This is a genomic window from Lachnoanaerobaculum sp. OBRC5-5 (assembly GCF_000296385.1).
Taxonomy (GTDB): Bacteria; Bacillota; Clostridia; order Lachnospirales; family Lachnospiraceae; genus Lachnoanaerobaculum.
In genome coordinates this window covers 470013-527683 of record NZ_JH815185.1, presented here as the reverse complement: position 1 = coordinate 527683, position 57671 = coordinate 470013, and the positions used below count along the sequence as shown (strand labels likewise).

Sequence of the window (57671 nt, the reverse complement as noted above, 5' to 3'; positions counted from 1 at the left end):
ATGCGGTATTTGATCTTAAAAGTGTCACCTTCGGTTCTATGTCGCTTCCGACAGCTTTTAATATATTTCCAACCTTTTTCTCATAGTCATCTTTTGATGAGAAATTTATAGTGAATACAGCAACAATATTTGAATCATCCTGTGTAACGGAAGTGATTTCAATATCTTCAGGACAGAGCGCCTTCAATGTTGCCGCTACGGTTGCAAAATCTTTTTGAACATATGATGTATAGTCCGAATTTGATATTGTATATGTCATAACTCTGCTTCCGGCAAAGGAATCATCAAAACTCATATCTGTTTTAACAACACCGCCACATGCTGTAAGAAGCAAAAATGCCAATATACATATAAGATATTTTAATTTATTTTTCATAATACTCCCTAAATTTTCACTTGATTTTATCTTCCGAAATAACTGTCAATACCGTCAGCAAGTCCCTTTGACAGTTTTTTCAGTTCATCTTTTCCGTGATCCGATGTTTTATCTCCCAATTCAATATCAATCGACGGAACAGTTGAATAAGATGTCTGTGTAAGATCCATCTCCATTCTTCCCTTACTGAAAATCTTTGTTCCGTTTGAAGACAATCCGTTTATCAAAGACTTACCGAGGCTTTCATGCTTTTTCCAGTTTGAAGCTACAGGTTCCATACTTCTGTATGAGTCCACTTCAGGAACACCCATATAAAACGCCCCCTTATCTGCATTTGTGGAATCCCAATGCAATGCTATATGCGCAGAGGCAACATTATTGGCTATTACCGTTCTTGCAATATTGTCAAGCTGAACATCACTGCCGTCACGAATCATCAATACATTATATCCTCTGGATAAAAGCTCGTCTTTCAGTATCTTTGCCATCTCAAATGTTACGGTACTTTCAGGTGTACCGTCTGCGAATGTCATACCCTCGGAAACAGCAATAGCTGTGGTGGCTCCGGCTTTTGTGGTACCGCTTGTTACCTTTGGGGTTCCGTCAGGATGACATTGTGTTTTTTGTGAAGAGCCTCCCTTTGTACCATGTCCGGCATTTACGGCTATAGTTATACCGTTACCGTTTTCACTCGGCTTATAGAGCACGCTTTTACCTGAATTTATCTTTGAAAATGATGCATACTGCCAACTTGGATCAAGTCCTATTTCTCCCGCTTCTTTTACCTCAGATTTTTTTGCCTCGGTTTCAGCCTGAGTTTCCTTGACTGTGGTAGTTTCTTCTACAGCGGCGGTCTCCGACACGGTAGTCTTTGAGGCAGCTTCTGAAGTAACTTCAGTACTGCTCTCAGGCTCTTTAGAGCTCTGTGCAGTTGTTGAATCCTTGTTGCTCCTTGTCACCTTTCTTACGACATCCGTCTGCACTACCTTTCCGTCCGCACTGCTTTCCACACTTACAGCGGATGAAGTTTCAACCGTATTCTTAGTACTTGAATTATTACCGCCACACGCCGTCAAAACTCCTGCTAAAAGCATAGCCTGACAAATAAACTTTAATCTCATAATAGACCTTTTATCTTTGCAAATGTTTTAATAAGTTCTACACTTCCTTCAAGCCCAAGTGTTGAACTGTTTACAGTCAAATCATAACTTCTTGAGTCTGCCCATCTCTTACTTGAATAATAGTTATAATAGCTTGACCTCTTCTTGTCTGTCTTTACCATAATATCCTTTGCTTTATTAGCTTCAATATTGTTGGTTTCCATAATTCTCTTAATCTTGTCCTCATCATTTCCTGTAATAAATACAGAAAACGCATTCGGATCGTCAGCCAAAGCATAATCTGCGCATCTTCCGACTATAATGCATGACTCCTCGGATGCAAGCTTTTTAATAGTGTCAAACTGTGCCAAAAAAATCTTATGATTTATAGGCATATCCATATAGGATGAAGATGTATATCCTAAAGAATAAGTATCCATCACAAGAGAGTATAAAAATGAACTTGTCGGCTTCTCATCATGAGTCTCAAACAACTCTGCAGCCAGTCCGCTCTCTTTAGCAGCCCTGTTGAGTATTTCTTTATCATAGCATTTTATACCCAATTGCTCAGCCAGCATCTGACCGATCCTTCTTCCACCGCTTCCGCACTGTCTACCTATGGTAATAACCAATCTATTGTCCATACCTACCTCCTAAATAATCAATTTCCGTCTACATATTTTTCACAATACTAAAAAATGTAAACACAGATAATTTATATGTATTATTATATAACAAAAAAAGCAGAATGTATATATATCTGTCTTTCAGTTGTCACTTTTTAGCTAATGTTTATGCCGTTTTATATTTAATTCTTTCTAAATTTTCTTAATATTTCATTAAAGTAATCCGGAACAGGTGCTTCAAATTCCATATATTCATTTGTTCGTGGATGTATGAATCCAAGCACCTTTGCATGGAGACATTGTCCCTCCGATCTAATATTTTCTTTCTTTCCCGAATACACTTCATCACCAAGCAGAGGATGATGTATATATGACATATGTACTCTTATCTGATGAGTTCTTCCGGTTTCAAGTACACATTCAATATATGTATAATTATTCAACCTTTCAAGGACTTTATAATGAGTGACCGCTCTCTTTCCGTCTTTATCCACAGCCATTTTCTTCCTGTCATTTTTCGATCTGGCTATCGGAGCATCCACCGTCCCCTCATCATCTTTAATATTGCCGGTAGCTATAGCAACATACTTTCTGGTAATACTGTGTTCGGCCAATTGTTTTGCAATATGCTGATGGGCATTGTCATTTTTACATGCAATTATTATACCTGTGGTATCCATATCTATCCTATGTACTATTCCCGGTCTTAGCACTCCGTTTATTCCGGAGAGATTATCCTTGCAATGATATAAAAGTGCATTCACCAAAGTTCCACTGTAATGCCCTGCGGCCGGATGAACCACCATACCCTTCGGCTTGTTTATAAGTATTACATCATCATCTTCATATACTATATCAAGCGGTATGTTTTCAGGAAGAATTTCAAGCGGCTCAGGCTTAGGTATGGCAAGATTTACAATATCACCGTCTCTGAGTCTGTAATTTGACTTTACATCTTTCCCGTTTACACAAGCCTTACCCTTCTTAATCAAATCCTGAATATACGATCTTGAAAAGCTCTCAAGATTCATCGCAAGAAATACATCTATTCTTTTGTCAATATCCGATTCTTCCACTTTTATTTCAAAGTTATCCATTTATCTCCAAACTAAAATTATTTTTTATAAAATTCCAATTCGTTTTCTTTGTATACAAATACCAGACAAAGAAAAAGTACAAATGTACCCACTGTTACGCAGATGTCCGCAAAATTAAATATAGGAAAATTAATAGGTTTAAAATAAATAAAGTCAACCACATAACTTCTTATTATTCTATCGATGAAATTACCGATTGCACCTGCAAAAATTAAGCCTCCGCAAAAAAGCAAAGGATAATAATGCTTATCTGAAGGCAACTTAAAAAGTAAATAGATTATACCCAGCAAAACCGCTATGGTAATTATATAAAAGAAAACATGCATTCCCTGTAATATTCCAAAAGCTGCACCGGAATTTTCCGAGTACCAGAAATACAATACATTATCTATAAGAGGATAAGCAGGAGCATCTTTTAATTTCATCATAACTTCGTATTTACTCCACTGGTCAACTCCAACCAGTATTGCAACCATAATAAAAAATGATGCAAACTTATAAACTATATTTCTTTGCATATACTCTTCAACGCCTCCACCATATCTTCTTTTTTAACATTTCTGTCTATATACGCATCTCCTATTTTATTTAATAAAACAAACTTTATTTGTCCCGCTTCCATCTTTTTATCATTAAATGTAGCTTCAAAAACTTTTTCTACATCAATATCCGTTCCGGTTTCAAGAGAATAAATCTCCATCAAATCACTAAGAAACTTCCTGTCATCTTCACCGAGTTTATTCTTTTTTATACAGACATCAAATGCCGCAAGCATTCCAAGCCCCACACATGCTCCATGTGAAAGGCTGAAGTTCTTTTCTTTTTCAATAGCATGACCCAAAGTATGTCCGAAATTTAATATAGCTCTTTGTCCTTTTTCATAAGGATCGTTTTCCACAACCTCTTTTTTTATCTTCTGACTTGTAAGTACCATATCGGCCAATGCTTTTATATCACCTGACAATATTTTTTTATGATTTTCAAAAAGGCCGTAATAATAATCTTTGTCAGATATCAAACCGTGTTTTATAACTTCTCCCATTCCCGATGAGAATTCCGCTTCAGGCAGAGTATTTAAAGTATTTATATTTACATATACAAGTTTCGGCATATAAAACGCTCCAACCATGTTTTTAAAACACTTGAAATCAACTCCTGTTTTACCGCCTATACTTGAATCCACCTGTGACACCAAAGTTGTCGGGATTTGCACAAAATCAATTCCTCTAAGATATGTAGCCGCCGCAAATCCGCAGATATCACCTACCACACCTCCGCCAAGAGCAAGTAAGATATCTTTCCTGTCAAATTTATTAAAGATTAAAGTATCATATATTCCTGAAACAGTTTCAAGATGTTTATTTTGTTCTCCCGCTTCAAATATATGCGTAAATACTTTCAGTCCTTCAAGTTCTTCTTTTACCTTATCAAGATATATTTCAGCCAAATTTGAGTCTGTGACAATACAAATTTTTCTGTTTTCTATATCAAATTTACTTAATTCATTTTTTAAGTCAGAAAAGTCATCATAAATAACAATGTCATAACATGGCCTATTTTCAAAGTTAACTTCTAATCTATTTAAATACATTTGCTAATCCCTATTTAAAAATTTCCGTTTCTGCAAACAGTCTGCCTTTTTTGGATGAAGCACTTATACCCAAAAATTTTGCTCTTCCAAGCCCTCGTACAGTTATAATATCCCCTGATTTTATTTTTGATGAATGTGAAAAACACTGTCTTGAATTTATAAACACCTTACCGGCGTCAATATACAAATTGACTTTGCTTCGTGAAATATTGTATATTGAACCTATTATTGAATCCAGTCTCTCGGAAGGAATATTTATCTTTTTATATTCCACTCTGTTTACAGCCTTCAATTCATCCGCACTTTCTCTCTCCAATACGACTTTTGTGTGTTTTACTGTAGTAAGCTCGCTTATTATAGTTTCCGACATACTCTTAAACGTAATGATATGAGCTGTATTATCCGCTATGCATATATCACCCACCATACGCCTTTCAATACCCAAATTCATCAATGCACCCAAAAAGTCACGATGAGTAAGTTCGTCTGCAAACTTTTTATTAACCGGCGAAACCTTAATATATTCCAGCATATCGAATTCAGGAATATTGTCACAATAAAAGCAGACAATTTTTCTTTCCGCTTCAGAATAACCGCCAAACATAACATATCTTATATTCGGGAGATCTTTCTGAATTGTTTCAAAAATTGCCTGCTCATTTAAATTTAAGAACATGGAATACGTAACAATGTTCTTAAAATATGCGTTTCTTGCTAAATCTAAAAATTTATTTCTTAGAAATAGTTCTTCTTTTTCCAAAACTATAACCTCATACCATATCCTGAAGCGTCTGCACTGCTGCGATCTATACTTCCTGAGCTACCAAGTAAATCAACAAACTCACCTGATAAACTTATATTTGAAGGTGTAACGATAAAAATACTGTCGGAAATGCTCTGAAGATTTCCTTCCATATCGTAAGCGGCACCGCAAATAAAATCTACTATTCTCTGTGCAATAGCGATTCTTACCTCTTCAAGGTTAAGAACAACTGTCTTTCCTTCTTTAAGACTGTCAACTACAAGTCTTGACTCTTCTACAGATGTAGGTCTGAACATAGTAACTTCCATATCTTTTCTGATAGGAATAACTTTGTTAACCTTAGTATTTCTGCTTGCAACTCTAGGCCTCATAGGCTCTTCTTCTACCTGCTCGCTTGCGTTTTTGATGTCTACATCATCCTCATCATCTTCATACTCATCGACTTCGATAATATCATCATCATAAGATTCATCATCGCTGTCATTCACTCGTAAATAACTTTTGATCTTATCAAAAAATTCCATCTTCGCGTGTTCTCTCCAATCTTTTTTATCTTTTCCCAAATATTCCTGTACCAACTCTTACCAAATTTGCACCTTCTTCAAGCGCTACAGTATAATCGCCAGACATTCCCATTGATAAAAATTCCACTTCTACATTATCATAGTTTTTCTCAATTATGTCAACAGATATTTTCTTTATTTTCTCGAAATTTTTTCTATTTTCCTCCGATTTTTCTACATTCGGAGCAATCGTCATCAATCCTTTGATATGTAGGTTCTTATATCTTGCAAATATAGGTAAAACCTCATAAAGTTCTTCTTCCAGGAAACCGTATTTTGAGGCTTCTTTTGCAATATTGATTTCAAGTAATCCGTCAACATGAATACCTTTTTTTCTTGCCTCCGTATCTATCGTGTCCGCAAGTCTTATGCTGTCTATAGAATGTATCAGCACAGTATTACCTAAAAGTTGTCTGACTTTATTTGTCTGAAGATGTCCGATCATATGCCATCTGATATCTTTCGGCAGTTCCTCTTTTTTCCTTAAAAGCTCCTGCACCTTATTTTCTCCGAAATCTCTTACTCCGCTTTCATAAGCTTCCATAATAAGTTCATTAGTTTTTGTTTTGCTTACAGCAATAAGAGTTACATCATTTATATTTCTACCGCTTTTTTCACAGGCGATTTTCATATCATCTATAACATTTTGTAAGTTTTCCTTAACCATAGTTTCTCCTATTGATAAATAAATTCTCCTTCTTTAAAACCGTCAGGATTCAATAAAATATGATCATATACCTTTAAACCGTATTTTGTACCCTTATCTACAATATAGAATTCCTTATTCGATCCAAGTATATCTATATTCTTAAATACTGTATATCCTTTATTTATATTGTATACTCCCAACAATTTTTCCTTGTTCGAAACCTCAAAGATTTCATTTGAATCAGGTTTTATCAATTTATCACCGGATGCTATATCCTTATTTTCTGTACTGATATAGCAATTTGTATCCGTAATCTTGATTATATCTTCCGGCACAAAAACCGTTGAAGTCGTACCGTCTTTATCCACCTGCTTATAAAATCCGTCGCTTACACCATCTCCACCCTTTGCCATATATTCAACAGGTATAGTATAGAAGTCTTTTTCAAGCACACATTTGGACGGAATCTTTAAGCCGTTTACAACTAATGACTGTATATCAAACTCCGCATATCTGTTTGAAATAAATTGTACCATATATTTATCAAATGTCAATTTTCCCAGACTATATCCGTCTTTTGTTTCTAAAACAGAGTAATCTCCTGTAAGTGTCAGACCATTTGATTTGAATTTTACAGTCAAAGTTTTCTTTTCGGCATATAGCTCTTCCTCACCTTTTTCAAATTCAAAATATATACTCCATGATTCACTTTTTACAATCCTATAAACCTTTGTTTCCGCCTCTATAAGCTGTTCATTCTTTATATAGCTTATAGGATGTTTTGATGTATCAAAATCACTCTTAGTAAGATCTTCCTCTTTTTTCTCGGCAATATCATCTATAGCATATGATATTTCTCCGGAATAAGGTGAGGTAATCACATTAAGACTCAAACCGTTTTCGTTTGAAATATTATCAATATTTTCTATGTTTATTAAATTCGAATATTCACTTGCGGCATTGTCCAATAAATATTTTGTATCATAGACATACTCAAAATCAGAATCCGAATAATTCGAAGTAAAATTTGAAAGTTTCTTTTTCATTTCAATAACACTCGAATCCGATATGGTATCTTCTTTTCCTGACGAAGCCTCCATAAGTTTCTTTAAATCTCCGGTAGCATCAAGAGAGTATACTCTGCTTCCTACAGCTGCTCTTTTACCGTCTCTCATATATATATTTATATATCCTCCATCCGGTGAAACTTGAACGCTCTCATCTCTTAGTATAAGTCCGGTGTGCGTCTTATTCTCGGACATACTTCCCTCAACCACTTCATTATATCTTATCTGTTTTCTTGTAGCTCCTCTGACAGCACTTGGTATCAAATAAATCAGCAAGGACAGGAATATTATAACACCCACATTAAAAGTTCTTTTTTTTCTATAGGGAATAATTTTTTTAGAATCAGCCAATTTTATTCTCCTTAAAAAAACAAGCAATTATTGCCTGCATAAATACAATTCTCTATATTATACTGCACAAGAGTGTTTTTTTCAATTAAATTTAAAAAAGGCAGACCTCAAAATCGAGTCTGCCTTTATCTATTAAATCAGATAATTCACGTACAAAATTATATGATATTTTCTTTATTATAATGCTGCAGAAACATTCTTCTTTGCATTTTCAGGTAGATTTGATGCATCCGTTGAAACACTCAAAACGAATGTGATTCCATATTTCTCTCCCAATGTCTCTATACGATCGATTGTTGAAGTAATGTCTGCTCCTTCAAGTACTGCCAGTTTCAAAAAGCTGTCCAGGAATATAGCTTCAATATCATGATCGGATGAAATGAGTCCTGCCAGGAATCCTACAAAACCGTCTGCTGACATGATAGGAAATTCACTAACATTAATAAGTCTTATCTTGTTATTAAGTTCATACATATGCTTTGAACTCTTGTCAAGATAAATGACTGAGCCGTTTGCCTTTGAAACAGTTTCATTGGCTCTTTCAAGTAAAATCTTTGTTTTTCCCTTACCCTTCTCTCCTGCAATAATAGAAACCATGGTAACGTCCTCCTTAAACTTACTGTTATCAAATATAAAATAATATAATGATATTATAAAATATTAATAGGAATAGTGCAATGCTATTTATTGATTTTTGAAAGAAGTTTAGACATATTGTCGTACAAGTCCGCTCTGTTCTTTGACTTCAATACAACAGAAATATATCTTTTTCCCTCAGCATTCTCACTGCAAATCACAAGACAACTGCCTGCCGCCAAAGTGGTTCCGGTTTTTCCGGCATCTACCACTATACCTCCGGGGGCTGCCGCTTGACCTGTTATATATCTGTTCCCGTTTTTCCAACTTTTTGTAACCTGACTTCCGTCAGCTGCCGTATATGATACATTATAAGACGGAGCTCCCGCATAATTCATAAACCTGCCGTCTTTCATAGCTTCATTAAATATTAAATAAAGATCATATGCCGTTGTATAATGATTGCTGTCGGAAAGACCGCTGGGATTAACAAAATTGGTATCCACAGCTCCGATTCTCTTTGCCTCATCATTCATCATCTTTACAAAATTATCTACACTACCTCCGACATGTACGGCAATAGCATTTGCCGCATCATTTCCCGAAGGCAACATAAGTCCGTACAGAAGTTGATCAAGTGTCAACTTATCTCCGGGCTTAATTCCTGCCAGACTTGCTCCGGCCTCGGTTATAACACTGTCGTCAGTCACAGTCACCTCATCTGAGAGATTTCCGTATTTAAGAGCCAACAATGCGGTCATAACTTTGGTTGTACTTGCAGGATACATCTGCTTTGTAGCGTCTTTCGATGCTAAAAGACTTCCGTCACCTCCTGCCAATATGACGCTTTCCGAAGAAATATCATCTACGTCAACATTACTCTCACCGGGCAATGCAAGATTTGCCGCAAGAGGTGAAATTTTTGTGTCGATATCAAGACTTGAAAGTCTCCCGGAGAAGTCGTACTCGGTCATCATAAACTGATAATAGTATGCCCCTCCAAGAAAAAGCGCTATCACTATAATAACAGGAATAATTAGGTATATTTTATTTACCGGCTTTTTCCCTCTTTTAGTATAATCCGCCATCAGACTATCTGTATGCCTCTCTAAACTCAAAGTCACCTCTGTCAAGTGCCATTATAAGAAGCTCTGCTGTAGCAAGATTTGTTGCCAAAGGTATATTATGTGTATCACAAAGTCTCATAACCTTATCGGCATCCGGCTCATGGCTCTTCTTTGTGAGGGGATCTCTTAAGAAGATTACCAAATCTATATCATTATTTTCTATCTGGGCACCAAGCTGCTGTTCACCGCCCAGATGTCCGGCCAAATATCTATGTATATTAAGATTGGTAACTTCTTCCACCAATCTTCCTGTGGTTCCTGTCGCTGATAAATTATGTTTTGATAAAATACCTCTATATGCAATACAAAAATTCTGCATGAGCTTTTTCTTAGCATCATGTGCGATCAAACCTATATTCATCTTTACCTCCAAATATTAGTTCTTACCCTGTCTTACAGCCACACTTGCAACCAGTCCTACACCTAAAAATAAGCTTAAAAGCGAGCTCACCCCATAACTTATAAATGGAAGCGGCAATCCGGTATTAGGAAAAAGTCCTGTTGCAACCGATATATTTGTGAAGCTCTGAAATCCGACCAATGCGGCAAAACCTACACAAACCAACTTACCTTCTAAATCTTTTGCTTTAGAAGCAAGGTGAAAACATTCAACAACTATAAGCGCAAAAAGCGCTATTACCACCATACTGCCTACAAATCCCAGTTCCTCTCCAATAACCGCAAATATAAAATCCGTCTGCTCCTGGGATAAAAAGTTTCCGTTCTTAACCGAAGCAAAAGTGTTATTATTCAGTCCCTTACCCATCAACTGACCTGATGAAATAGCCATAATCGAGTTATCCTGCTGTACATTTATGTCTGCATACTTATCCGGATATATCCATCCAAGTATTCTATTTGCTTGATATCCCCTTAAAAAGGGAACTGTGTTACTTTGTAATAAAAATATAAATATTACTGCTGATGGTATTAAAAATGCAAGACTGCCAAGTACCCATTTATAGCTGATTCCTGAGATAAACAGCATACTTATTATCATAACAAACACTACAATTGTAGTTGATAAATCAGGCTCTTTCAGTATTAAAATACATGGTATAGCAGCAACTACGGCAAATACAAGTAAAAATGAAATTCTGTCGATATCCTCCTGATGTTTACCCAAAAAAGCTGCAATAAATAAAATCATACCTATTTTGACTATTTCAGAAGGCTGTAACTGTCCAATAACCGGTACCTTAATCCATCTCACCGCTCCGGCACCCTCCGGCTCATAACCGAAAAGTAACACTGCAAGCAGCAAGATAATACATATTCCATACACTATCCACATCAGTTCCATCAATTTTCTGTAGTGTATCAGTGATATCAATACCACAAGTACAAGTCCGAGGACCACGCCAAATATCTGCTTGGCCACCATTCCTTTGTCTCCGCCTGTAGCACTGGAAATAACCAATACACCTATAGTATTTAAAACTATAATATAAACCAACAGTCTGAACGGATAATATCTAAGCTTAAAACCGTCTAACATTCTCTACTCTCCAAATTCTACACGAATTTAGCAAAAAAATCCAGTGTTTTTTGAAAATTAATATATTTTCCTCTAAAATCAGTCACCAATTCTTACATCACTTACATCAAGTGCACTATTATTCAATATATAATCCAAACTAATTTGATTATAATAATACTTATAAATATTCTTAGCGATAACTGCCGCATTTGTAGAGGAATATCCGTAAGGGATATTTACCGTAACAGCTATCTCAGGACTCTCATAAGGTGCAAAAGAGATAAAGAAAGCATGATTTCCTCTCGTCTTTGACTCCTGTGCAGTACCTGTTTTTCCTGCAATATTAATATTAAGATCGGTAAATACTTTCCTTGCCGAACCTTCTTTTATAACCCTGTACATACCCTCTCTAACATTATTCCATGTATCCTGACTGATATCCACATGGTAATTTGAAACAGGGGTGTAATCTCGTACAACATTTCCGTATTGATCACAAACCTTATCCAAAAGACTCAGTTCAAAAACAGTTCCCTGATTTGCGATAGTCGCTACATATCTTGCAAGCTGAATATTTGCAAATGAGTGATTACCCTGACCGATAGATGACTGTTCAGGGTTGATATCTGAAATCTGTGGTTCATTTTCCACTATTTCAACTCCGGATTTATGATCGAGTCCGAACATTGTGGCATATTTTTTAAGTCTCTCTATACCAAGTTCGGATGAATACTCACCGTTACCGTCTGTAGAAAGTCTGTGTCCCGTCTCGGCAAAATACACATTACAAGAATCCTGTATAGCTTTTACTACAGACTCCGGTCCGTGACTTCCCGGATAAATCCAACATTTTATAGCCGGATTTATAGTATCGTAAACACCTGTACACACTACCGTGTCCGTTGCATTTATAACATGCTCCTCAAGACCGGCAATTGCTGTAATAGGCTTGAAAGTTGAACCCGGCGCCTTCTTGGTTTGAGTCGCATTATTATATAGCGGCAAACTTTCGTCCTCCAGTAATTTGTTGAAGTATGCAACATCCATAGAGTTTGCCAATCTGTTATTGTCATAACCCGGATAAGATACCAATGCTCTTACTTCACCGGTATTTACATCTGTAACCACCGCTCCGGCAGAACAAGGATCAAGCGCAAGCTGTGCCGGTGTTATCTCTATCCTTGAAATCTTATCAATAAAGAAAGGGAAAGCAAAGCCTTCATTTCCTGCAGCCAATTGAGCATATGCGGCTTCATCCATATTAAGTATTCCCTGATCAAAAAGTACCAGACAAAGTTCTCTTCCTGTGACCACATTGTTTCTGATCAAATATTTATACACAAGCTTATCAAAATCGGCATCATCCTTAAGCATATTTTGAATATACTCTACAAGCTTGCTGTATATATCTTCGGCACTTGAGTAATTACTGTCGTTAAAGAATATAGTAGTATCAATATATCCGCTTGATATTCCTATAAACAAATAATCTCTAAGCGAAGTGGTCTCATTTTTCCATGCCTGATAAACCTCGGATTTTGTATCTATATTATCCTTTTTTATTATACTCTTCTTTGTAAGTGCGGAATGTATATAGTTTAAATACGCCTTTGTATCTTCAGGCAATCCGCCCATTACCGTAGGGGCACTTGAAGTCAACTCGTTATTTATTGATACTAAAATACTTTCCTTTTGTGCTGTAAGCTTTGCATTAAGGCTTTGCTCCGTTGCGGACGCATCCGCTTTTGCAAAGTGAGTCGTATCAAGTACATTGTTACCTATAAGCTGATAGTAAGCATCTTTTACAGGTATAAGTCTATGTGTTGAATCTGTTGTATCCGTATTGGGATTGTCCTCATTTACAATCTTGCTTGCCAAAATACCTGCCAGCTGCTGCTCAACCAAGCGATAGGTAGCTATTTGTAAATTCTTATCAATAGTAAGATATACATCATTTCCCGCACTTGATTCAACTTCGCTTATAGTCTCTATAATCCTTCCCACATTATCAACTATCATAGTCTTTGAGCCCTTTGTACCCTGCAATGTGGTCTCCATGCTCTCTTCTATACCGATTCTTCCTACAATATCATTTAATGTATAATCAGGTCTTTCCTTTAAAAGTTCATCAAGCTTGTCATCCGGAACTTTTCCCGTATATCCGATTATATCCGAAAAATAAACCGCATCATTGTAGACTCTTAGGGTGTCATTTTCCACATCAACACCTATCAAAGACGCCGTATTTTCCATAATATCAATCTTTGCTTCTTCAGATATATTTGTAGATATAATAGTGGGCTCATACCTTCTGTAAAGTTTTTTACCCATTTCATATCTTATATTTATCAAATCTATTTTGTCCTGACCGGACAAATTGTAGATATTACCGTCACTGTCAGTCATTTTATCAAGTCCGTAGGTTTTAAGTTTTTTATCAACCATCTCCTGCGCACTGATATTTGAAGGATACTTTCCGGCCTTATCATCAAGTTCATCCAATGATTTCAAGCCGTACATATCTGCAATAAATCTCAGTCTGGCTGTGTCGGATTTTGTGGTATAGTAAAAATCACCGTTTTCATCTACCGCTACCAAAAAATCTCCCTCGATATTCTCGTCATGTTTTCTTAAAATCTGTACCAGCCTGTAGTACATATTATTTTTGTCATTAACCTTTTTATAGTATCCGCCATCTGTGATAGTTACCGTATAAGACAGTTTATTATAGGCTAAAAGATTGCCGTTTCTGTCATATATATTTCCTCTTGCACCTGTGGTGGCTACCGTTTTCTTTATTTTTTGAACATACTTATCCTGTGCCTCTTTTCCGTTTACCATTTGCATGGTGAAAAGTTTAGATCCAAGGATAAATACCATGAAGGCATATATTACACTAAGTATAAATAGTCTGGAGGATTTTATCTTTTCAAAAAAGTCCCCTAAAAAATCTTTAAAATCCCTTATCACTAATTAATTCCTCTACTGTCCAATATCCTGAGTTTTTTATTGTACCAAAGTAAAAACCTGTATAATAACAATGTAAATATAAGCGTTATTATTACCTCGGGTATTACAATATTTTTCAAATAGTATAAAAATTCAAATTTATCTCTTATCAAGAATCTGAAAACATAAATAAATACATTGTACATAACTTCACTTATTGTACACACTATGAACGGTAAAACTATATATTCCTCATAAAAGAAGGCTGAAAGCTTACCGTTGATATACCCTATCCATATAAATAATAAAGTAAAAAATCCGAAAGGACCTGCAAAGTACAAGTCCATCAAAACTCCACATAACACACCGTAGAGCATTCCTTCTTCCACACCGAGACTGAATCCATAAGTGAATGTCAGTATTATAAGTAAGTTCGGCGAGGCATATAAAAACGGTATGAACGGGAAAATGCATATCTGAAGTGCAAATGCAAATATAATAAAAGCTATATTTACTATTATTCTTCTCATTTAATCACTCACTTCCTTCTTTTTGGTTATTACAAGAACTTCAGATATAGTATCAAAATTCACTATAGGTATTATATATCCGCTCTTTGTAAGCCTTGAAGAATCTTCCTTTAAATCTCTGGCATAGCCGATTAAAATATTCGGCAAATACTTGGTTGATACATTTGATGTAACTATCATATCACCCTCGGAGATATCCGCATCCGACTTTACATCTTTTAAAATCAATCTTCCGTCATTATAAAGCTCAAGATTACCATCAACTCTGCAAAGAGAACCTGTTCTAAGAGACATTGCACTTACTCTTGATATATCATCTATAATTGAACGGACATTTGCATAATTTTTCCCTACATCGGTCACTATTCCGATCAGTCCGCCATAGCCTATAACATTCATGTCTACCGCTATGCCGTCATCACTTCCCTTGTCGATAGTAAAAGTAGAAAACCACTTTGTACTGTCCTTTGCCACCACTCTGGCGCCAACCTTCTCATAGTCCGAATAACTTTCATCAAGCTTATACAATTCTCTGAGCCTTGCAAGTTCCCCGTTATCCGCCATCAACTTCGTGTTTTCCTCCGTAAGCTCATCAATTTTTTTATTGAGCAAGGTATTTTCATTGATTGCGTCATGCAACTTTCTTTGCTCTTCTATATTGTCATATATCGCCCTACCGGCAGTATTTACTCCGGATTGAACCGGCAATAACACAATTCCTACCGCCTGTCTTAAAGGCGAAATAATAGAATCATTGAATGAAGTTATTCCTATAAGAATGATACTAATTATACTTAAAATTATCAGTACAAGTCGGTTTCTAGAATCCATTAAATAATCCCCTGTTCCTTAAAGCTGTAATAGCAGTTGTCACCTATGACTATATGGTCTATAAGTTCTATCCCTATACTATCAAGCGCTTTATTAATATCCTTTGTTATATCTATGTCCGCCTTACTCGGCGACGGGTCACCACTTGGATGATTGTGCAGTAAAATAACATTTACCGCCAAATGCTTTAAGCTTTCTATCAAGATTTCTCTGACAGAAACCAAAGAAGCATTCACAGTTCCAACTGAAATCACCATATCGGAAATAGGTCTCTGTCTTGTATCAAGGAAAATAATTCTAAGTTCCTCAACTTCCAAGTGTCTGATACTCTCCTTATAATAGTTTGCAACCACGTCAGGTGAAGAAAAAGAAATGCTATTTCTTGTGTTTTTTCTCTCCCAAGCTCTTTTGCAAAACTCTCCAAGCGCGAGTATCTGTACAGCCTTAACCTTTCCCACACCCTTGATGGCCATCAATTTATCAATATTATGGTGAAAAATACTATGTATTCCAAATCCTTCACCATTACCCTCAAGAATATTGTATGCAAGATTTACGACATTGACATCCTTTGTACCGCTTCTAAGAAGCACAGCCAAAAGTTCCACATCTGTAAGCGATTCCACTCCATACTCCAGCGCTCTGTCATATGGTCTTTGTTCAAGTGGTAATTCCTTTATTTTTCCCATAAATCCCTTTCCGCTCTCCAAGCATGAAAGGTAATTTTATTTTATCACAAAATATAAAAGTAATTAATTAATATTTTGTAAAGTTCTAAAGCAGTCCGGCATCATATATCTTCTGCAGTGACAGCATAATTCCAAGTTTTGCATGGTACCAGGTAAGTCCTCCCTGGAAAAATACCGAATACGGCTCTTTCATCGGTCCGTCCGCACTAAGCTCTATTGAAGAACCGCCAACAAAAGCTCCTGCCGCCATTATCACATCACTGTCATATCCCGGCATCGCCCAAGGTTCGGGCTTTACATATGAATCTACAGGAGCCGCCGCCTGTATACCCTCACAGAAAGCACATAAGGCTTTCGGATCTCTTAAAGTAATTTCCTGAATAATATCAAATCTTGGCTCGGTAGCATTCGGATGGCAATCAAATCCAAGACTCTCATAAAGATTTGCCGCAAATATAGCACCCTTTAACGCTCCCGCAACTACTGTAGGAGAAAGGAAAAATCCTTGAAACATACTTGTATTCATCCCAAGACTTGCTCCTATTTCTTTTCCAAGTCCCGGTGCCGAAAGTCTGAATGAAGCATTGTCCACACATTCCTTAGTTCCGACAATGTAGCCACCTATAGGAGCCAGTCCGCCTCCCGGGTTTTTTATAAGAGAACCCACTATCATATCAGCACCTACTTCAATAGGCTCTATTCTCTCTACAAACTCACCATAGCAGTTATCCACCATACATATAATCTTAGGATCTATTGATTTTACAAACTTTATAAGTTCACCTATCTGCTCCACAGATAATGTTTTTCTTGTAGCATAGCCCTTTGATCTTTGTATTGTAACAAGCTTTGTTTTTTCATTTATAGCTTTTCTTATTCCTTCAAAGTCAAAAGAACCGTCTGAAAGTAAGTCAACCTGTGAATATTTAACACCATACTCTTTTAAAGATCCTCTTGAATCTCTTATACCGATAACCTCTTCCAAAGTATCATAAGGCTTTCCTACAGGTGATAAAAGTTCATCACCCGGTCTTAAATTCCCTGAAAGTGCTATATGAAGTGCATGTGTACCGCTTACCAATTGCGGTCTTACAAGTGCAGCCTCCGCTTTAAATGCTGTAGCATATACATCCTCCAACACATCTCTTCCCAAATCATTGTATCCATATCCGGTAGTGGCCGCAAAATGTATATCGCTTACCTTATGTTTTTGCATTGCCGCAAGCACTTTCATCTGATTAAACTCGGCATTCTTATCTATCTCAAGAAATCTTTCCTCCAAAGATGCCAAAACTTTTTCAGACAAGTCTATAACTTTTTTTGAAATACCGAATTCCGCATAAATATTATTTAAATCACTCATTATCTATTCTTTCCGTATTAATTTTCTCAATCATATAATCAACTATTTTTTCATTGCTCTCAAATGAGAAAGGATCCACATAAATTACATCTTTTTCTCTCTTAAACCAGGTTACCTGCCTTTTTGCCATATGCCTTGTATTTTGCTTAATATTCTCTATAGCGGTTTCCAAAGAAACCTCTCCGTCCAGATACTCAATTATCTCTTTATATCCTATTCCCTGCATGGAAATATTTGCCGTTGAGAGTCCCATTTCTCTAAGCTTCTTGACTTCATCAACGAGTCCGTTTTCCACCATAATATCCACTCTTTTATTTATTCTTTCATATAGGATATCTCTTGGAGGATTCAGTACAAAGAATATGTAATCATATGGTGATTTTTTCTCTCTTTGTACTTCATTATGTGATGAGATAGGCTCATTATTTATCAAAAAGTACTCTATTGCACGAATTATTCTCTTCTTATTATTTTTATGTATGGTTTGTGCTGAAACAATGTCAATTTTTTTCAGTTTCTCATGCATAAAATCCGCACCGAAAGCATCATATTCTTCTTCAAGCTTTTTTCTTACAGAACTGTTGTCATCCTCATTATTAAAATCAATATCATAAATAACAGATTGTATATAGAAACCTGTTCCTCCAACCAATATAGGTATATGTCCGTTCTTTACTATTTCCTCTATAGAACATTTTACCATGTTTTGAAACTTTACGATATTGAAATCTTCCTTTGGATCCAGCACATCTATCAAATGATGTTTTACACCCTGCATCTCTTCTACCGATATTTTTGCAGTGCCCACATCCATATATTTATATACTTGCATGGAGTCCGCACTTATTATCTCTCCCCCAAGTCTTTTAGCCAAATCAATGGATACTGAGGTTTTACCCGATGCGGTAGGTCCCGCAAGAATAATCAATTTATTCTTTGTCATACTATCCTTTTAAACTTCTTTTCAATTTCCTGCTTGCTCATTTTTATTATAGTCGGTCTTCCATGTGGACAATTGTATGGATTATCCAGTGACAGCAACTCATCAAAAAGGTCATTTGCCTCCATCAGGGATATTCTCATATTTCCCTTTATAGCCGCCTTGCAAGCCATAGATGCCGTCTTTGCCAAAATAAGCTCTGACGGAGATATAATATCATAATTTGTGCTGTCTGCAAGCATTTCATTAAAAAGCTCCGCCTTAGGTATTGAAGGAAAAATATTAGGAATTGAATTTATCTTATATTCTTTTCCTCCAAATTCCTCTATATCAAATCCTACCGCCCTAAACTCATCCATATGCTTAATTAAAACATCCTGCTCCAAATCGGTTAAGGTAACTATAATAGGCGGATTTATCATCTGAGAGGAAATCTTATTGTCCTTACTTTCCTTTAAAAGTCTTTCATACATTACCTTTTCATGTGCCGCATGTTGGTCAATTATATACATCTCATTTCTAAGCTGCACTATCCAGTATGTATCAAAAACTTGTCCTATTACCTTTATATACTTTTTTGCTTCCGTATCAAAAAATGAAAGCTGTGAAGCAGATTGTCTTGCACTTAAAGTATCTGCCTCGCTATTTGCTTGAACAGTATTTAGGTTATCTGAAATATTCTCTCCGGCACTGTTTTCAACTGTTTGAATAACTGATGATGAATCTTTTGACACATCCCTTGCCCCGGCGGCATACTCAAAATCTCTATAATATCCTGTAGACTTATCATAAGAATTATTTGAAACATCATCCTTTAAAAGTGTGTAGTCATTTTGCGGATTGTAGTTTGTCTCCTTCGGTATAGTCCACTGTATCTCATCACTTTTAGCGGATTTATTAAAGTCAATATCTCTTCTTCTGTTTTCAAAAGGCTCAGGTGTATTAATAAACACCTTCTTTTCATTGGCAGTGTCTTTACCCACAGGTACCTCTCTGATACTGCTCTGTAATTTAAAAATCTCCTCCACAGCCTCTTTTGTACAGTTGTAGATATGATTTCCGTCAGAGAATCTCACTTCCATTTTTCTTGGATGAACATTTACATCCACACCTTCCAAATAAAAGCTGAGAGCACAAAAAGGATACTGATGTTGCATAAGTCTGTCGCCGAAACCGTCTTCAATAGCCTTTGAAATAATATTATCCTTTATATATCTTCCGTTTACAAAGATATTTTCAAGACTTCTGGAACTTCTTGTAACCTCAGGTCTTGCAATAACACCTTTTATCTTTACTCCGTCTTTTTCATAATCAACCGCACATAAGGCCTTGGAAATCTCCTTTCCATAGAGCTGATATATAATATCCTTCAGATTTCCGTTTCCGTTTGTCTGTAGCTTCACCTGATTATTTGATATAAACTTAAAGGCAATGTCCGTATTTGACATAGCCATCTTCTCTACAAGCTCACTTATATGTGCTCCCTCCGTAGAAGCGGTTTTTAAGAATTTTCTTCTGGCAGGAGTATTATAAAAAATATCTCTGATAATTATACTGGTTCCGTCCGGTGCTCCGATTTCTTCAAATTCAACCTCTACACCACCTTCCATATAGTAGCGAACTCCGGTAAGCTCATCTCTGGTCTTTGTGATTATCTCACATCTTGAAACCGCAGCAATACTTGAAAGTGCCTCGCCACGAAATCCCAAACTCTTTATAGAGATAAGATCTTTATCACTGACTATTTTTGAGGTGGCATGCCTTAAAAAGGCTGTTTTTACTTCTTTTGAATCAATACCGCAGCCATTATCCGTTATCCTTATCAGGTCAATTCCACCATTTTTTATCTCTACTGTGATGGAAGAACTTCCCGCATCTATTGAATTTTCCAAAAGCTCCTTTACTATTGAAGCAGGTCTCTCAACCACCTCACCTGCCGCAATCTTATCAATAGTCCCCTTATCCAGTATATTAATCATAAACTTATATCCTGTTCTTTATCTTATTCTGTAAAGCATACAATGTATTCAAAGCATCCATAGGAGTCATTGAAGTAATATCAATTTCTGAAATCTCCTTAATAATCGTATCATTATTTATCGCATCAAATAGTGAAAGCTGGCCCGCCTCCACTTCACTCATCTTCTTTACAGGTTTTCTCTTTGAAACTGCCGGTGTTGCCTCTGCAATCTCTCTGGCTCTTGTCGCAATATCAGCGCTTGAAAGCTCCTCTATAAGCTCCTTTGCTCTGTTTGTTACACTGTCGGGTACACCTGCAAGTTTTGCCACCTGTATACCATAACTCTTATCTGCACCGCCTGTTATTATTTTTCTAAGGAATACTATATTATCACCGTTTTCCTTTACTGAAATACAGTAATTATTTACACCCGGAAGAGTACCTTCAAGTTCTGAAAGCTCATGATAATGTGTTGCAAAAAGTGTCTTTGCACCTATCAGCTTTATATTTGAAATATGCTCTACCACTGCCCATGCAATAGCAAGACCGTCAAAAGTAGATGTACCTCTTCCTATCTCATCCAAAATAACCAAAGAATTTCTGGTGGCATTTCTAAGAATATTTGCAACCTCAGTCATCTCCACCATAAAAGTAGACTGACCGCTTGCAAGGTCATCCGAAGCGCCCACTCTGGTAAATATTCTGTCACAAACACAAAGGTTTGCCTGCTTTGCAGGTACAAAGCTTCCTATTTGAGCCATCATACAAATAAGAGCTGTCTGTCTCATATAAGTTGATTTACCTGCCATATTCGGTCCGGTAATAATAGACATCCTTTTCTTATTCTGATCAAGATAGGTATCATTTGCAATAAACGAGTCATCATTTAGCATTGTCTCAACTACCGGATGCCTGCCATCCCTTATGTCAATAACACCTGTAGTATTTATTTCAGGTTTTACATAGTTATTGTTATAAGCCACCGTAGCCAATGAACATAGTGCATCTATATAAGCAACCGCCTTGGCACTTGATTGTATTCTGTTTACATTCTTTGCAATCTCATCTCTGATTTCAACAAAAACTTCATACTCAAGACTGTTAAGCTTATCCTCAGCCCCAAGTATTATATTTTCCAGATCTTTAAGCTTGTCAGTTGTATATCTTTCTGCATTGGTAAGAGTCTGCTTTCTTATAAAATAATCCGGCACCATATCTTTGAACGAATTGGTCACCTCAAAATAATATCCGAATACCTTGTTAAACTTCACCTTCAGATTTTTTATTCCTGTTTTCTCTTTTTCTTCAGACTCCAAAGAAGCCAGCCAGTTCTTACCCTCGGTTTTTGCCTGCCTAAGCTTGTCAATCTCACTATTATATCCGGTATTTATAATATTTCCTTCTTTTAGTGAAAGCGGACTGTCTTCATTTATAGCCCTGTCTATTATATCGATTATATCGTGAAGCCTGTCGAGATTATTATTTGTCTTTTTGATCTCTCCGGACTCGAAAGTCTTTAAAACATCTTTTATAGGACTTATCATTTTCATAGAAGCAGATAGTGATAAAAGATCTCTGGTATTGGCATTCTTTGTTACAACTCTTGACATCAGTCTTTCCAAATCATAAATCGGATTTAAATATTCTCTAAGCTCTTCTCTGTCAATATATCTGTCAAAGAGTTCCGCCACGGCTTCCTGCCTGTTTATTATTCTTTCTTTATTTACAAGCGGCTGCTCCAAAAATCCTCTTAACATTCTGGCACCCATTGCTGTATTTGTCTTATCAAGTACACCCAAAAGTGAGCCGTTTTTCTTTTTCTCTCTCATAGTTTCCACCAACTCAAGATTTCTTCTTGAGCTCGTATCCACTATCATATAATCCCCGTTTTTATATGCACTTATTCCCACTATCTGTGCACATGAGCTCTTTTGCATCTCATAAAGATATCTAAGCATTGCTCCTGATGATATGGTCGCATCCGAAAACTCGGAAAGTCCCAGTGCTTCAATACTTGAAACAGCAAAATGTCTCTTTAATATATCCAAACTGTTCTTCTCACTGAAATATGTATTATCAAGTGATGTTATTGTAATATTATATTTTTTCTTCAGTTCCTCAAGTGAAATACCGCTGATCTCAAATGCATGATTGCATATAATTTCTGTGGGTTGATATTTTTGTATCTCATCAAAGAGTTCCCTTATAGAAACCAGCTCTGTAACAAAGAAATCACCGGTTGAAATATCACATATTGCCAGTCCGAATCTCTCATCAATGTAGAATATGGAAATAATATAATTATTTTTATCATCAGCTAATACTCCGGTACTTGTAATAGTACCCGGAGTAACAATTCTAACAACTTCTCTTTTTACAAGTCCCTTTGCAAGCTTAGGATCTTCCATCTGCTCCGCAATAGCAACCTTATGACCGTTTTGTACAAGTCTGTTTATATAAGTTTCCGCAGCATGATATGGCACACCGCACATAGGTGCTCTCTCTTCAAGCCCACAATCCTTACCTGTAAGGGTAAGTTCAAGCTCCCTTGCCACTTCAGTAGCATCCTCAAAAAACATTTCATAAAAATCGCCCAGACGATAAAAAAGTATACAATCCGGATACTCTTTCTTAGTCTCCAGATATTTTGACATCATAGGAGATAGTGCCATTTATGCCTCACTTGTCTTTATATGTCCCATATAGTAGAATCCCTTTGCTTCATCCAGGATAACATCAACTATTTCACCTATAAGTCTTTCCTGACCTTTAAAATGTACAGTTAAGTTATTCTCAAGTTTTCCGCTAAGATAACCGTCCAGATGATCATTCTTGCCCTCTACCAAAACAGGCATACATTTTCCTTCATTTTTCTTTGTATTTTCCGCCGCAATATCCTGTACGGTTTTTAAAAGTCTGTCAAATCTGTCCTTAATAACCTTAGGATCTATCTGATCCTCCATCTTTGCGGCAGGTGTTCCTGAACGCTTTGAATAAATAAATGTAAATGCAGAGTCATATCTAACCTCTTTTACCACATCCAAAGTATCTAAAAAGTCTCTTTCCGTTTCTCCCGGGAATCCAACTATAATATCTGTTGTAAGTGAAATATCTGGAATAGCAGCCTTTATTCTTCTTACCAAGTCAAGATAACCCTCTTTAGTATAGACTCTGTTCATTTTTTTAAGAATATCTGAGCTTCCCGACTGCAGCGGCAAATGTAAATGCTTGCATATCTTTTTATTCTTTTTCATTACCTCTATAACTTCATCCGAAAGGTCCTTTGGATGAGGTGTCATAAATCTTAGTCGCTCCAAACCGTCTATCTGAGCAATTCTATCAAGGAGAGTTGCAAAGCTTATCTCTTCTTCCAGTCCTCTGCCATATGAGTTTACATTTTGACCAAGCAGCATAATTTCTTTTACGCCGTCAGCTACCAGACCCTTAATCTCATCTATTATTTCCTCAGGCTTTCTTGATCTTTCTCTACCTCTTACATATGGCACTATACAATAACTGCAAAAGTTATTACAACCGAATGTGATATTTACACCTGATTTGAAGGCAAACTCTCTCTTATTCGGAAGTTTCTCAACAATCATCTCGGCGCTTTCCATAACATTTACAACCTGCTTTTTGGTTGTAAGATGCTCAAAAAGTATCTCCGCAAGTTTATATATATTGTGAGTTCCAAAAACAAGATCCACATGTCTGTAAGATTTTTTAATCTTTTCAACCTCTTCCACTTCCTGCATCATACATCCGCAGATACCTATTATCATATCCGGATTTTTTTCTTTACTTTTTTTGAGATGACCCACTCTACCATAGAGTCTGTCATTTGCATTCTCTCTTACAGTGCAGGTATTAAAAAGTACAAGGTCTGCATCCTCCTCATTCTCAGCTTCCATATACCCTATGCCTGTAAGTATTCCTGAAAGCTTCTCGGAATCTCTCGCATTCATCTGGCAACCGAAGGTCACCACCTTATAAGTCGGATATACTCCCCTTTCAATTGCTTTTGCATGTATTATATCATTGACCTCAGACATGAAATATTCCTGTCTTAACGGTTCCTCATTAGGTATTAAATTCTCCATAATCCTCTTTCTAATATTTTGCTATAAAAATATGGTCCATTGCAATATCATACTCATTCACATCAAAATCAACATCTACTTGAAAATCATATGCGAGACCATACAAAGTATTCTCTCTATGCTTTCCAAAATATCTGTCATAAAATCCACCGCCAAATCCAAGTCTTTTCTTATTCTTGTCAAGTCCTATAAGCGGTACAAAAACATGCGCATCTTTTGCAATGATTTCTTCACTGTTAATCTCCGGCTCCATAATGCCAAACTTTGATTTTTCAAGATTTTTAATTGAGCTTATCTTAAAAAATCTCATTTCCTTACCGCATACTCTCGGTAAGCCCAATATAATATCAATATCAAACTCATCCTTATAATATCCGGCAAGTATCTTTTCATATAAAGGTCTTAGATCTATCTCATTTCCAAGCGGCATAAATCCCAGAATTAACATACTTTTATTTTTCTTTATTAAAGCATCTATTTTTCTTATTATACTCTCACTTGCAGATAAAACCTCTTCTCTTGACAGTGAATTTCTCTTTTCCAACAAGTACTTTCTAAGCCCTGCCTTATTCATTCTTCTTTCCAAACTTCTCACCAAGGTCTGTTATACTGCCGTCAGCCTCTTCTATGGAAATATTATTAAGATTTGCTCTTAAACTTTCCCTTATTGATTCAATATATTCTTTTCTAAGTGCCGACTGCTCTATCTTTTCTTCCTCTGTAAGTCCTACGCTCTTTTGCTTATGAGCTAATTCATTAATTCTATCAATCTTTGTATTATCCATTTTTTCACCTACTATTCCAAACAATTTAACCAATCAAAATCCTTATTGCTCTTGGCCGGGAAATATGTCCCTATTTCCTCACCATTTGCAATATTTTCTATTATACTCATATCCTCCGCACTTGCAATTACCATATCACAGCCTGAATTGGTTGCTATCTGTGCTGCCAAAAGCTTTGTATACATTCCACCTGTTCCAAGACCGGACTTAGATGTTGATTTACCCATATCCATATATTTATCAACATCCTCTACAAAACTTATAAACTCTGCATTCTTATTTGTATTAGGATCGTCAGTATAAAGTCCGTCAATATCAGATAATAGTATAAGAAGGTCCGCCTCAACAAGCGCACTTACAAGAGCGGACAATCTGTCATTATCACCAAACTGAATCTCATATGTAGATATGGTATCATTTTCATTTACTATAGGCACTGCACCATATGCCAAAAGCTGTGTAAAAGTAGCCTTGGCATTATCACGATAAGTATCCTCCGTTATAGTTGATTTTGTCATCAAAATCTGTGCTATTCTAAGATTATATTCAGAAAAAAGTTTTCTGTACTCCATGATAAGTCTGGCCTGTCCTACCGCCGCAAGAGCCTGCTTTTGTGAAAGTGTGGAAGGCTTTTCATTTATACCGAGAGAATGTCTTCCTGTTGCAATGGCACCTGATGAAACCAATACAACTTCCTTTCCTGCTCCTCTAAGATCTGCTATCTGTCTTATCAGTTTTTCTATTTTTGAAAGATGAAGCTCACCTGTTTCAGAGTGAGTGATACTTGAAGAACCGATTTTTATTACAATTCTATTTGCATCTCTTACCTTTTGTCTTATATCCATACTACTCCTTATACTTTTCAATAATTCTTTCTGCAACCTTTAATCCGTCCATGGCAGCACTCATTATGCCTCCCGCATATCCGGCACCCTCACCACATGGGTATATTCCAGAAATATTCGCTTGTAAAGACTCGTCTCTGCTTATTCTTACAGGTGATGATGTCCTTGACTCTATAGCCGCTACATAGGCATCTTCATTTATAAATCCCTTTATCTTACGATTAAAGTCTAAAAATGCCTCTTTCATGCTCTCATATATTTCTTTTGGGAAGAGCTTATCCACTCTGGCAATAGTAGTATTTCCCTTTATCTTCAGATTTGTATTGTCAAACCCGGTACTTTCTCTTCCTTCAAGGAAATCAACCAATCTTTGTACAGGTACCCTTCCATTGCCCATGTGAAAGGTCTCTTCTTCGAGTCTTCTTTGAAACTCTACACCTTTTAGCGGATCTTTAGGATCGGAGTATTTATCAAAATCTTCTTCAGATACACTCACAATAATAGCGGAATTTGCCTCACCGGAATCTCTCTTATGATAGCTCATACCGTTTATGGCAATTCTTCCGTTTTCCGTAGAAGCATTTACTATAAATCCGCCCGGACACATACAAAATGAATACACACCCCTGTCAAAGCTTGACTTAAATGTAAGTTTATAAGGTGCAGGCGATAAAAACTTCGCTTCTTTATCTCCAAACTGTGAAACATCTATCAAATGTTGTGAATGAGAAACTCTTATACCAAGTGCAAAGGACTTCGGTTCCATATAAACGCCCATTTCCTTTAAAGCTTTAAAGGTATCTCTGGCACTATGTCCAAGTGCAAGTATTATATTTTCACATTCGATTATTTCATGTTTGCAATCTCTTTTGTTTACTACTTCTATCTTCTTTTTATTATCTTTTATATTTTCTATATTTATAAGCTTGGTATCAAATCTTACCTCACCTCCAAGCTCCTTTATTTCTTCTCTTATATTTCTTACTATGCCTGTTAAAAGATCTGTACCTATATGCGGCTTGTTATCATACAAAATTTCCTTTGGTGCTCCGTATTCCGCCAAAGTACTTAGCACAAATTTGTTTCTTCCGAAAGTATCTTTAACCAAAGTATTTAACTTGCCGTCCGAGAATGTACCTGCTCCTCCTTCTCCAAAAGAAACATTGGACTCGGTGTCAAGCTTTCCTTCGCTCCAAAATTTATTTACACTCAAGGTTCTGTCTTCAACACAGCCACCTCTCTCTATTACTATAGGCTTTAAGCCATACCTTGCAAGTAAAAGTGCTGCAAATATACCCGCAGGACCAAATCCCACCACCACAGGTCTTTTACTCTCTTCCGAAATTTCATGCTTTTCCACATCTTCATAAGCATAAACAACCGGCTTTGCAATGCTCAAAGCTTTATTTTTCTTTAAATATTTAGCCTCATTTAAAAGGCTGACATCTATGGAATAAGAATATGAGATCTCAGGCTTTTTTCTGGCATCTATTGATCTTTTCCTTATTTCATATTCTTCTATATCATCTATATTACAACCGATAGTCTTGGCAAGTTTTTTCTTTAAATCATTTTCATCATGATGTACATTCAGCTGTAAAGAATTTATATGTAACATTTTTTCTTCCTTATCTTCCGGCACCGGCTATATATCCGGATGTCCATGCCCACTGCAAATTGTAGCCTCCGCAAATCCCGTCAACATCAAGTATTTCACCTGCAAAGTACATGCTCTTAATATCCCTATACATCAGATTATCATCCACATCACCCAAGGAAATACCACCTGTACAAACTTGAGCCTTGTCAAAATCTCCGGTGCCTTTAACATTAAATTTCATCTCTTTACAAATATAAATTAATCTATCAAAACTCTTATTATCACATTTTTTTATTTTTAAATCAGCCCTGATATCTGCCAAACCAAGTATTCCAATCCAAAGCTTGGAGTTTATAAGTCCGTTTCCAATGTCCTCCATTGTAATAAATGAAGGTATTTTCTTTCTCTCATTTAATATATTTTCTATATTTCCAAGATGTGAAAACATATCAAGCGAAACTTTAACACTTTCTTTTTTATCAAGAGCAATACTTACATATCTGCTTACTTGAAATGTAGGTATCCCCGATATACCTGTATCACTAAACTGCAATTCTCCAAAGTCACCTGCAAGTTCCTCATCCCTAACAGCTACCGATATTTTCCCCTTTGCCCTGACACCTGATGTCATTTTAAAGAAGTTTTTATTCTCCAAACTTATGCTGCAAAGTGCAGGTAAAACAGGCTTATATTTTATATCAAGTTTTTTTAAAACAGGAAAAAAAGATCCGTCACTTCCAAGTTTGGGTGCTGCTTTTAAACCTGTAGCTATAATAATCTTGTCAAAATAAAGCTTTGATTTGCTTTTATCAGTAGCATTGCAAATACAAAGTGTAAATACATCACCATTCTTATATATATCTGTTACATAGGTATTTAAAAGTATATTCACATCATATCTTTCAAGCTCCATTAAAAGTGCATTTCTGATTGAAGCCGCCTGCTCCGAGTTTGGATAAGCATATCCGTCTCTTATATACTCTATTACCCCTAAACTGTTAAAAAACTTTATAGTATCAAATTGGTTAAATCTTTCTATAAACTTTATTGCTCTTTCATTATAGTGATAATTTGAAGGCTCTAATTTTGTATTTGTAAAATTACATTTTCCGTTTCCGGTAGAAAGTATCTTCTTTAGAAGCTTATCATTGTGCTCAATGACAGTAACTTCATCCTTTCCCTTACACGCAAATAGAGCAGACATAATACCTGCTGCTCCACCGCCTACAATCCCAACTTTCATTTCAAAAGCCTGACTTTCTGTAAAATATTTACTAATTTTCTGCCCTTTGGCATCTGCAATATCTCATTCTTTGATATAGTTCTTGTACCGATCAAAAGTATTGCATAAACAGGTGCTCCAACCATAATAGGTATTAATGTAAGCATAACCCTGCTGCTGCTGAATCTTAGAATAAAAGTATATACTATATAAACAACTATTCCCATAAGACCTGCACAAATAAAAGGCATAAGATAAGTCTTTATAAGTTCCTGTTTATAGGATAGATTTCTTCTTATACTTCCGGCATTCAAAATACACATCGAAAGAGCAAATACCATATTTCCGAATACCAATCCGATTACATTTGATTTAAATGTAAATAACAGTATATACAGTATAATAAAATGTATTATCAGTGATATAAAAGCATTTTTAACCGGCTTATTTATAAGGCTGGTTCCCTGAAGTACCGCATTTGTAACTGTAGAAACAGAGTACAGAACTATCACACCCGAGCCTATAATCATTAAATATGATGCCATCATAGCATCCTGGACATCTTTAAATAAAATCCCCATTACAGGCACAGATATTATCGCAAGCCCGATAGCACATGGGAAACTTACAATGGATGCAAATCTGATTACCATTGAAATCTTTGAGTTTACATCATCTCTTTCACCCCTGCTGAAACTCCTTGAAATTGCGGGAATAAGTGATGATGACATTGCATTTGATATCGCTACAGGCACATTTACAAGTACAAGATATCCTCCTGTGTATATACCGTAAAGCTTTGAAGTTTTATCCTCCAAACCCAATGCCTTCATACTCTGCCCAAATACCATACCGTCCAAAACTGAATTTATATTATAAATTGCAGTGGAGGCTATTACTGGTATTACGGTAAGTATAAGTATCCTTGTAATCGTGGAAAAGCTCTCTTTTTTTACCGATTTATCATCTTTTATTTTTTTTCTTCTGTCCTTTGCTGAAAGAAAAAAGAATATCAGCATAACAGATAAAGCAATAACAGTACCTGCACCTGTACCTACAGTACCTCCTGCAGCACCATAAGCTAATTTTACAGCTTCGGGTTTAGCATGTCTTACCGCCATTTCACATAAATAATATGCAGCGGCAACAGATACAACGGCATTTATTATCTGCTCAAATATCTGTGAAAGAGCGGTGGGAACCATAGTTGAATGTCCTTGAAAATATCCTCGAAGCACTCCAAGATATGCCATAATCCATATCGTCGGCGCCAGACTTTGAAGTGCATATTTTGCAAGCGGCATTTGATATAGACTGCTTGCAAAAAAATCCGCTCCAAAAAAAACAACAATAAAACCAAGGCCACCCACTATAGTTGCATATATCAGTGCAGCCTTAAGTATTTTATTTGCATTTTTATATTCATTCTTTAAAATTCTTACAGAAACCATCTTACTGACTGCCAGGGGCAATGAATATGAGGACAATAAAAGAATTATTGCATATAAATTATATGCTGTTGAATAATACCCCATTCCGTCTGCCCCTATTATTCTAAGAAGCGGTACTCTGTAGGCAAGTCCTATAAGTCTGACCAAAATTCCCGCAACCGCCAATATGGCTCCCTGCACCAAAAAATTATTAGATTCTTTCTTTGTTGTTTTTACCGGCATTATCTGCTAATCCCCTCAAGCTCTAAAATTTTTCTTTGTTTTTCTTCCATAACAATTCTTTCATCATCTTCCATATGGTCATATCCCATCAGATGAAGCATGGAATGTACCACCAAAAAAGCCAACTCTCTGGTTTTGCTGTGCCCATATTCCTTAGCCTGCTCCAGTATATGCTCTGTAGAAAGTATAATATCTCCAAGAAGCAATTCTCCGGTTTCCGGATTGAATGCATCTATATTTTCTTCAATATCATCAAAATTTCTGGGGGCGGAAAACTCATTAAAAGGAAATGAAAGCACATCTGTAGACCTGTCAATGCCTCTGTACTCATTATTTATCCTTCTTATTTCCTCATCATCTACAATTGTCACCGAAACTTCCGCCTCATAAGGACAATCTTCAAAATCAAGTGATGCAACTACCATTTTATTGATTATCTCTTCATATGGTATTTCAAGATTCGTTTTAGACTCATAGCTTATTTCTATAGTCATACTCCCTCGCCGTTATAAAATCTGCCAAAAGGCTGTATTTATTTTCTAAATCTCTTTTTATCATCCTTTGATATATTTTTCTTTTCATATATATCATAGGCTTCCACAATTTTTTGAACCAAAGGATGTCGTACCACATCCTTATTGGTAAGCATACATATACCTATATCATCTATATTTTTTAAAATCTTAAGCGCACTGTCAAGACCCGAAGTCTGCCCCTGAGGAAGATCCTTCTGACTTTGGTCTCCGGTCACTATCACCTTTGAACCGAAACCGATTCTTGTTAAAAACATCTTCATCTGTGCAGGTGTGGTGTTTTGCGCCTCATCAAGAATTATGAATGCATTATCAAGAGTTCTACCTCTCATATATGCAAGAGGAGCGACTTCAATCAATCCCTTTTCCTGATTATGCAGGAAACTGTCGGCACCCATTATCTGATACAGCGCATCATATAGAGGTCTTAAATAAGGGTCGATTTTACTTTGCAAGTCTCCCGGCAAAAATCCGAGTTTTTCTCCGGCTTCTATTGCAGGCCTGGTAAGGATAATTCTGTTTACACTTCCCTCTTTAAAAGCCTGTATCGCCATTGCCATAGCAAGATAAGTTTTTCCCGTTCCCGCAGGGCCTACACCGAAAACAATCATCTTTTCTCTGATAAGATCTACATACCGTTTTTGCCCCAGAGTCTTCGGCTTTATAGGTTTGCCTAAGATAGTTCTTGCTATAACATCCTGATCTATTTCAAGAATCTTGTCATCTTCAAGTGTAAATGACAATGAAAGGGCATAATCTATATTTTGCTCAGTGATTTGATTCCCTCTTTTAGAAAGTTCTATAAGATTGTTGAAAACAGATTTCGCCTTGTCTACATAAGGTTTCGGTCCTATTATCTTTATGCTGCCGTCTCTGGCAATCATACTTACCTTCAGCGTTCTCTCTATTTTCTTCAAATATATATCAAATTCACCACAGACATTCCTTTCGTGTTCCATAGGTATATCTATAATATTTTCAATTATACTCAAATTGTTCTCCTTAAAAGTTTTCTTTAAAAAGAAAACCCCGGTCAAATGACCGAGGTTGTGAAAACACGCAATTAATTAAACTTACGCTTTCTAGCTGCTTCAGACTTTTTCTTACGTCTTACGCTTGGCTTCTCGTAATGCTCTCTCTTACGAATTTCTTGTTGAATGCCTGCCTTAGCACAATTTCTTTTGAATCTTCTAAGTGCACTGTCAAGACTCTCGTTTTCTTTCACAATCACGTTTGACATCTAAGATCTAACCTCCCTCCGGTTGTGAAATTCAAAATCTATATCATTATACCATAAAGTACAGATTCGTCAATATGTATTTCAAATAAATTACAAGCTATTATAAGCCATATATGATAAAGTCCCATTATACCACAAATAAAACTATATTTATAAAACACCGATTTTAATATCGACTTTATCATAGTCTATTCTTTGATATCTTGGTCGTTAAGCGTATATCTTGACATTTTTATTTTATCATAGTCTGTACTTTATTATCTTAGTCTGTATTCAATCATCTTATTCTATGTATCCGACTATGATATCTTTCTATATTTCTGATACCTACTTCTGGGCTTACCCGGTACAGTCATTTCTACCAAGCCCATCTCTATTGCCGGATTGAGATAATTTTTTCTGAAAGTAGGCTTATGTGTCATGCCAAGCCTAAGCATTATCTCATTTGTTGTAAGCACTTCATTACCAAGTACATTTACAAGCTTTTTTGCAAATGTATTCTCACTTGCCGGGTTGTTTGTACTAACAGCGGTATTTTTACTGCCTCCTGATACTTCTTTTCCAACCGTCTCTTCAGCACTGCCTGTAATACCGCTACCGAAAGACTTTTCCTGCTTTATGCATTCTTCTTTTTTATATTCAACATCGGATTCCACCCTCCAAACCGATGTTTTTTCTTCAATCTGCGCTTTCTTTAATGCAAAAAGGATTGTCTCAAGAATAAATTCTATAAATTTATTACTTTCTCCCGGTCTTCCTATACTGTATGTAAGTTCCTTATATTCCTGTATCCTGTTATAAAGTTCATTCTCAACAGACATACAAAAGAAAATATCTTTCCACTTACAAAGTAAAAGATCCAGCCATAACCTTGAAAGAGGTCCGTTCCCTGCCGCAAAAGGCTGTAAAAGTTCAAATTCATGATATACTATTGCACATTTTATTACAGGATGCAGCTCCGCTCTTTTGTACCATTCAAATATATCTCTAACAGCTCCCGGAATAAATCTTGAAGGAATTGTATTACTTTCAAATATTCCGCTGTCGCTGTTTTCCGCCTTATCTTCTCTAAACTCAGTTGACTCTATAGCAAAACCGCTCAGTATCATCTTTTGTGCAAAGAACAAATCATTTATCGAATATGGATTCAATTTAAATGACATATCATACGCTTCATAGAGATTTTTTACAACTCTCATATCCTTATGATTATCAATAAAATTTTCTCCATATATAAAGCCTCTTATCTGTTCAAATGAAATATCACTTTCTTCCATTGCCAAAGAGGCATATACTTTTTTAATTATGTTTTCTTTACGAATAAGCGGATTCATCTTACCGGAAAAGACAACACTTACCCTTCCGACTTCTTCACTTATCTCAGTCAATAAATTTATCATTCTATCGCTCATGTTAAAAAGCGGACTATACTCTCTCATAACCAACTCCATAAAACAAAGTTTTCACTTACTACTTATACTATATCTTATTTTTTCTTTTGTTCAAGTTTTATTCTTATTTTTTCAAGTAATATTTGATTTTTTTCTACCAAAACCGTCATATTTCTAAATAAAGATTCCGCAGCAAAACCAAAAGTGAACATAAGAAGAATACTTATACCCGAAATGTCCGTAAGTGCAAACAACTTTCTAAGGAATATACCTGTAAATATGAGACCTGCAACATTTAAAAATATTATTATATATTTTCTCAGATCAAGCGGATAACTTATCTTGATCAAAATCATAAATCCGACTACCGACATAACCATGGTCGCAACAGTTCCGATACTGTCTGTGGATATTTCAAAAACCTCTCCAAATACTACAAGTGCAAATACCGCTATAACATCTGTCAAACCTCCGGGCAACGCTTTTATCAACACGTTTTTAATAAAACTACCCTTTATCCTATTCTTATTCGGCTCAAGAGCCAATAAAAATCCCGGTATCCCTATTGTAAACATGCTTACAAAGGAAATCTGAGCAGGCTCCAGCGGATATGTAAACATAAAAACTGCAGATAATACAGCTAAAAGTAACGAGAAAATATTTTTCACCAAAAACAGGCTTGCAGAGCGCTCTATATTATTGACAACTCTTCTACCCTCATATACCAGATCCGGCATATGTGCAAAGTCCGAATCAAGCAGTACAACCTGTGCGGCATGAGTGGCGGCTTCACTTCCTGATGCCATTGCCACACTGCAGTCCGCATCCTTCATCGCCAAAATATCATTTACACCGTCGCCTGTCATGGCAACAGTATGACCGTCTGCCTGTAATGCTTTTACAAACTTTTGCTTTTGTTTAGGTGTAACACGACCGAAAACCGTATAAAAAGATATTGCCTCCTGTATCTTTTTATCTGTATCAAGCAAACTTGCATCAATATAATTTTCGGCATTTTCAATTCCTGCCCGAGAGGCAATTTGTGAAACGGTTAAAGGATTATCTCCCGAGATAACCTTTATACTTACACCTTGAGACTTAAAATAATTAAATGTATCTACAGCATTCTCACGAACAGGATTTGCAAAAGCAATAAAACCTATAGGAGTTACTTTTCCTTTGATACCGTCTTCAATATCACTTCCGTCATACTTTGCAAAAAGTAAAACCCTACTTCCTTTTTCGGTATAGGCTAAAATCTCATTTTCAAAAGATATAAAATTGTCTTTTAAAATAATTTCCGGAGCACCAAGAATGTAGCATTCCTCTTCAAATGTAATACTTCCGTATTTAAGAGATGAAGAAAAAGGTAGTACCTTGACAGGAGCACCTACAGCCCCTTTAATTCCTTTCTTATTTGCATATTCTTTTAAAGCCTGCATGGTTGCATTATTATCTTTTGAAGCAAGGGCATATGAAAACAATAATTTTTCAAAATCTGAATAATCTATAGAACTGTTTGCACCTTTACATAATAATACATCTTCCACTTTCATATCAGGTTCTGTAATCGTACCTGTTTTATCAACACAGAGCACATCAACTCTTGCCAAAGTCTCAATACTTTTCATATCATGAAGCAGTACTTTTTTTGTTGCAAGTTTCATAGTACTTAGGGCAAGCGCAACTGTGGTCAGCAAATACAGTCCCTCAGGAATCATTCCAAGTACGGCGGCAACTGTTGAAGTTACACTTTTTCTAAGAGTATCCCCGTTTACATAAAAGCTTTGTAAAAATAAAACCGCACCTATAGGTATGATTACAATACCTACAGCCTTAACAATCAAATTTATATGTCTTATCATCTCCGATTGTTCTTTACTTTTCATAGTTTTTGCTTGTGTACTGAGTTTTGAAATATATGACTCTTCTCCCACTTTCTCAAGTTTTGCATAGCATTCTCCGGATACTACAAAACTTCCTGATAAAAGCTTACTGCCTACAGCTTTTTCAATTTCATCAGACTCACCTGTAAGTAAGGATTCATTAACCTGAACGCTTCCGGAAATAACAATGGCATCCGCACAAATCTGCTTGCCGGCTTTCAGCAGAATAATATCATCTTTTACCAACTCCTCCGACAATATATTTTGAAGTTCTCCGTCTCTTATCACGTCACTGTGAGGAGCACTTAAAAATTTCATCGTATCAAGTGTCTTTTTTGCACGCAACTCTTGTACTATACCTATAAGTGTATTTCCGATAATAACAGGTAGAAATGTAAGATTCCTAAACGAACCTACCATAATCAGTACTATGGAAATTATTAAAAATATCAGGTTAAAGTATGTACATACATTTGACAATACTATTTCCATAGTTGTTTTATCGGTTCCCATATTTAATTTATTTGTAAGACCCGATGCAATTCTTTGTTGCACTTCGCTATCTTTCAATCCGATAATTTTATTATCGACCTCTCTTATCTCATCCATAGTGTCAACTTAATTTTCTCTTTTCAATTCCCATCTGTAGTGACCGACTATTTCATCAGCCTTACTTTTCAGATATTTTTGTTCATACGCTCTTTGATATTTACTGCCGTGATGAATAATATATGGAATTCCATTTTTATCTCTTCTGTCGGATACTATTCCGATATGCTTTTTGAAAATAACAATATCTCCGCCCTGCCACTCTTCTATTTCAGAAAGATCTGTAGTAAGACTTTTTGTATTATTTTTAAAATACACCTGCAGATTTCTTACTCTGCGATAGTCAATATTTTCATCGGGGGATTGTATATCATAATTATCCGGATGCTCGTTTATATCCTCAGACACAAGTCTTTGTAAATCATATCCTGCGCCGAAAAGTGCCGCAGCTACAACATCTGTACATACACCATAACCGTCATTTGGTGTTCCGCCAATATAGTACCTGCTCTCATACTTAGGTTTTGTCTGTATATATTCCAATGCACTTTCCAATATGTCGCTCTGGTCATCAACACCATCGCCATCCTTGTCGATTCCGCTCTTAATCTGCTCTATCTTCTTTTTATAAGCATACCTTGGACGCTTTGTAGATGTTTCTTTATAAGAAAATCTGTTATATATAAGTACTGCTATTGCCGCAAGCACTATACCAGCAGCAATTATTTTAAAAATTCTTTTTTGTTTCATTTTTCCCTATATTTATCATCAATATAAAAAATATATACCACCATCATAGCTATTGTTAAAATCAGTACTCCTATTATTGATAAAAATATAAATACTGAACTTTTATCAAATAATATAGGCAATCCCAAAGCAATCAAAAGCACTCCGAATAAAACAAACAGCTTCCCCGTAGCATGATTATATCCCTTTACATCCTTTACCGGAGGCAAATTAACATTTGCCCAAAATCCTGCCTGCTTTTTAGAAAAGAAACAACTGATTCCAATAGCGATTATTAAACATCCCGATATTGACCAAATTATAAAGTTTAATAAATTTTCACTCATATAAAACACCTGCCTAGCTACCGCTAAATCATATGAGCTCTTTCAGAAAATGCTTTTTTTCTTTCTGTATTACCATACTCTTTGGCTTTCCGAATGGAATAATTGTCCTGGGTGTTTCTTCACAATTGATATTCAATAGTTTTCTGACCTTATCTATATTTCCCTCAAACTTCATCATTCCATCCAAACCCCGGCATATCCCATTGCAGTAATTACAAGCATAATATTTTCTGTTGAAGCTGCATAATCTTCTATTTCAAACTCCAGATTATAATCTCCCGCATGAATACATTTAGATGTAACAACAATATTTGTATTATTTTTAAAATACACCTGCAGATTTCTTACTCTACGGTAGTCAATATTTTCATCAGGGGATTGTATATCATAATTATCCGGATGCTCGTTTATACCCTCAGACACAAGTCTTTGTAAATCATATCCTGCACCGAAAAGTGCCGCAGCCACAACATCCGTACAAACACCATAACCGTCATTTGGTGTTCCGCCAATATAGTACCTGCTCTCATACTTCGGTTTTGTTTGTATATAGTAAAGAGCACTGTTTAATATATCGCTTTGATCATCAATTCCGTCTTTATCCATATCAACACTGCTCTTAAACTGCTCTATATGTCTTTTATAAGCATTCTTAGGTCTCTTTACAGAAGTACCTCTATGATAAAGTCTTGTAAATATCAGTAAAATCATTACTGTAAGCAATATACATGCAGCAATGATTCTAAAAAATTTATTTGATTTCATTTATATACCTATAATATTCTAATTATTATTATGGCTACAACAATTGTTATTAATGTTACAACTGCTGTACCTATAGCTAATATCTTTCCACGCTTACAATATTTATTAGTAATATACAATGTATCAATTATATTTATTCCCGGTATAAATTGAAGTAATATATGCATAGTAAATTTAGCCAGTTTTACTTTATGTCTATCTTTAATATAACCGATAAGGTAACATGCCGCTAACATCCCCGGTGACAATAAAGCGAAATACAACAATATTAATATCACCAAAAATATAATAAATATTATTCCAATGAACGGTGCCATAACAATTGTTGCCGGTACCACCATACATGCAATAAATAAAGCTAATTCACCTATAGCTATACCAAAAATACATATTGTACACAACAGAGAAATCGGAAACATAGTGTATCTATAAAAAAGCGCTCCATTGATGCAATAATTTATATCCTCCCTTTTTATGGCTCTATTCACGCTTATGATTTGCAATATAAGCAGTATTAAAAGTAAGATAAAATATACTATATGAGGTAAAATACCAAATTCCTTTTTTTCTGTGCTGTTCAACTGAGATATAATAACATATGCCCATCTGTAAACCACTATATTATATATTATACCCAAAATCCAAGGAAAATGCTTTTTTGAAGATTCCTCATTTATAATACAGTCTTTTTCTAATATAAAATCATTTTCCATATCACTATATCTCCTTTTAAGAATTTTTATTTCTTAGCCTATTATATATAAAATAATACATGCAGCAATGATTCTAAAAAGTTTCTTTGATTTCATTTATATACCTATAATATTCTACTGATTGCTATTGCCGCAACGATTGTTAGAATCATCAATATTAAGGAAACTGCTATAATTACGGTTTGTGATTTTCCTCTATCCCTATATTTATTTGAAATATACAAAATATCAATTAAATTTACTCCGGGTATAAATCGAAAAACCTTATGCCTGTTATATTTGTTGTTACTTAGACCATATTCATCTTTATAACAGCGAACCAGATAACCGGCCGTCAACATTCCGGGCGACAATAAAACATAGTACAAAAGTATTAGTATCATCAAAAATATAATACACGGTATTGCAATAAACGGTACGATAAAGATCATTGCCGGTACTACCATACATGCAATCAATATAAATATTTCGCCCACAGCTACACCAAGAATACATAGTGCACATAACAGAGAAACCGGAAACATTGCGTATCCGTAAAAAAGCGCTCCGTCAATGCAATAATTTATATCCTCCCTTTTTATAGCTCTGTTCACGCTTATGATTTGCAATATAAGCAGTATTAAAAGTAAGATAAAATATACTATATGAGGTAAAATATCAAATTCTTTTTTTACTGTGCTGTTTAACTGAGATATAATAACATATGCCCATCTGTAAACTACGATATTATATATTATACCTAAAATCCAAGGAAAATTCTTTTGTGGAGATTCCTCATTTATAATACAGTCTTTCTCTAATATAAAATCATTTTCCATATCACTATATCTCCTTTTTAGACTTTTTATTTCTTAGCCTATTATATGTAAAATTATACTTGCAACTATAAGTATACCGGCAGAAACAGCTGTAATTATAGCCAATTTCTTTGCCCTATTCCAATAATGTATCGAAATATATAATGCATCTATCAAATCAGCCAACGGAACAAACTGTAGGAGTATATGTAAAACGCAGCTACCAAGTTTCATCTCTTTTTGTTTTCTACTGATAATTACAGTACCTACTGCCAAAACAAACCCCGGTAAAGCGGCTATAAAAGAAATTGCCAACAATATCGGCGGCAATATAAAAGCCACCATAAGTATAAACGGCGCAAGAAAAAGCATTTGAGGTAAAACAAGGGCTAAAATTGAAATACTCAGTCCACCCACAAATATAATAAGTGCCAGAAAAATAAAATACAATGTAGAAGGTAAAATGGTATATTTAAAAAATAAAAATCTCTTTATACAATAGTCTATATTCTCATTTCTTATCTCAGGCAATACTCTACTGATCTGAACTGTCAGAAGTGTTATAAAAGCAACAAGAAATGCTATATTAAAACCTAGAAATAACCACTTGTTCAAATTAAAGTACTTCCCTCCTGAAATAATAAATCCAATCCACCCATACAATACCAAAATATAAAGTATTGATATTAGCCACGGATATTTTTTCATACTTTTATTTTCACTATCTAAAATCTCTTTGCTTGTACTGATATTTTCTGTTACATTGTAATTTTTTCCATCACCCATAATATTACCTCAAGTTTATTTTCTTATCCTAAATCTTTCACCCTCATATACTCTTATCGGATTTCCTCTAACTATATCCGTATGTTTACTCCATGCATTATTCTTACTTTGTTCAATTTGGGAAGTATTCTTGTTTTTTAAAACAATGGCAAGTTTTCTAATGGCATCCTTTTTATTCATAAGCTGACTTCTTTCCCTTGTTGAACTTATCCTTATTCCTGTAGGAATATGAATAACCCTCACTCCGGTTTCCACCTTGTTTACATTTTGACCTCCCGGTCCACTTGCATGAAATTTCTCCACTATAATATCCGCTTCAGAGAAGTTATCATCTACATTAACTGTTTCCGGAATAATACTAACATCCACAAACCAGTTCTTTCTTTTATGCTCAGGCCTATAGCGACTTTTACAAATCCAAAGCATAGTACCTTCAAGATATGATAAATCTTCATCAGATGAGAGCATCACTGAGTAAAAAGTTTCTTTTCTCTCACCCTCTACATAACTTAAAATCTCTAAAGACTGAAATTCCCTCATTAAAGCTTTACATATACCGAATACAGCCCTCTGACATTCCACCGGACCCATACCTGCACTTATTTGTAAAATCATTTTCTGTCCCCTCCCTTATAGTTATATATAGGAGTAAGAACATTTTCCACCTCTACGGTATCTTTTATAACTTCTTTTATATAGTCAATTCCTCTATATGCAAAAGGTGCTTCGTCCAAAGTATCCTTACTTATGCAGCTTGTATAGATACCCTTCATCTCTTTTTTGAACTCGGAAACCGTATGCGAAGAATTTACTTCTCCTCTTGAAAGTACTCTTCCGCTCCCATGCGGTGCCGAATTATTCCATTCTTCGTTTCCAAGTCCCCTGCCAAGTAAAACACCTTCCTTCATATTTATAGGAATTATTACCTTTTCATCCAACTTCGCTGAAATGGCACCCTTTCTTAATATAGGCTGATTTCCTGAAAAATCCACATAATTGTGAGAACATGAAATTTCTTCTATTGCCTTCCACTTCATCTTTTTTATAATCTCAGCAGCAATTATTTTTCTGTTTAATATCGCATACTCTTCCACGATTTTTAAATCATGTAAGTAATCTTCCATCAAATTACCGCTAAGGTAGGTCATTTCAAAAGGAATATCATTTATACCTTTGTCTTTCAGTTCATCCTGTCCCGCTTTCATATAGTACTCAGCCACTTCTTTTCCAAGATGTCTGCTACCTGTATGCACTATAAGAAAAACTTCACCGTTCTTTGCTGTATCCAGCTCAATAAAATGATTTCCACCACCTAAAGTACCAAGACTAAGCAATGCTTTTTCAGATCTTATATGTGAAAAACATTTAAGATTACTTAAATCAATTCTGTCGGCATATGCATGTATATCTTTTCTTACAGCAAATCCGACCGGAACATTATCTCTGATTACGGTATCAAGCTTCAAAAAATCATTTCTTATTTTTCCGAGTTTTACCGAAAGCATGCCGCAACCGATATCTATTCCCACTAAAGAAGGTAAAATCTTTTTTCCCACAGTCATTGTAAGGCCTATAGGTCCTACCTTTCCCGGATGAACATCAGGCATTACCCTAATCTTTGCGCCCTGTGATACTTCATTATCACAAATCATTCTCACCTGAGACTTTGCCACTTCTTCTACCATGGATTTTTCCACAGTTTCATCACACATAATATACGCCTGTGCGTATTTTCCATTTAATTGTATCAAAATAAAAACCTCTGTTTTCTTCTGTTTCAAAGGCTTTATCGTTCATTCTCTAATAAAAAGTTTAGAATAATAGACAGCGAACAACTATGCCTCTGTAGTTTATAGTTCCACTTATTGTATTATTCATTGTATTCCTCATAGTTATTCTCCTTTCGATCTCTATTATTTATTGTAACTCTAAAATTATATCATAACATTTTAAAAAACGCATCTTAACTTTCTTCTACATATATCTTTCGTGAAAATAACGCAACTATTATTGAAACCACACCGAAGATAATCTCTACATAAATTAAAGGTACATGAAATCCGTTTAATATAACTATCAAAGTATCCGCCACAAAATGAATTAAAAGTGCTAAAGCAAACAAATATCTTTTCCCTCTAACACTTGACCATACAAGAACAGACAGTGATATCTGTAAAATAACAGCAAATATTCGCTCAACTATACCAAGTAAAAATATATATGGTGGTGACATAGTCAAGGTGTTTACCGTATCTTTAAGCTGTGTAAGATCATTCCCTCCTACATTGTCCAGAATAGTCGAAATAAGTCCGCTGTTTATTGAAACTGAAAGAGCCAAACTGCCTATCATAGTCAATCCCAAAACAGATGCGGCCTCAATTCCGCCATGACCTGCACCATACATACATGCATTTATGCTTTTATCATTATTCTTTCTCAGAATAAGCCCGAATGCAATCAGTCTTCCCGTTTCTTCAAATATTGCAGCCATCAGTCCACCATACAATGCGTAAAGTATTACATTATTTTTTATAATCTCACCGAACGGTAATCCGAAAACAATTCTGTGAACGGAACTTTCAAGAACCGTTACAAAGAAAATAAATACTATTACACCTATAAAAAACGGAGCAATATCCGCACGCTTTTTCTTCCTGAAATAAACAAAAAGTATAACCGGAATTGCAAATCCCACTATACAGGATATAACCATAAATACCATACTTAAAAAAGGAACTATATCCATTGTTTACCTCCAATAAATTATTTTCCTATAAAGTTACTACCCAAAAACGGTCTAAGTCCCAAATCCACAATAAATATAATACCAAGTAATACGGTAAATATATTTACAACTTTTTGATTTGATTTTTCAATACAAAATCTTATTGCAGGTTCTATCAGGTATATTATTATCAGCCCTCCAAGTCCGAATTTCACACTGCTCCACAGAGCAATCCTTCCTTCAAAATTACAGAAATAATTACTGTAGTCCCAAAGCCAGTCGCCCATTATCAGCTCCATAAAATAGCTACCGACAAGTTCAAGTATTGTAGTGATAAGCATAGTTGAAAGAAATACCAATACAAAAGATATATTTAATCTTCCTAAATGTATTTTCTTATTTCTTATCGGCATTAAAAGCGTAATCAATATTATTCCCCCGAAACCGTAAATCGGCAAATACGGACCGAATAAAAATCCACGATTTACATATCCGACATGCGTTTCCAAAAGTCCAACCAGCACTTCATAAATCCATCCAAGGAATGCACATGCCATAAACATAAGAAAGATATCTCTAAGTCTTTTTAATTTCATGTATTATCATCCTCCTTTTTTTATATTGTATCCTAAAATTTCAAAAATTTCATTTAATTTATACATTGATTTTTCACATATATAGTTTATATTATTTTTGGCACAAAATATTCAAGCAAGTATTTTGCTTTAATAATATATTATATAGAAGAAAGAGAGATATAAAAATGAATTTTTTAGAAAAAATCAGACCTAAAGAAAAACTTAAATATTTAAGATGGTTTGATATTCTTATTGTTACCGGTATTATGTTCGGTATTTTTATAGTAACTTCAACACAACTTTTTATCGGCTTACTTCAGTCCGATCCACAGGCTATACAAGATTCAGCTGAATCTATGGATATTGCCTCGGACGGTGCGGCCTATACCGGCAATTTTACATTGCAGACAATTCTTCTAATAATTGCATTGCTGTATTTACTTATCAGAAACTTTGATTTTAAACAGTTGAAGATAAAATTACATTGGTCGGTAATTATTTGGGTACCCGTTCTTTTTTCAATTATGGGACTCTTTGGCGACCTTGTTACTACAGTGAGCGGAGAATACAACTACTTTGATCCTTCATTGCTTCAGTATATAAATCCGATGGAAGTATTAAATAAATTCCTGGCACTGTCACCGCTTGCAATAGGATATTCTTTCTTAAACGGATTCTATGAGGAATTTTTCTTTCTCGGTCTTTTGACCTCTGTTAAAGATGAACATAAATGGTATGTACTGGCTTTTTCAACCTTAGTCAGAGTTTCATTCCACACTTATCAAGGCCTTCTTTGGTCGTTGGTAATAGGTGTTGTATACGGACTCTTCTACTATTTTATGTACAAGAAAGTAATAAAGAATCTTTTACCGTTCTTTTTGATGCATGCAATGGCCGATATGTTCGGTTCATCATTGATATATTTGCTTATAAACTGGAATTATTAATAACAAAAAGCCCTTAGGTATACTATCTACCTAAAGGCTTTTTCTTTATTTTCCAATAATATATTTTACAATATCAGGTAAAACTCCGACGTTTTGTTGCCAAATTGTCTCTATCTGTGCTTCAGGTACAGGTGAAGTTCCTATTCCTACCTCAACCGTAACACTTGGAATCCCCTTCTCCCAATCAAGCCAATCCTTAAAGCCTGTACCGAATTTTGATCCGTCAGCTTCCGGTGCCACAAGTCTGTATCCTGTATGAGACGCCACTATATCAGCCATCGCTTTATCCTTTGCCAAAACTTCTGCAGATGCATGTTGATTTGACCAATAAATAATCTGTCCCTGAGTATGATAGTTAAGCACGGCTGAAAAGTTCTCATTATTTACAAGTTTTATAAGGTCCTGTGTTTCACTTTCAGAACCTGCACTTGCTCCCTTATAATGCTCGTTTGAAGGCTTTTTCCTACTGTCGGCTCTTTGATTCCAACCCTGAGTCGGGAAATTGTGGTTAATGTCTACACCGTTTAAATTATTCTTCCATTTATTTAAAAACCAGTTGTACTTATCCTGGTTTTCTTTAAGTCCCCACTCGGACCAATTGTCAATAATCTCCTGCAACTTCTTCTTTGACTCTTCTTTATTAAGTCCTGACATACCGCTTTGTGAAATCGCAACTCCGTCCGGATTTAACATCGGAACGTACTGTATACAAACTTCATCCAGACTCTTATCTCCCTCCGCTCTCTTATCAAGCATCTCTTTAACCTGACGCATTACAACTGAAGCTGTAATATATTCTCTTGCATGAATAGCTCCTATTACAAGAATCTTTTTTGAAGCCTCTCTGTTTCCTATTATTATTCTGTATATATTTCTTCCGTCAGGTGTTGTACCTATTGAATCCGATGTAACCCCCTCGTACTTTTGCTTAAACAGATTTATATCACCTTCCATCTTTTGATATGTATACATATCTGTGCTCAAAAATGTAAAATCTGTACTCTGCGCCACACTCTGTGTCTGTGCAGCCTTATAACTTGCCGAACTGTGTCCTATTATTCCTGCAAAGGCAGGCATTACCTGTGTCAGTAAAATACATGCTGACAGTGTCATTGCTCCTAAAACATATCTCTTTTGCATATCTTCCTCCGTTGAAAAACTCTTTCACAACTATACAATATTTTGAAATAAATTAATAGTTACAAAAGATTGAACAGATATAGAAAATTTGTCGTAGTTTTGAAGATTATCCATTCATAAGTACTATATTATAATTATTTTTTACAATGTCTTGTGAATAAAATTTATCAATCCACTATGTTTCTAAATAAAAACAAGACGAATAAATCGGTATTATAATCGTTTTAGATGTAAGAAATGTAACTATAGACAGTTAAAATCTGTATTCTTATTGTTAAATTATCTGCTTTTTAGAAAAATATAGCATTTTATTTTCTTTTATGCTAGAATCAATCTATAGTAATTTACTAAAGATTAATAACTCGAAAGGAGTATTTTAAATATGGCAAAGAGACCGGACGAAAAGTATGGGCTTTTTATTAACGGAGAATTCAGAGATTCAAAAGACGGCAAGTTTTTTGATACATATTCTCCTGCAACCAAGGAAAAGATCGCAAGTGTGGCAGAGGCTACAAAGGAAGATGTAGATGATGCGGTAAATGCGGCATGGGCAGCTTTTGATTCTTGGAAGAACCTTGACAAGATAAAGAGAGCTGAGATTCTTTTAAAGATTGCCGATGTTATAGACGCAAACAAAGAGGATCTTGCTTATATCGAGAGTCTTGACAACGGTAAGCCTCTTCGTGAGACATTAAATGTGGACATTCCGTTTGCAGCAGACCATTTCAGATATTTTGCATCTGCTATTCGTACAGAGGAGGACACTTCAAACTTCCTTGATTCAAAGACACTCTCTCTTGTATTTAGAGAGCCTATCGGTGTAGTCGGACAGATAGTTCCATGGAACTTCCCGTTCCTTATGGCGGCATGGAAGCTTGCACCTGTACTTGCATCAGGATGCTGTACAGTACTTAAGAGCAGCTCTTCTACTCCTCTTTCAGTGCTTGAACTTGCAAAACTTGTAAAGGATATTATTCCAAAGGGTGTATTTAATGTTATCTCAGGCGCAGGAAGCAAATCAGGACAGTATATCCTCGATCATAACGGATTTAGAAAGCTTGCCTTCACAGGTTCTACAGAAATAGGATATTCAGTTGCAAAGGCTGCAGCAGAGAAGCTTATACCTGCAACACTTGAGCTTGGTGGAAAGTCAGCAAATATATTCTTTGATGACTGTGACCTTGACCTTGCTATTGACGGTGTTCAGCTTGGTATCCTCTTTAACCAAGGCCAGGTTTGCTGTGCAGGTTCAAGAGTTTTTGTACAGGAAGGCATCTATGATGAGTTTGTAAAGAGAGCTGTAGATCAGTTTAACAAGATTGTTGTAGGAAATCCTCTTGATATAAATACTCAGATGGGTTCACAGATAAATGAAGGTCAGGTAGCAAAGATTCAGGCCTGTGTAGACAGAGCCGTAGCTGAGGGTGCTACAATCGCATGCGGAGGTTCACGTTATACTGAGGGTGAGCTTGCAAACGGATCATTCTATAAGCCTACACTTATTACAAATGTAACCAATGATTCTTATGCCGCGCAGGAAGAAATCTTCGGACCTGTAGCCGTTATCATTAAGTTTAAGACTGAAGATGAAGTAATCAAGTACGCAAATGAAAGCGTATACGGTCTTGGCGGCGGTGTTTGGACAAAGGATTTAAACCGTGCATTCCGTGTTTCAAGAGCTATTGAAACAGGTAGAGTTTGGGTAAATACCTATAATGCAATCCCTGCAGGAGCTCCGTTTGGAGGATATAAGACTTCAGGTATCGGTAGAGAAACACATAAGGTTATCCTTGATCACTACACACAGATGAAGAATATACTAATCAAGCTTGATGAAAATCCAAGCGGATTCTATCCAAAGAAGTAATATAAAGAAAAGTATTGTAAAGAAAAACTCTCATTCCGGCAAAACCGGTTTGAGAGTTTTTTCGATTTATACATGTATTACATTAGGGTTTCTACCCTTACTCAAATTTTCATGCCTTAAGTAATTTCCATATTTCATATTTGTTATTTTTAACATCACGATAGGGAATATAACAGACTTTATACAGTACAATGCTAAAAGAGTAAGAAATAACTCAGGTTTTACCCTGATAGTAAGTAGTTTTGTAGTATATCCTATATACAATAAACCTACATTCAAAACCACATTAAATAATGTAGTAAGTACCGGGAATACTATATCCACTTTGGTACGTGGTGAAAAAAACTTTACGGCAAATAATGACAGTACTGAAATATTCGTAATACATATGGGCTTATAATCATGTCTATATACTACCATGGTTTTTACATTATAAAATGAGCATTCATGTTGATATAAGCTAAATTCGTTTATCCATGTATATGTAATATTTGATATATCCTCCCATGGAACCGTCAAATCTATCTTTTTTAAATATATCCCGTCCTTTGAGATAACACATTTTGTCACCACAAATGAAAAAACAACAAACAAAACAATCCATACAATATTCAGTATTGTACAAAGTTTTTTTGAATTAAATAAATGTCCTTCAAAATACATATCTTTGCCTTCACCTATGAAATAAATTACCATAGTGACAAAGATAAATATAAACAATATCCATCTATAATATATGCTGTGAAATTTTATACCCTTTCTCATATCTTTCCCCTTTGTTGTCTTACAATATATCTTTCTAAAGTGCATAAATGCTTTGTTTTTATTTATAGTATATGTTAAAATTATATCACAAGGAGGGACGACATGAAAGTAATATTGAGCAGAAAGGGAATGGATAGCGAATCCGGAAGAGTGGCAAGTCCGATACTTCCTGACGGTACTTTACTATCACTCCCTATACCCGATCGAAAAAGCAAGAAAAAATACGAAGATATACAGTATAAAGGACAAAACTATAGAGATATTATAACTCAACTTCATTCGGATTTTGATTTTGAAAGTTATCCTACCTGTCACCTGGATCCTGATATATATGAAGGTATTGATAATAGACCAAGTGACTGGATACCTGCATTCGGACAATGGGGAGTACCGGCAACACATCTTGATAAATCCGGTGTTGATGTAGGTGATCTCTTTCTTTTTTATGGAATGTTTAGAGAAACCGAGATAAAAAACGGAAAGCTTTCCTATGTGAAGGGATCTCCTATTCGTCATATTATCTACGGATACCTGGAAATAGGTGAAGTTATAAAGGATGATATGAAAATTGCCGAAAAATACAATTGGCATCCGCACAGTATAGCACCTTTTTATACCAACAATCGTATATATCTTTCAAAGAAATGCTCTACCTTTCATTATGATGATGCACTGGTACTTACACAAAAAGAGCAGTCAAGCAGAAGTGTGTGGAAATTGCCTTCATTCTTTGCAGAAAAAGGAATAGCTATTTCCTGGCAGGGACATACCCACCCTATTATTAAAGGTGACTCATCCATATTAAAAACCGCATCACGTGGACAGGAGTTTGTTATAACAACAGATACAAAAGAGCAGGAAGAAAATCTTTCTGAATGGGTAAAAGAAATTATAAGCCATAAGTAATTTTTGTTCTTAATTCAAGCCGGTATTTAAACCCGGCTTTTTTATATATGCTATAAATATATTATCATTTATTCATTATATCGAATAATGCCATTCACATATTGAAAAATTAAATCACTAAATATATTGAGGATTTACCTTATTTTTTATATAATTTATCTATACATTTTTATTGAAATAGTGATATTTTATAAATAAGGAGGATTTCATTATGTTACGACTTCCGGATAACTTCGAGTCTTTTACAGATGCAAGAAAAGCCGGCTTTATGAAAATGAAGGAGCACAAGGACAATGGTGGAAAAATTGTAGGAACTTATTGCTCATTTGTTCCTACAGAGCTGATTATAGCGGCAGGTGCCATACCCGTATCTCTTTGTGCAACCAGCGAAGAGCCTATAAGTGCTGCAGAAGCGCATCTACCCTCAAATCTTTGTCCGTTGATAAAGGCAAGTTACGGTTTTGCTCTTACCGATACCTGCCCATATTTTTATTTTTCCGACTTTATAGTAGGTGAAACCACCTGTGACGGAAAAAAGAAAATGTTTGAGCTTATGAATGATTTGAAAGAAACCTATGTTATGCAACTTCCGTCTTCAAGAGATGAAATTGCTCTAAATATGTGGGAGGCAGAAATACATAAGTTTTGGAAAAAGCTTGAAGATTTCTATGGTGTAACCATTACCGAGGAAGATGTCAAAAAAGCAATATTACTAAAAAATGCCGAAAGAGATCTGGTACTCGAATACCTTGAACTTGGAAAACTCAATCCGTCTCCAATCTCAGGTTATGAAATCGGAACCAAACTTGATACACTTAGTTTTATACCAAGTATGGAAGAACGTTGTAAGCAGATAAGACAAAGAATTGATGAAGTAAAGGCAGATTGGGAGGCAAATTATAAGGGTAAGGTAGCAAGAAAACCTAGAATATTGATAACAGGATGTCCAAACGGCGGTGTACGAGATAAAACCATTAAAGTTTTGGAGGAGCTTGGTGCGGATGTAGTTGCATTTGACAATTGCAGTACAAACAGAGAAAAGATTGAAAAGGTAGATACCACTCTACCTGTAGCAAAAGCCCTTGCAAAAAAATATCTGAATATCAATTGCTCCGTAATGAGTCCTAATGACAGCAGACTCGGCTTTATAACAGATATGATAGATGAATATCAGGTAGATGGAGTGGTTGAAATAATACTTCAGGCATGCCATACCTTCTCTATAGAATCATTCAATGTTAAAAAGGCTGTAGTTGCCAAAGGTGTACCTTATCTGAAGATAGAAACAGATTATTCAAAGGCAGATGTCGGACAGATAAACACAAGACTTGAGGCATTCCTTGAAACTGTAGCTGTATAACGAGAGGATAGACTTAATAAATGGATAAACAATATTATGTAGGTATAGATATAGGATCCACCGCCTCAAAGGTGGTAGTACTTGATGATGAAAAACTCGTCAAATCTTTTTGTATACCTACAGGCTGGAACAGTAAGGAAACTGCGAAAAATATTTTACAAAGGCTACAAGATGACGGACTTTCTGAAAATATGAACTGTGCCGCAACCGGATACGGAAGAATCTGCGTAGATTATGCAGATAAGGTTATAACAGAAATAACCTGCCATGCCAAGGGTGCCTATGCTCTGTTTGGAGTTGACGGAACCGTCATAGATATAGGCGGTCAGGATACAAAGATAATCAGCCTTGAAAACGGTATGGTAAGAGACTTCCTAATGAATGATAAATGTGCGGCAGGTACAGGTAAATTTATCGAAGTCATGGCGAACAGACTGGGCACAGACTTTGAAGAGCTTTATGCTCTCGCATCCGTTGGTGATTCTCTGTCTATAAGCTCTATGTGTACAGTCTTTGCAGAATCGGAGATTATCAGCTATATAGGATCCGGTGAAAAAAGAGAAAATATAGCCGCCGGAGTAATAGATTCCGTAGCCAATAAGGTTATAAACCTCGCTCAAAAGCATGGTATCCTAGATGAAATCATGCTTACAGGCGGACTTAGCTATACACCGTATTTTATAGAGTTGATGTCACAAAAGCTTGGCAAAAAAATCCATACACATCATCTAGGAAGATATGCCGGTGCTATAGGAGCCGCAATTTCTTTAAGACCAAAAAACAGTACTCCTATACAGTTCAAGTAAAAATATAAATGACTTTCTCATTTTCAAGACGAAACTTTAAAAATGTGAAAGTCATTTTAATTTACCATTCATTTTTCTATAAACTTATTCCAAACCGATTTTTTGTTCTTTTTAAATGAATCTAATAATCCCATAACCCACCTTACATATCTCCAACCACAACTGTCTCTTCAAGAGTTGTAAGTATAATCTCAAGTATTAATTCTACAAAAGCATAACTGTCAGCTTCTTTGTCCGACTTTCCAAGTGAATCATAATAATCTTGTTGTCTGCTTCTTATCAACTCTTCAATTGGCAGCCAATAAAACAGTTCATTCCATTTACCAAGTAATAAGCTATGCCACATCCTTCCAATACGCCCATTTCCATCTGCAAAAGGATGAATAAACTCAAATTCATAATGAAAAATAGCACTTTTAATCAGTGGATGCATTTCTGAATTCTTATACCATTCAAACAGTTCTTGAATTTGCATAGGTACAAATTTGGCAGGTGGAGCCATATGTACAACAACATCACCATCAAAAATTCCTACTCCACCACTTCTAAATGTTCCATTTTCAGGGATCAACCCTTCCATCATAACCCGATGTGCTTTAAGTAAATCTTTTACTGAATTAGGATCCAATGAAAGCATTAACTCATATGTTTCATAAGCATTCTTAACTTCACGTATTTCATTAGGATTTCCCAAAATTCTCTTTCCATCAAGTATAGCAGTCACCTGTTCTAAAGAAAGTGAATTTTGTTCAATGGCAAGTGAAGAATGGATTGTTTTTATTCTATTTTCTTTTCTTAAATGCGGATTTAGCTTTCCATGTGAAAGTACTGTAATTCTTCCAACCTGCTCACTAATTGCAGCTACAAGATTTGTAATTCTGTCCGTCATATGAAACGGTGGTTTATATTCTCCCATTTTGTATTCCCTTTTAAACTTTTAATAAAAACTATAAAATTGCCTTTATACCCTTTGCACTGCGAAGAATTGTATCTGTGAAATGATTACCCGGATTTAATTCAAATATCACCTCGCTCCCAAGTTTCTTAAAATACTCTGAAAGCTCTCTTGTATTACCTTCTACAGTTTTTAATACAGGATTGCGTGTATTTGCCTCTTTATCCCCCAGAGAAAAATAGATTTTATCAGGTAACTTCCTACAATCATTTCTTTTGCAGTATTCAATAAAGTCATGAAACCAAAGTGAGCCCGACATACTTGCCACTCTGTCAAATGCATCAGTTTTATACATAGCATAAACAGCAAAAAGACCTGCAAGTGAATATCCTGTTATTCCTGTAAATCCAGGTTCTCCATCTATCTTCTCATTTGCCTTTGGCAAAATGTTATCTATAAGCAATCTAAGATACTCATCTGCACCGCCGCTAAAAGATTTTTCTTTAGAATAGATTGAAGGTATATACCATGGTGACATATCATGATTCCAATCAATATTTCCAATAACAAGTAAATTTATGGAAGTGCAGCCCATATTCTGCAATGCTTGATATACATCTTCTCCATCACCTTCAAAAGTATTAAAAACAATAAGAGGAGCATTTGTATCAGATGACTTGTATAGGGTGATTACTTTATCTTTTATATTTAATTTTTCTTTATTCAAGTAAATCATAATAAAAATATAATCCCCCATCAAACAATATTTAATCCAACCCTTTTGCTATCCTAATCAATTTATCCACATCTTCCTGCATATCCAGAATATGCATTTTACGATGACAATTCGGACACAATGCACAGGTATTATCAATTGTGTCGGTTCCACCTCTACTGAGCCACACAATATGATGATTTTCTAAAAACGGTTCTCCGTCTTTATCCTTAAATGGAGCAGGCTGTCCACATAACTGACATATTCCTGCCGCTCTTATCTTTGTATAAGCGGCAACCTTAGAATTTCTGATATAAATCATTCCCTCATAACTACGTCTATCTGCTTGACTATGTGACTCTTCCTCAGCCTGTCGCTTCAAGACTTCCACAGGAATCTTTTTTGCCTCTTGAATTTCTATTGTTAAATTGCTCCTCTCCTTTTCTAAAGAATAAGGTGCCAAGTCTATTACCTTGTATATTCTCCTAAATATCCTTAAATTCGGCTCAGACTTCTTTTCATCAAACTTATATACCCCAAGGAATCTATATTTACCGTTTAAACATGTAAATGTAACTCTGATGTTACTGTTAACAATATCACTTAACCCTATCTTTCCTTCAGAATCCTTTTCAATAATAGTATCTCCATCATCTACTAACGAATTTTGCCATCGTGTTTTTTTCTTATTACATCCAAATTTGGGCGCCCAAAAAGCAGTCCCATTATTATCTAATATAACAAAAGCCCTCTGAAACCCTCTGTAATTTTTACCGAAACATTTGTTAAGTATTTCAACTATCGTATCAAATTCTATTATCTTATCTGCATCAAGAATTGAATATACTATATTTGCTCTATATCCATTATCAATATTGTTACTCATCTTAACTCTTCCACACCTATAATTTATTCAATACAGCATTTTAAGCATTTAAATTACTAATTTCCCCTATCAAAGATATCAGATAAAATTTTCCATATATCTGTATATTATGTAAGCGTCTACATAAATATATAATGTAAAATTCTCAACCCCAATCAAACAATATGCTCTGATGTACGGCTGCGTCTCCTTTATTGACATACTTTATTTCTTCAGTACCTCCTGTCACAAGTGCAGGGGCAAAGAAATATATCTCATTTAAAGGCAAAACTCCAAATTTAGCTTTCGCCTCATCAAAAAGTTTACGCCTTAATATTTTTTCTTCAACCTCACTGTCTATAAGATATTCTACAAACTCCTCCACAGTATATGCTGCTACAGAAATATTTCTGTAGTGTATATTCAAAAAGGATATATCATATTCGCCGTCACCCAGATTCCTGAAATAAAACAAATCTCCAAATCCAGTCATCATAAACGGAATTCGCGAATAGTCCTCTTTTCCGAGCCATTTATAAAAGCTGTCCATATAGTCTTCAGGATCTATGAGCTTTATAATGCCGTCACCGTAGTTACCGAAACCATAATTTTCCATAAACCGAAGGATACTCTCATTCACTCCGGCACTCCTACAGGCACCTATTATATGCTCTGAAGGCTTTACAAGCTCCTTACCCGGCTTATACTTTTCTACAAACTTTTCCCAAACTGATTTTTTGTTCTTTTTAAATGAATCAAATATTCCCATGTGATACCTCTCTAAATACAGTTCTATCCGGCTAAAACAAAATGCTCCGCCTTCAAAAACCATTCCTTTTTTAACTCCCAAAATGTTGCTTGAGTAGTTTTCGGTACATACCAACAGTCGGTTACTTCATCTATACAAAAAACATTTTCCCAGCTTTTCAATTTTTCATCTTCACTTGGATCTTCAATATCATCTTTATCATATAGTGGTAAATATCCGTCATTCAATACAACATGCCACATATCAAAGTCTGACAGTAAAACCATATTGTCAGGTATATCTATAGTTAGCAAAACTACAGGTGTTCCCTTCTTACCTCCATATCTATGAATCCTCATATCAGGACGTTTTCTTACACCTTCCCATTGATACCACGCCCATACAGGGTATATTACATCATCTGGCGGCATTCCAATACGTTTTTTCATCTGTTCAGCAATCCATTCATAATAACAACGTAATCCACCATCAAACGATAAATATTTTTCATTTGCTATAAGTCTACCTGTCTCAAGAAAAATATCATAAGCAGCCTTATGTTGAATAGTCCATAAAAGCATTCTAAACTCCATAAAATCAATTAATAATATTACTAATTATACATTATCTGTTTTACAATTTATACTTTCACCTCTCTGTCTATAATAATAGCATTTTCTCACATATAATTAAATCTCTATCTTAAAATTTCATGCTTCATCCAAATGAACAGTATTATAGTATGTTATTTAATAAACAGTATTATAGTATGTTATTTAATATTGACTTTTATATCATAAATACATAGAATCATATTTATACAGTTCATATAGGCACTTTATCTAATACTATTTTGTGATTTGAACCTTAATTTAGAAATTTTTACATGCAATTTAAAATATTAATGTTTATAATCTGAACTCAAATAATAAGTGCTTTATTGTATGAAATATAAGGAGAAACGGTAATGAAAACTATAACAGCAAAGCCTGAAGATATCAGAACAATATTTTCTAGGGAATATCAGATTCCAATGTTCCAAAGAGAATATTCATGGGAACAGGAACAATGTGAAACTCTTTGGGATGATCTAATTGATTTTCATAATGAAAATGATAAGAAAGATAAATATTTTTTAGGAAATATTGTAGTACATCCAATTGATGAAAATGAGAAGTTTTCAGTTATAGATGGGCAGCAAAGACTGACAACACTTCTTTTACTTATCAGAGCACTTTTTGATAATGCTGGTACAGTAAAGGCATTGGAGGAATGTTTAAAGACAAAAGACAAGCTAAGTTCAGAGCTCACAAATAATATAAGATTAAATTCAGATGTTATTGAAAATGATAAGAAGAATCTTGAACAAATTATCTTACAAGGCCATTGCGATGATAAAAATTCAAGACTTTATATAAATTATGATATGTTCAAGAATAAAATTTCAGATTGGAAACAAGGAAAAACTTCTGATGAATTAAATAAACTTATTTTGACATTTTTAGATAATGTAGTATTATTACCGATATTATGTGAAACTGAAGATGATGCTTTAAATATTTTTGAGACTATAAATAACAGAGGTCTATCATTAAGCGATGCAGATATATTTAAGTCAAAGCTTTATGCCGGAATTGATAGTTCTAAACGTGGGGAGTTTATTGACGAATGGAATGACTTAGATGATCAAGAAGACCTGTTTCGTATTTTAATGTACATCTGTAGAGCTCAAGAAAATGATATTTCTAGGGAAAAGGGACTAAGATCTTATTTTTCGTCTAAAACAGGTAGACTACAGAATACAGGCAATGTAATGGCTTCTCTAAAAAAAATAAATGCAATAATAGATACAAAAACAGGTATCTATAATGATTCATTATGGAATATTTTAGAAAGTTACCCTAATCAATATTGGAGATATCCTTTATATGTATTCTTGCATAAATATCTAATATGGAAAAAAGACGGTGAGTTATTCTTACCTGAAGAACATTATGAAGAATATAAGAAGCTGGTAATGTTAACGACAGCATATTATTTTATAAAGGGTGTTGTATATAATTCTGTTAATACTGTAAAAGATACAACATTTAAGGTATGTGCAAAAATAGAACATTGTGATAATTACCTATCTGAGTATATAGAAAATATGCGTAATGATTTAAAAACATTCTATAATAACCTTGAAAGTGCAGATTTGGGTAGATGTAAAAGAGGAATTATCTTACTAAGTGGATTTTTGAATGAATCACAGAGTGTTGAAGATTTTTATGACTTAATTTTAAATTCTAATATAGAAATAGAGCATATCTTACCAAGAAAGTGGTCTGATAATAATGACTGGGATGAACAGAAAGCAAAAGAAGTAATGGAAACTTTAGGCAACCTTGCACCGTTTGAGAAAAAACTAAATATAAGTGCAAGTAATGAATTTTTCAAAAAGAAAAAGAAAGCCTACAAAGAGTCAAAGTTTGCGGATATCAAAGATTTATCAAAGCTTGATAAATGGGACTACAATGAAGTAAAGCTGAGAGAAAAAAATATTATCAGTAGAATAAAATCTTTTATAAAAGAAGTGTCTGATTTTATATAAATTTTTCCTATACCCTAACTATTATTAGGGTATAGGTTTTTCATTGATTTCTAATATGCTGTAAAGATCTATTTCAAGTTGATCGTCTTCAAATTGCACTTTCGATATCACTCCATTATAGGCTCCTTATTAAAATACTGTTTTTTAATTATTAAAATACTGTTTTTTAATT

The 57671-nt window shown here is 35.2% G+C and carries 57 protein-coding genes (1 of these 57 only partly in view); 6 read left to right on the top strand and 51 right to left on the bottom strand.

Annotated elements, in window-relative coordinates:
* From HMPREF1135_RS02470 to HMPREF1135_RS02255, 44 genes are all read right to left on the bottom strand, one after another.
* Window positions 1–376, bottom strand: partial view of a zinc ribbon domain-containing protein gene (locus HMPREF1135_RS02470; protein WP_007591629.1) — the 5' portion only. The gene continues 1745 nt to the left of window position 1, outside the view; the window shows 376 of its 2121 coding nt (coding positions 1–376); it begins with the start codon at window positions 374–376; the stop codon falls past the left edge of the window.
* Between the two features lie 26 nt (window positions 377–402).
* Window positions 403–1497 (bottom strand): N-acetylmuramoyl-L-alanine amidase family protein, encoded by a 1095-nt coding sequence (locus HMPREF1135_RS02465; protein ID WP_007591628.1) that lies wholly within the window; start codon window positions 1495–1497, stop codon window positions 403–405.
* Entirely contained in the window at window positions 1494–2120 is a 627-nt protein-coding gene (locus HMPREF1135_RS02460; RefSeq protein ID WP_007591627.1) for an AAA family ATPase, read from the bottom strand. Before HMPREF1135_RS02460 ends, HMPREF1135_RS02465 begins: the two co-directional genes overlap by 4 nt.
* A gap of 164 nt (window positions 2121–2284) precedes the next feature.
* Window positions 2285–3199, bottom strand: a complete 915-nt coding sequence (locus HMPREF1135_RS02455; protein WP_007591626.1) for an RluA family pseudouridine synthase — start codon at window positions 3197–3199, stop codon at window positions 2285–2287.
* Between the two features lie 17 nt (window positions 3200–3216).
* Window positions 3217–3717: a signal peptidase II gene (gene lspA / locus HMPREF1135_RS02450; RefSeq protein WP_007591625.1), complete on the bottom strand. Its 501-nt coding sequence runs from the start codon at window positions 3715–3717 to the stop codon at window positions 3217–3219.
* Entirely contained in the window at window positions 3702–4790 is a 1089-nt protein-coding gene (gene aroB / locus HMPREF1135_RS02445; RefSeq protein WP_007591618.1) for a 3-dehydroquinate synthase, read from the bottom strand. Before aroB ends, lspA begins: the two co-directional genes overlap by 16 nt.
* A 10-nt stretch (window positions 4791–4800) precedes the next feature.
* A complete protein-coding gene (locus HMPREF1135_RS02440; protein ID WP_007591616.1) occupies window positions 4801–5550 on the bottom strand; it encodes a YlmH/Sll1252 family protein in 750 nt (249 codons plus the stop codon).
* A 2-nt stretch (window positions 5551–5552) separates the two neighbouring features.
* Window positions 5553–6077, bottom strand: coding sequence for a cell division protein SepF (locus HMPREF1135_RS02435; protein ID WP_034243316.1), 525 nt, complete (start codon window positions 6075–6077; stop codon window positions 5553–5555).
* Window positions 6078–6102: 25 nt separating this feature from the next.
* On the bottom strand, window positions 6103–6783 hold the full coding sequence (locus HMPREF1135_RS02430; protein WP_007591612.1) for a YggS family pyridoxal phosphate-dependent enzyme: 681 nt from the start codon (window positions 6781–6783) through the stop codon (window positions 6103–6105).
* A gap of 8 nt (window positions 6784–6791) precedes the next feature.
* The gene (locus tag HMPREF1135_RS02425) at window positions 6792–8183 is read right to left on the bottom strand and encodes an HlyD family efflux transporter periplasmic adaptor subunit (protein WP_007591610.1); all 1392 of its coding nucleotides are present in this window, start codon (window positions 8181–8183) and stop codon (window positions 6792–6794) included.
* Between the two features lie 177 nt (window positions 8184–8360).
* Complete coding sequence (locus tag HMPREF1135_RS02420) at window positions 8361–8780, bottom strand: hypothetical protein (protein WP_007591604.1); 420 nt, start codon at window positions 8778–8780, stop codon at window positions 8361–8363.
* Window positions 8781–8863: 83 nt separating this feature from the next.
* Window positions 8864–9847: a serine hydrolase gene (locus HMPREF1135_RS02415; RefSeq protein ID WP_034242872.1), complete on the bottom strand. Its 984-nt coding sequence runs from the start codon at window positions 9845–9847 to the stop codon at window positions 8864–8866.
* Window positions 9848–9851: 4 nt separating this feature from the next.
* Window positions 9852–10247, bottom strand: coding sequence for a methylglyoxal synthase (locus tag HMPREF1135_RS02410; protein ID WP_007591595.1), 396 nt, complete (start codon window positions 10245–10247; stop codon window positions 9852–9854).
* 15 nt (window positions 10248–10262) lie between these two features.
* Window positions 10263–11384: an FtsW/RodA/SpoVE family cell cycle protein gene (locus HMPREF1135_RS02405; RefSeq protein ID WP_007591594.1), complete on the bottom strand. Its 1122-nt coding sequence runs from the start codon at window positions 11382–11384 to the stop codon at window positions 10263–10265.
* Window positions 11385–11462: 78 nt separating this feature from the next.
* Complete coding sequence (locus HMPREF1135_RS02400; protein ID WP_007591593.1) at window positions 11463–14336, bottom strand: penicillin-binding transpeptidase domain-containing protein; 2874 nt, start codon at window positions 14334–14336, stop codon at window positions 11463–11465.
* The gene (mreD, locus tag HMPREF1135_RS02395) at window positions 14336–14845 is read right to left on the bottom strand and encodes a rod shape-determining protein MreD (RefSeq protein ID WP_007591592.1); all 510 of its coding nucleotides are present in this window, start codon (window positions 14843–14845) and stop codon (window positions 14336–14338) included. The genes HMPREF1135_RS02400 and mreD overlap by 1 nt, the downstream gene beginning before the upstream one ends.
* Window positions 14846–15676, bottom strand: a complete 831-nt coding sequence (gene mreC, locus HMPREF1135_RS02390) for a rod shape-determining protein MreC (RefSeq protein WP_007591590.1) — start codon at window positions 15674–15676, stop codon at window positions 14846–14848.
* Complete coding sequence (radC, locus tag HMPREF1135_RS02385) at window positions 15676–16365, bottom strand: RadC family protein (protein ID WP_007591585.1); 690 nt, start codon at window positions 16363–16365, stop codon at window positions 15676–15678. Before radC ends, mreC begins: the two co-directional genes overlap by 1 nt.
* An 85-nt stretch (window positions 16366–16450) precedes the next feature.
* Window positions 16451–17728: a methionine gamma-lyase family protein gene (locus HMPREF1135_RS02380; protein WP_007591583.1), complete on the bottom strand. Its 1278-nt coding sequence runs from the start codon at window positions 17726–17728 to the stop codon at window positions 16451–16453.
* Window positions 17721–18671 carry a tRNA (adenosine(37)-N6)-dimethylallyltransferase MiaA gene (gene miaA / locus HMPREF1135_RS02375; protein ID WP_007591581.1) on the bottom strand — a complete coding sequence of 317 codons (951 nt, stop codon included), beginning with the start codon at window positions 18669–18671 and terminating at the stop codon, window positions 17721–17723. Before miaA ends, HMPREF1135_RS02380 begins: the two co-directional genes overlap by 8 nt.
* Entirely contained in the window at window positions 18668–20647 is a 1980-nt protein-coding gene (mutL, locus tag HMPREF1135_RS02370; RefSeq protein ID WP_007591579.1) for a DNA mismatch repair endonuclease MutL, read from the bottom strand. The genes miaA and mutL overlap by 4 nt, the downstream gene beginning before the upstream one ends.
* 4 nt (window positions 20648–20651) lie before the next feature.
* Complete coding sequence (gene mutS / locus HMPREF1135_RS02365; protein ID WP_007591577.1) at window positions 20652–23300, bottom strand: DNA mismatch repair protein MutS; 2649 nt, start codon at window positions 23298–23300, stop codon at window positions 20652–20654.
* Entirely contained in the window at window positions 23301–24728 is a 1428-nt protein-coding gene (miaB, locus tag HMPREF1135_RS02360; protein WP_007591575.1) for a tRNA (N6-isopentenyl adenosine(37)-C2)-methylthiotransferase MiaB, read from the bottom strand.
* A gap of 10 nt (window positions 24729–24738) precedes the next feature.
* A complete protein-coding gene (locus HMPREF1135_RS02355; protein WP_315049967.1) occupies window positions 24739–25323 on the bottom strand; it encodes a 5-formyltetrahydrofolate cyclo-ligase in 585 nt (194 codons plus the stop codon).
* Complete coding sequence (locus HMPREF1135_RS02350; protein WP_007591565.1) at window positions 25295–25513, bottom strand: DUF896 domain-containing protein; 219 nt, start codon at window positions 25511–25513, stop codon at window positions 25295–25297. The genes HMPREF1135_RS02355 and HMPREF1135_RS02350 overlap by 29 nt, the downstream gene beginning before the upstream one ends.
* 11 nt (window positions 25514–25524) lie before the next feature.
* On the bottom strand, window positions 25525–26358 hold the full coding sequence (gene proB, locus HMPREF1135_RS02345) for a glutamate 5-kinase (protein WP_007591563.1): 834 nt from the start codon (window positions 26356–26358) through the stop codon (window positions 25525–25527).
* Between the two features lies 1 nt (window position 26359).
* Window positions 26360–27976 carry an NAD(P)/FAD-dependent oxidoreductase gene (locus HMPREF1135_RS02340; protein ID WP_007591561.1) on the bottom strand — a complete coding sequence of 539 codons (1617 nt, stop codon included), beginning with the start codon at window positions 27974–27976 and terminating at the stop codon, window positions 26360–26362.
* Between the two features lie 10 nt (window positions 27977–27986).
* Window positions 27987–29201, bottom strand: a complete 1215-nt coding sequence (locus tag HMPREF1135_RS02335) for an aminoacetone oxidase family FAD-binding enzyme (RefSeq protein ID WP_007591559.1) — start codon at window positions 29199–29201, stop codon at window positions 27987–27989.
* On the bottom strand, window positions 29198–30853 hold the full coding sequence (locus HMPREF1135_RS02330; protein ID WP_007591557.1) for a putative polysaccharide biosynthesis protein: 1656 nt from the start codon (window positions 30851–30853) through the stop codon (window positions 29198–29200). Before HMPREF1135_RS02330 ends, HMPREF1135_RS02335 begins: the two co-directional genes overlap by 4 nt.
* Window positions 30853–31347 (bottom strand): rRNA maturation RNase YbeY, encoded by a 495-nt coding sequence (gene ybeY / locus HMPREF1135_RS02325; protein ID WP_007591555.1) that lies wholly within the window; start codon window positions 31345–31347, stop codon window positions 30853–30855. The genes HMPREF1135_RS02330 and ybeY overlap by 1 nt, the downstream gene beginning before the upstream one ends.
* 38 nt (window positions 31348–31385) lie before the next feature.
* On the bottom strand, window positions 31386–32378 hold the full coding sequence (locus HMPREF1135_RS02320; RefSeq protein ID WP_007591554.1) for a PhoH family protein: 993 nt from the start codon (window positions 32376–32378) through the stop codon (window positions 31386–31388).
* 71 nt (window positions 32379–32449) lie between these two features.
* Complete coding sequence (gene rpsU / locus HMPREF1135_RS02315) at window positions 32450–32626, bottom strand: 30S ribosomal protein S21 (RefSeq protein WP_005539624.1); 177 nt, start codon at window positions 32624–32626, stop codon at window positions 32450–32452.
* 299 nt (window positions 32627–32925) lie between these two features.
* On the bottom strand, window positions 32926–34065 hold the full coding sequence (locus tag HMPREF1135_RS02310; protein WP_007591539.1) for a Fic family protein: 1140 nt from the start codon (window positions 34063–34065) through the stop codon (window positions 32926–32928).
* A gap of 47 nt (window positions 34066–34112) precedes the next feature.
* Window positions 34113–36512 carry a cation-translocating P-type ATPase gene (locus tag HMPREF1135_RS02305; RefSeq protein ID WP_007591538.1) on the bottom strand — a complete coding sequence of 800 codons (2400 nt, stop codon included), beginning with the start codon at window positions 36510–36512 and terminating at the stop codon, window positions 34113–34115.
* Between the two features lie 9 nt (window positions 36513–36521).
* Window positions 36522–37202: a DUF1287 domain-containing protein gene (locus HMPREF1135_RS02300; RefSeq protein WP_007591531.1), complete on the bottom strand. Its 681-nt coding sequence runs from the start codon at window positions 37200–37202 to the stop codon at window positions 36522–36524.
* A complete protein-coding gene (locus HMPREF1135_RS02295; protein WP_007591515.1) occupies window positions 37199–37528 on the bottom strand; it encodes a hypothetical protein in 330 nt (109 codons plus the stop codon). The genes HMPREF1135_RS02300 and HMPREF1135_RS02295 overlap by 4 nt, the downstream gene beginning before the upstream one ends.
* Window positions 37529–37702: 174 nt before the next feature.
* Window positions 37703–38293, bottom strand: a complete 591-nt coding sequence (locus HMPREF1135_RS02290; protein ID WP_007591510.1) for a DUF1287 domain-containing protein — start codon at window positions 38291–38293, stop codon at window positions 37703–37705.
* Window positions 38294–38301: 8 nt separating this feature from the next.
* On the bottom strand, window positions 38302–39006 hold the full coding sequence (locus HMPREF1135_RS02285; RefSeq protein ID WP_007591508.1) for a hypothetical protein: 705 nt from the start codon (window positions 39004–39006) through the stop codon (window positions 38302–38304).
* A 104-nt stretch (window positions 39007–39110) separates the two neighbouring features.
* On the bottom strand, window positions 39111–39824 hold the full coding sequence (locus tag HMPREF1135_RS02280; RefSeq protein WP_007591506.1) for a hypothetical protein: 714 nt from the start codon (window positions 39822–39824) through the stop codon (window positions 39111–39113).
* A 33-nt stretch (window positions 39825–39857) separates the two neighbouring features.
* Window positions 39858–40589, bottom strand: coding sequence for a hypothetical protein (locus HMPREF1135_RS02275; protein ID WP_007591503.1), 732 nt, complete (start codon window positions 40587–40589; stop codon window positions 39858–39860).
* A gap of 15 nt (window positions 40590–40604) precedes the next feature.
* Complete coding sequence (gene prfH, locus HMPREF1135_RS02270; protein ID WP_007591501.1) at window positions 40605–41204, bottom strand: peptide chain release factor H; 600 nt, start codon at window positions 41202–41204, stop codon at window positions 40605–40607.
* On the bottom strand, window positions 41201–42301 hold the full coding sequence (locus HMPREF1135_RS02265; protein WP_198006710.1) for an RtcB family protein: 1101 nt from the start codon (window positions 42299–42301) through the stop codon (window positions 41201–41203). Before HMPREF1135_RS02265 ends, prfH begins: the two co-directional genes overlap by 4 nt.
* A 251-nt stretch (window positions 42302–42552) precedes the next feature.
* Complete coding sequence (locus HMPREF1135_RS02260) at window positions 42553–43335, bottom strand: YhfC family intramembrane metalloprotease (RefSeq protein ID WP_007591499.1); 783 nt, start codon at window positions 43333–43335, stop codon at window positions 42553–42555.
* A 17-nt stretch (window positions 43336–43352) separates the two neighbouring features.
* Window positions 43353–43910 carry a putative ABC transporter permease gene (locus HMPREF1135_RS02255; protein WP_007591498.1) on the bottom strand — a complete coding sequence of 186 codons (558 nt, stop codon included), beginning with the start codon at window positions 43908–43910 and terminating at the stop codon, window positions 43353–43355.
* Window positions 43911–44077: 167 nt separating this feature from the next.
* Here HMPREF1135_RS02255 and HMPREF1135_RS02250 point away from each other — a divergent pair, with 167 nt between their 5' ends.
* Window positions 44078–44839 (top strand): CPBP family intramembrane glutamic endopeptidase, encoded by a 762-nt coding sequence (locus tag HMPREF1135_RS02250; protein ID WP_007591497.1) that lies wholly within the window; start codon window positions 44078–44080, stop codon window positions 44837–44839.
* Between the two features lie 45 nt (window positions 44840–44884).
* Here HMPREF1135_RS02250 and HMPREF1135_RS02245 read toward each other — a convergent pair whose 3' ends face one another.
* The gene (locus tag HMPREF1135_RS02245) at window positions 44885–45979 is read right to left on the bottom strand and encodes a M14 family zinc carboxypeptidase (protein ID WP_007591496.1); all 1095 of its coding nucleotides are present in this window, start codon (window positions 45977–45979) and stop codon (window positions 44885–44887) included.
* Between the two features lie 382 nt (window positions 45980–46361).
* On the opposite strand from HMPREF1135_RS02245, the gene HMPREF1135_RS02240 reads away from it, so the two are divergent.
* The gene (locus tag HMPREF1135_RS02240) at window positions 46362–47846 is read left to right on the top strand and encodes an aldehyde dehydrogenase family protein (protein ID WP_007591495.1); all 1485 of its coding nucleotides are present in this window, start codon (window positions 46362–46364) and stop codon (window positions 47844–47846) included.
* A gap of 66 nt (window positions 47847–47912) precedes the next feature.
* Here the strand turns inward: HMPREF1135_RS02240 and HMPREF1135_RS02235 are convergent, their stop codons facing one another.
* Window positions 47913–48611 (bottom strand): hypothetical protein, encoded by a 699-nt coding sequence (locus HMPREF1135_RS02235; RefSeq protein WP_007591494.1) that lies wholly within the window; start codon window positions 48609–48611, stop codon window positions 47913–47915.
* 102 nt (window positions 48612–48713) lie between these two features.
* On the opposite strand from HMPREF1135_RS02235, the gene HMPREF1135_RS02230 reads away from it, so the two are divergent.
* The 3 genes from HMPREF1135_RS02230 to HMPREF1135_RS02220 all read left to right on the top strand — a co-directional run bounded on the left by HMPREF1135_RS02230 (window position 48714) and on the right by HMPREF1135_RS02220 (window position 51683).
* Window positions 48714–49517 carry a hypothetical protein gene (locus tag HMPREF1135_RS02230; protein ID WP_007591493.1) on the top strand — a complete coding sequence of 268 codons (804 nt, stop codon included), beginning with the start codon at window positions 48714–48716 and terminating at the stop codon, window positions 49515–49517.
* Between the two features lie 211 nt (window positions 49518–49728).
* Window positions 49729–50877 (top strand): double-cubane-cluster-containing anaerobic reductase, encoded by a 1149-nt coding sequence (locus tag HMPREF1135_RS02225; protein ID WP_007591492.1) that lies wholly within the window; start codon window positions 49729–49731, stop codon window positions 50875–50877.
* Window positions 50878–50897: 20 nt separating this feature from the next.
* Window positions 50898–51683 (top strand): acyl-CoA dehydratase activase, encoded by a 786-nt coding sequence (locus HMPREF1135_RS02220; protein ID WP_007591491.1) that lies wholly within the window; start codon window positions 50898–50900, stop codon window positions 51681–51683.
* A gap of 142 nt (window positions 51684–51825) precedes the next feature.
* Here HMPREF1135_RS02220 and HMPREF1135_RS02215 read toward each other — a convergent pair whose 3' ends face one another.
* The 5 genes from HMPREF1135_RS02215 to HMPREF1135_RS02195 all read right to left on the bottom strand — a co-directional run bounded on the left by HMPREF1135_RS02215 (window position 51826) and on the right by HMPREF1135_RS02195 (window position 55487).
* Window positions 51826–52599 (bottom strand): Fic family protein, encoded by a 774-nt coding sequence (locus HMPREF1135_RS02215; protein ID WP_007591490.1) that lies wholly within the window; start codon window positions 52597–52599, stop codon window positions 51826–51828.
* 31 nt (window positions 52600–52630) lie between these two features.
* On the bottom strand, window positions 52631–53314 hold the full coding sequence (locus HMPREF1135_RS02210; RefSeq protein ID WP_242824835.1) for an alpha/beta hydrolase: 684 nt from the start codon (window positions 53312–53314) through the stop codon (window positions 52631–52633).
* 31 nt (window positions 53315–53345) lie between these two features.
* On the bottom strand, window positions 53346–54179 hold the full coding sequence (locus tag HMPREF1135_RS02205) for an HNH endonuclease (RefSeq protein ID WP_007591487.1): 834 nt from the start codon (window positions 54177–54179) through the stop codon (window positions 53346–53348).
* Window positions 54180–54324: 145 nt separating this feature from the next.
* A complete protein-coding gene (locus tag HMPREF1135_RS02200; RefSeq protein WP_007591486.1) occupies window positions 54325–54927 on the bottom strand; it encodes a T6SS immunity protein Tdi1 domain-containing protein in 603 nt (200 codons plus the stop codon).
* A gap of 23 nt (window positions 54928–54950) precedes the next feature.
* A complete protein-coding gene (locus HMPREF1135_RS02195) occupies window positions 54951–55487 on the bottom strand; it encodes a DUF3841 domain-containing protein (RefSeq protein ID WP_007591485.1) in 537 nt (178 codons plus the stop codon).
* Between the two features lie 386 nt (window positions 55488–55873).
* On the opposite strand from HMPREF1135_RS02195, the gene HMPREF1135_RS02190 reads away from it, so the two are divergent.
* Window positions 55874–57499: a DUF262 domain-containing protein gene (locus tag HMPREF1135_RS02190; RefSeq protein WP_007591484.1), complete on the top strand. Its 1626-nt coding sequence runs from the start codon at window positions 55874–55876 to the stop codon at window positions 57497–57499.
* The last annotated feature ends 172 nt before the right edge of the window (window positions 57500–57671 follow it).

Bases quoted from the DNA above. Each gene is read 5' to 3' on its own strand.
- HMPREF1135_RS02465 (WP_007591628.1), bottom strand. From the start codon at position 1,497: ATGAGATTAAAGTTTATTTGTCAGGCTATGCTTTTAGCAGGAGTTTTG.
- HMPREF1135_RS02460 (WP_007591627.1), bottom strand. From the start codon at position 2,120: ATGGACAATAGATTGGTTATTACCATAGGTAGACAGTGCGGAAGCGGT.
- HMPREF1135_RS02455 (WP_007591626.1), bottom strand. From the start codon at position 3,199: ATGGATAACTTTGAAATAAAAGTGGAAGAATCGGATATTGACAAAAGA.
- lspA (WP_007591625.1), bottom strand. From the start codon at position 3,717: ATGCAAAGAAATATAGTTTATAAGTTTGCATCATTTTTTATTATGGTT.
- aroB (WP_007591618.1), bottom strand. From the start codon at position 4,790: ATGTATTTAAATAGATTAGAAGTTAACTTTGAAAATAGGCCATGTTAT.
- HMPREF1135_RS02435 (WP_034243316.1), bottom strand. From the start codon at position 6,077: ATGGAATTTTTTGATAAGATCAAAAGTTATTTACGAGTGAATGACAGC.
- HMPREF1135_RS02430 (WP_007591612.1), bottom strand. From the start codon at position 6,783: ATGGTTAAGGAAAACTTACAAAATGTTATAGATGATATGAAAATCGCC.
- HMPREF1135_RS02420 (WP_007591604.1), bottom strand. From the start codon at position 8,780: ATGGTTTCTATTATTGCAGGAGAGAAGGGTAAGGGAAAAACAAAGATT.
- HMPREF1135_RS02415 (WP_034242872.1), bottom strand. From the start codon at position 9,847: ATGGCGGATTATACTAAAAGAGGGAAAAAGCCGGTAAATAAAATATAC.
- HMPREF1135_RS02410 (WP_007591595.1), bottom strand. From the start codon at position 10,247: ATGAATATAGGTTTGATCGCACATGATGCTAAGAAAAAGCTCATGCAG.
- HMPREF1135_RS02405 (WP_007591594.1), bottom strand. From the start codon at position 11,384: ATGTTAGACGGTTTTAAGCTTAGATATTATCCGTTCAGACTGTTGGTT.
- mreD (WP_007591592.1), bottom strand. From the start codon at position 14,845: ATGAGAAGAATAATAGTAAATATAGCTTTTATTATATTTGCATTTGCA.
- mreC (WP_007591590.1), bottom strand. From the start codon at position 15,676: ATGGATTCTAGAAACCGACTTGTACTGATAATTTTAAGTATAATTAGT.
- radC (WP_007591585.1), bottom strand. From the start codon at position 16,365: ATGGGAAAAATAAAGGAATTACCACTTGAACAAAGACCATATGACAGA.
- HMPREF1135_RS02380 (WP_007591583.1), bottom strand. From the start codon at position 17,728: ATGAGTGATTTAAATAATATTTATGCGGAATTCGGTATTTCAAAAAAA.
- miaA (WP_007591581.1), bottom strand. From the start codon at position 18,671: ATGACAAAGAATAAATTGATTATTCTTGCGGGACCTACCGCATCGGGT.
- mutL (WP_007591579.1), bottom strand. From the start codon at position 20,647: ATGATTAATATACTGGATAAGGGGACTATTGATAAGATTGCGGCAGGT.
- mutS (WP_007591577.1), bottom strand. From the start codon at position 23,300: ATGGCACTATCTCCTATGATGTCAAAATATCTGGAGACTAAGAAAGAG.
- miaB (WP_007591575.1), bottom strand. From the start codon at position 24,728: ATGGAGAATTTAATACCTAATGAGGAACCGTTAAGACAGGAATATTTC.
- HMPREF1135_RS02350 (WP_007591565.1), bottom strand. From the start codon at position 25,513: ATGGATAATACAAAGATTGATAGAATTAATGAATTAGCTCATAAGCAA.
- proB (WP_007591563.1), bottom strand. From the start codon at position 26,358: ATGGATATAAGACAAAAGGTAAGAGATGCAAATAGAATTGTAATAAAA.
- HMPREF1135_RS02340 (WP_007591561.1), bottom strand. From the start codon at position 27,976: ATGTTACATATAAATTCTTTACAGCTGAATGTACATCATGATGAAAAT.
- HMPREF1135_RS02335 (WP_007591559.1), bottom strand. From the start codon at position 29,201: ATGAAAGTTGGGATTGTAGGCGGTGGAGCAGCAGGTATTATGTCTGCT.
- HMPREF1135_RS02330 (WP_007591557.1), bottom strand. From the start codon at position 30,853: ATGCCGGTAAAAACAACAAAGAAAGAATCTAATAATTTTTTGGTGCAG.
- ybeY (WP_007591555.1), bottom strand. From the start codon at position 31,347: ATGACTATAGAAATAAGCTATGAGTCTAAAACGAATCTTGAAATACCA.
- rpsU (WP_005539624.1), bottom strand. From the start codon at position 32,626: ATGTCAAACGTGATTGTGAAAGAAAACGAGAGTCTTGACAGTGCACTT.
- HMPREF1135_RS02310 (WP_007591539.1), bottom strand. From the start codon at position 34,065: ATGAGAGAGTATAGTCCGCTTTTTAACATGAGCGATAGAATGATAAAT.
- HMPREF1135_RS02305 (WP_007591538.1), bottom strand. From the start codon at position 36,512: ATGGATGAGATAAGAGAGGTCGATAATAAAATTATCGGATTGAAAGAT.
- HMPREF1135_RS02300 (WP_007591531.1), bottom strand. From the start codon at position 37,202: ATGAAACAAAAAAGAATTTTTAAAATAATTGCTGCTGGTATAGTGCTT.
- HMPREF1135_RS02295 (WP_007591515.1), bottom strand. From the start codon at position 37,528: ATGAGTGAAAATTTATTAAACTTTATAATTTGGTCAATATCGGGATGT.
- HMPREF1135_RS02290 (WP_007591510.1), bottom strand. From the start codon at position 38,293: ATGAAATCAAATAAATTTTTTAGAATCATTGCTGCATGTATATTGCTT.
- HMPREF1135_RS02285 (WP_007591508.1), bottom strand. From the start codon at position 39,006: ATGGAAAATGATTTTATATTAGAAAAAGACTGTATTATAAATGAGGAA.
- HMPREF1135_RS02280 (WP_007591506.1), bottom strand. From the start codon at position 39,824: ATGGAAAATGATTTTATATTAGAGAAAGACTGTATTATAAATGAGGAA.
- HMPREF1135_RS02275 (WP_007591503.1), bottom strand. From the start codon at position 40,589: ATGGGTGATGGAAAAAATTACAATGTAACAGAAAATATCAGTACAAGC.
- prfH (WP_007591501.1), bottom strand. From the start codon at position 41,204: ATGATTTTACAAATAAGTGCAGGTATGGGTCCGGTGGAATGTCAGAGG.
- HMPREF1135_RS02265 (WP_198006710.1), bottom strand. From the start codon at position 42,301: ATGTGTGATGAAACTGTGGAAAAATCCATGGTAGAAGAAGTGGCAAAG.
- HMPREF1135_RS02260 (WP_007591499.1), bottom strand. From the start codon at position 43,335: ATGGATATAGTTCCTTTTTTAAGTATGGTATTTATGGTTATATCCTGT.
- HMPREF1135_RS02255 (WP_007591498.1), bottom strand. From the start codon at position 43,910: ATGAAATTAAAAAGACTTAGAGATATCTTTCTTATGTTTATGGCATGT.
- HMPREF1135_RS02250 (WP_007591497.1), top strand. From the start codon at position 44,078: ATGAATTTTTTAGAAAAAATCAGACCTAAAGAAAAACTTAAATATTTA.
- HMPREF1135_RS02245 (WP_007591496.1), bottom strand. From the start codon at position 45,979: ATGCAAAAGAGATATGTTTTAGGAGCAATGACACTGTCAGCATGTATT.
- HMPREF1135_RS02240 (WP_007591495.1), top strand. From the start codon at position 46,362: ATGGCAAAGAGACCGGACGAAAAGTATGGGCTTTTTATTAACGGAGAA.
- HMPREF1135_RS02235 (WP_007591494.1), bottom strand. From the start codon at position 48,611: ATGAGAAAGGGTATAAAATTTCACAGCATATATTATAGATGGATATTG.
- HMPREF1135_RS02230 (WP_007591493.1), top strand. From the start codon at position 48,714: ATGAAAGTAATATTGAGCAGAAAGGGAATGGATAGCGAATCCGGAAGA.
- HMPREF1135_RS02225 (WP_007591492.1), top strand. From the start codon at position 49,729: ATGTTACGACTTCCGGATAACTTCGAGTCTTTTACAGATGCAAGAAAA.
- HMPREF1135_RS02220 (WP_007591491.1), top strand. From the start codon at position 50,898: ATGGATAAACAATATTATGTAGGTATAGATATAGGATCCACCGCCTCA.
- HMPREF1135_RS02215 (WP_007591490.1), bottom strand. From the start codon at position 52,599: ATGGGAGAATATAAACCACCGTTTCATATGACGGACAGAATTACAAAT.
- HMPREF1135_RS02210 (WP_242824835.1), bottom strand. From the start codon at position 53,314: ATGATTTACTTGAATAAAGAAAAATTAAATATAAAAGATAAAGTAATC.
- HMPREF1135_RS02205 (WP_007591487.1), bottom strand. From the start codon at position 54,179: ATGAGTAACAATATTGATAATGGATATAGAGCAAATATAGTATATTCA.
- HMPREF1135_RS02200 (WP_007591486.1), bottom strand. From the start codon at position 54,927: ATGGGAATATTTGATTCATTTAAAAAGAACAAAAAATCAGTTTGGGAA.
- HMPREF1135_RS02195 (WP_007591485.1), bottom strand. From the start codon at position 55,487: ATGCTTTTATGGACTATTCAACATAAGGCTGCTTATGATATTTTTCTT.
- HMPREF1135_RS02190 (WP_007591484.1), top strand. From the start codon at position 55,874: ATGAAAACTATAACAGCAAAGCCTGAAGATATCAGAACAATATTTTCT.